This window comes from Streptomyces sp. NPDC031466 (genome assembly GCF_055581265.1).
This window is the reverse complement of record NZ_JBVIJT010000009.1, coordinates 408276-460284: the sequence shown is the minus strand read 5'-3', so window position 1 is coordinate 460284 and position 52009 is coordinate 408276. Positions and strand designations below refer to the sequence as shown.

Annotated in this window: 39 protein-coding genes and 1 pseudogene (1 of these 40 running past the window's edge); 26 read left to right on the top strand and 14 right to left on the bottom strand. The window is 71.7% G+C overall.

The window, feature by feature from the left end:
- From ACZ5GP_RS24575 to glgB, 3 genes are all read left to right on the top strand, one after another.
- The coding region (locus tag ACZ5GP_RS24575; RefSeq protein ID WP_468752863.1) for an alpha-glucosidase C-terminal domain-containing protein at positions 1-321 on the top strand (321 nt) is incomplete at its 5' end.
- Positions 322-439: 118 nt separating this feature from the next.
- A complete protein-coding gene (locus ACZ5GP_RS24570; RefSeq protein ID WP_468752862.1) occupies positions 440-1885 on the top strand; it encodes a maltokinase N-terminal cap-like domain-containing protein in 1446 nt (481 codons plus the stop codon).
- A gap of 29 nt (positions 1886-1914) precedes the next feature.
- The gene (glgB, locus tag ACZ5GP_RS24565; protein WP_468752861.1) at positions 1915-4425 is read left to right on the top strand and encodes a 1,4-alpha-glucan branching enzyme; all 2511 of its coding nucleotides are present in this window, start codon (positions 1915-1917) and stop codon (positions 4423-4425) included.
- Here the strand turns inward: glgB and ACZ5GP_RS24560 are convergent.
- From ACZ5GP_RS24560 to ACZ5GP_RS24545, 4 genes are all read right to left on the bottom strand, one after another.
- Positions 4382-6649, bottom strand: a complete 2268-nt coding sequence (locus ACZ5GP_RS24560) for a HelD family protein (protein WP_468752860.1) — start codon at positions 6647-6649, stop codon at positions 4382-4384. The genes glgB and ACZ5GP_RS24560 overlap by 44 nt on opposite strands.
- Before the next feature lie 142 nt (positions 6650-6791).
- A complete protein-coding gene (locus tag ACZ5GP_RS24555; RefSeq protein WP_468752859.1) occupies positions 6792-7124 on the bottom strand; it encodes a thioredoxin family protein in 333 nt (110 codons plus the stop codon).
- Between the two features lie 37 nt (positions 7125-7161).
- Entirely contained in the window at positions 7162-7554 is a 393-nt protein-coding gene (locus ACZ5GP_RS24550) for a MerR family transcriptional regulator (protein ID WP_468752858.1), read from the bottom strand.
- Between the two features lie 111 nt (positions 7555-7665).
- Positions 7666-8277: a hypothetical protein gene (locus tag ACZ5GP_RS24545; protein ID WP_468752857.1), complete on the bottom strand. Its 612-nt coding sequence runs from the start codon at positions 8275-8277 to the stop codon at positions 7666-7668.
- Positions 8278-8491: 214 nt separating this feature from the next.
- Here ACZ5GP_RS24545 and ACZ5GP_RS24540 point away from each other — a divergent pair, with 214 nt between their 5' ends.
- The 4 genes from ACZ5GP_RS24540 to ACZ5GP_RS24525 all read left to right on the top strand — a co-directional run bounded on the left by ACZ5GP_RS24540 (position 8492) and on the right by ACZ5GP_RS24525 (position 11551).
- Positions 8492-9658: a N(5)-(carboxyethyl)ornithine synthase gene (locus ACZ5GP_RS24540; RefSeq protein ID WP_468752856.1), complete on the top strand. Its 1167-nt coding sequence runs from the start codon at positions 8492-8494 to the stop codon at positions 9656-9658.
- A gap of 325 nt (positions 9659-9983) precedes the next feature.
- Positions 9984-10349, top strand: a complete 366-nt coding sequence (locus tag ACZ5GP_RS24535) for a hypothetical protein (RefSeq protein WP_468752855.1) — start codon at positions 9984-9986, stop codon at positions 10347-10349.
- Between the two features lie 93 nt (positions 10350-10442).
- Positions 10443-11114, top strand: coding sequence for an RNA polymerase sigma factor (locus ACZ5GP_RS24530; protein WP_468752854.1), 672 nt, complete (start codon positions 10443-10445; stop codon positions 11112-11114).
- On the top strand, positions 11111-11551 hold the full coding sequence (locus tag ACZ5GP_RS24525; protein WP_468752853.1) for a hypothetical protein: 441 nt from the start codon (positions 11111-11113) through the stop codon (positions 11549-11551). The genes ACZ5GP_RS24530 and ACZ5GP_RS24525 overlap by 4 nt, the downstream gene beginning before the upstream one ends.
- Before the next feature lie 44 nt (positions 11552-11595).
- On the opposite strand, the gene ACZ5GP_RS24520 is transcribed toward ACZ5GP_RS24525, so the two are convergent.
- Together ACZ5GP_RS24520 and ACZ5GP_RS24515 are read right to left on the bottom strand one after the other, a co-directional pair.
- A complete protein-coding gene (locus ACZ5GP_RS24520; protein WP_468752852.1) occupies positions 11596-12336 on the bottom strand; it encodes a response regulator in 741 nt (246 codons plus the stop codon).
- Complete coding sequence (locus ACZ5GP_RS24515; RefSeq protein WP_468752851.1) at positions 12333-13772, bottom strand: sensor histidine kinase; 1440 nt, start codon at positions 13770-13772, stop codon at positions 12333-12335. Before ACZ5GP_RS24515 ends, ACZ5GP_RS24520 begins: the two co-directional genes overlap by 4 nt.
- 214 nt (positions 13773-13986) lie before the next feature.
- On the opposite strand from ACZ5GP_RS24515, the gene ACZ5GP_RS24510 reads away from it, so the two are divergent.
- Positions 13987-16314: an MMPL family transporter gene (locus ACZ5GP_RS24510; protein ID WP_468752850.1), complete on the top strand. Its 2328-nt coding sequence runs from the start codon at positions 13987-13989 to the stop codon at positions 16312-16314.
- 75 nt (positions 16315-16389) lie between these two features.
- Here ACZ5GP_RS24510 and ACZ5GP_RS24505 read toward each other — a convergent pair whose 3' ends face one another.
- On the bottom strand, positions 16390-17016 hold the full coding sequence (locus tag ACZ5GP_RS24505) for a mycothiol-dependent nitroreductase Rv2466c family protein (RefSeq protein ID WP_468752849.1): 627 nt from the start codon (positions 17014-17016) through the stop codon (positions 16390-16392).
- Positions 17017-17207: 191 nt separating this feature from the next.
- On the opposite strand from ACZ5GP_RS24505, the gene ACZ5GP_RS24500 reads away from it, so the two are divergent.
- Positions 17208-18176, top strand: coding sequence for a glycoside hydrolase family 16 protein (locus ACZ5GP_RS24500; protein WP_468752848.1), 969 nt, complete (start codon positions 17208-17210; stop codon positions 18174-18176).
- A gap of 189 nt (positions 18177-18365) precedes the next feature.
- Positions 18366-21218, top strand: a complete 2853-nt coding sequence (locus ACZ5GP_RS24495; RefSeq protein WP_468752847.1) for a beta-L-arabinofuranosidase domain-containing protein — start codon at positions 18366-18368, stop codon at positions 21216-21218.
- Here the strand turns inward: ACZ5GP_RS24495 and ACZ5GP_RS24490 are convergent.
- The 4 genes and pseudogenes from ACZ5GP_RS24490 to ACZ5GP_RS24475 all read right to left on the bottom strand — a co-directional run.
- Positions 21215-21681: pseudogene (locus ACZ5GP_RS24490) on the bottom strand (MerR family transcriptional regulator); the annotation flags it as partial. The gene ACZ5GP_RS24495 and the pseudogene ACZ5GP_RS24490 overlap by 4 nt on opposite strands.
- A 299-nt stretch (positions 21682-21980) precedes the next feature.
- Positions 21981-22589, bottom strand: a complete 609-nt coding sequence (locus ACZ5GP_RS24485) for a dihydrofolate reductase family protein (RefSeq protein WP_468752846.1) — start codon at positions 22587-22589, stop codon at positions 21981-21983.
- Between the two features lie 320 nt (positions 22590-22909).
- A complete protein-coding gene (locus ACZ5GP_RS24480) occupies positions 22910-23068 on the bottom strand; it encodes a hypothetical protein (protein ID WP_468752845.1) in 159 nt (52 codons plus the stop codon).
- An 80-nt stretch (positions 23069-23148) separates the two neighbouring features.
- Positions 23149-24840 (bottom strand): MFS transporter, encoded by a 1692-nt coding sequence (locus ACZ5GP_RS24475; RefSeq protein WP_468752844.1) that lies wholly within the window; start codon positions 24838-24840, stop codon positions 23149-23151.
- Between the two features lie 150 nt (positions 24841-24990).
- Here ACZ5GP_RS24475 and ACZ5GP_RS24470 point away from each other — a divergent pair, with 150 nt between their 5' ends.
- Both ACZ5GP_RS24470 and ACZ5GP_RS24465 read left to right on the top strand, forming a co-directional pair.
- A complete protein-coding gene (locus tag ACZ5GP_RS24470; protein ID WP_468752843.1) occupies positions 24991-25590 on the top strand; it encodes a TetR/AcrR family transcriptional regulator in 600 nt (199 codons plus the stop codon).
- Between the two features lie 252 nt (positions 25591-25842).
- Positions 25843-26244 carry a hypothetical protein gene (locus tag ACZ5GP_RS24465; protein ID WP_468752842.1) on the top strand — a complete coding sequence of 134 codons (402 nt, stop codon included), beginning with the start codon at positions 25843-25845 and terminating at the stop codon, positions 26242-26244.
- A gap of 74 nt (positions 26245-26318) precedes the next feature.
- Here the strand turns inward: ACZ5GP_RS24465 and ACZ5GP_RS24460 are convergent, their stop codons facing one another.
- The gene (locus tag ACZ5GP_RS24460) at positions 26319-27695 is read right to left on the bottom strand and encodes a cation:dicarboxylate symporter family transporter (RefSeq protein ID WP_468752883.1); all 1377 of its coding nucleotides are present in this window, start codon (positions 27693-27695) and stop codon (positions 26319-26321) included.
- A 188-nt stretch (positions 27696-27883) separates the two neighbouring features.
- On the opposite strand from ACZ5GP_RS24460, the gene ACZ5GP_RS24455 reads away from it, so the two are divergent.
- The 11 genes from ACZ5GP_RS24455 (at position 27884) to ACZ5GP_RS24405 (ending at position 44479) form a co-directional block, all read left to right on the top strand.
- Positions 27884-29662, top strand: a complete 1779-nt coding sequence (locus ACZ5GP_RS24455) for a sensor histidine kinase (protein WP_468752841.1) — start codon at positions 27884-27886, stop codon at positions 29660-29662.
- Positions 29659-30372 (top strand): response regulator, encoded by a 714-nt coding sequence (locus ACZ5GP_RS24450; RefSeq protein WP_468752840.1) that lies wholly within the window; start codon positions 29659-29661, stop codon positions 30370-30372. Before ACZ5GP_RS24455 ends, ACZ5GP_RS24450 begins: the two co-directional genes overlap by 4 nt.
- A gap of 130 nt (positions 30373-30502) precedes the next feature.
- Entirely contained in the window at positions 30503-31867 is a 1365-nt protein-coding gene (locus ACZ5GP_RS24445) for an extracellular solute-binding protein (RefSeq protein ID WP_468752839.1), read from the top strand.
- A gap of 217 nt (positions 31868-32084) precedes the next feature.
- Positions 32085-33038 (top strand): carbohydrate ABC transporter permease, encoded by a 954-nt coding sequence (locus ACZ5GP_RS24440; RefSeq protein WP_468752838.1) that lies wholly within the window; start codon positions 32085-32087, stop codon positions 33036-33038.
- Positions 33039-33893, top strand: a complete 855-nt coding sequence (locus ACZ5GP_RS24435; RefSeq protein WP_468752837.1) for a carbohydrate ABC transporter permease — start codon at positions 33039-33041, stop codon at positions 33891-33893.
- Positions 33894-34037: 144 nt separating this feature from the next.
- Positions 34038-34697 carry a hypothetical protein gene (locus ACZ5GP_RS24430; protein ID WP_468752836.1) on the top strand — a complete coding sequence of 220 codons (660 nt, stop codon included), beginning with the start codon at positions 34038-34040 and terminating at the stop codon, positions 34695-34697.
- Positions 34685-35716: a hypothetical protein gene (locus ACZ5GP_RS24425; protein ID WP_468752835.1), complete on the top strand. Its 1032-nt coding sequence runs from the start codon at positions 34685-34687 to the stop codon at positions 35714-35716. The genes ACZ5GP_RS24430 and ACZ5GP_RS24425 overlap by 13 nt, the downstream gene beginning before the upstream one ends.
- 46 nt (positions 35717-35762) lie before the next feature.
- Entirely contained in the window at positions 35763-38219 is a 2457-nt protein-coding gene (locus ACZ5GP_RS24420; protein ID WP_468752834.1) for a protein kinase domain-containing protein, read from the top strand.
- A gap of 108 nt (positions 38220-38327) precedes the next feature.
- Complete coding sequence (locus ACZ5GP_RS24415; protein ID WP_468752833.1) at positions 38328-42872, top strand: DUF6531 domain-containing protein; 4545 nt, start codon at positions 38328-38330, stop codon at positions 42870-42872.
- Positions 42873-42907: 35 nt separating this feature from the next.
- On the top strand, positions 42908-43567 hold the full coding sequence (locus ACZ5GP_RS24410) for a DUF6193 family natural product biosynthesis protein (protein WP_468752832.1): 660 nt from the start codon (positions 42908-42910) through the stop codon (positions 43565-43567).
- A gap of 222 nt (positions 43568-43789) precedes the next feature.
- Positions 43790-44479: a helix-turn-helix domain-containing protein gene (locus tag ACZ5GP_RS24405; RefSeq protein WP_468752882.1), complete on the top strand. Its 690-nt coding sequence runs from the start codon at positions 43790-43792 to the stop codon at positions 44477-44479.
- Here the strand turns inward: ACZ5GP_RS24405 and ACZ5GP_RS24400 are convergent.
- Positions 44476-45501, bottom strand: coding sequence for a 6-phosphofructokinase (locus tag ACZ5GP_RS24400; RefSeq protein WP_358583890.1), 1026 nt, complete (start codon positions 45499-45501; stop codon positions 44476-44478). The genes ACZ5GP_RS24405 and ACZ5GP_RS24400 overlap by 4 nt on opposite strands.
- Before the next feature lie 312 nt (positions 45502-45813).
- Here ACZ5GP_RS24400 and pta point away from each other — a divergent pair, with 312 nt between their 5' ends.
- The 3 genes from pta to pyk all read left to right on the top strand — a co-directional run bounded on the left by pta (position 45814) and on the right by pyk (position 50675).
- Positions 45814-47892 (top strand): phosphate acetyltransferase, encoded by a 2079-nt coding sequence (gene pta, locus ACZ5GP_RS24395; protein ID WP_468752831.1) that lies wholly within the window; start codon positions 45814-45816, stop codon positions 47890-47892.
- A gap of 25 nt (positions 47893-47917) precedes the next feature.
- Positions 47918-49135, top strand: a complete 1218-nt coding sequence (locus ACZ5GP_RS24390; RefSeq protein WP_468752830.1) for an acetate kinase — start codon at positions 47918-47920, stop codon at positions 49133-49135.
- Positions 49136-49244: 109 nt separating this feature from the next.
- Positions 49245-50675, top strand: a complete 1431-nt coding sequence (gene pyk, locus ACZ5GP_RS24385; RefSeq protein WP_468752829.1) for a pyruvate kinase — start codon at positions 49245-49247, stop codon at positions 50673-50675.
- A 69-nt stretch (positions 50676-50744) separates the two neighbouring features.
- Here the strand turns inward: pyk and ACZ5GP_RS24380 are convergent, their stop codons facing one another.
- Positions 50745-52009: the 3' portion of a hypothetical protein gene (locus tag ACZ5GP_RS24380; RefSeq protein ID WP_468752828.1), read on the bottom strand. The gene runs 157 nt beyond the window's last position; the window shows 1265 of its 1422 coding nt (coding positions 158-1422); the start codon falls outside the window, past its right edge — the gene reads right to left on this strand; it ends in the stop codon at positions 50745-50747.

Here is a 52009-nt window from a genome sequence, read left to right as displayed (position 1 = left end):
AGGATGATCGAGATCCGCAAACAGAACCCCGCCTTCGGCCTGGGCACCTACACCGAACTCCCCTCCTCCAACCCCGCCGTCCTCGCCTTCCTCCGGGAAGCGCCCGCGACGCAGGAAGAGGGCGACGACCTCGTGCTGTGCGTGCACAACTTCTCGCGTTTCGCACAGCCCACGGAACTGGATCTACAAGCCTTCAACGGACGCCACCCGGTGGAGCTGATCGGCGGGGTGCGTTTCCCGGCCATCGGCGATCTCCCCTACCTCCTCACCCTGGCCGGGCACGGCTTCTACTGGTTCCGGCTGCGCCAGGAACCGTCGTAGGCCCCGGCGGCGCCACGCCCGCGCGGGGCGGTTTCCCCCGCCCCGCCCTGGGCACCCCTACGCACAACCGGCACCCCCGCACTCTGCCTTGTCCGCCTCGCGGAAAGGACGCGACGCCATGTCGGAAGCCGCCACCCGCCCCACCGCGCACGCCGGCGCGCTGCTCGCCTCGCTCGACCCACTGCTGCGCGAATGGCTGCCGCGACAACGGTGGTTCGCCGGAAAAGGCCGCCCCATCAGCGACCTCGAGCCGGTCGCGGTCACCGAACTGCTGCCGCACAGCTCACCGGCCCGGCTGCTGCACATACTCCTGCGGGTGCGCCAGCCCCTCGTCCCCCCGCAGGACGTCACCCCGTCCGGCGCGGCGGGCGGACGGCCCGGTGACTGCTACCAGCTGCTGATCGGCGTACGCGACGCCCTGCCGCCGCAGCTGGCCCACGCCCTCATCGGGCACGTCACCGACGGGCCACTGGCGGGCCGGACGGTGTACGAGGCGCTGCACGACCCGCACCTCGCGGCGCTGCTCCTGGAGCGGTTGCGGATACCCGGCCGGCACGGCGTGCTCCGCTTCGAACGCGACATGGCCACCGAGATAGCCTCCGGCCTCGCCCCGCGCCTGCTCGCCGCCGAGCAGTCCAACTCCTCGGTCATATACGGCGATACGTTCATCCTGAAGCTGTTCCGTCGTGTCGTGCCCGGCGTCAACCCCGACCTGGAGCTGCCGCTGCACCTCGCCCGGCAGGGCTGCGAGCGGGTGCCCGCGCCCGCCGCGTGGTTCCTCGCCGACCTGGCGTCCGGCGCGGGCGCGGCGGCGGGCGAGGCCTGCGGGCTCGGGGTGCTCCAGCCCTATCTCGCCGCCGCCGAGGACGGCTGGGAGCTGGCCCTGCGCATGCTCGCCAAGGGCGAGGAGTTCGTCGGCGAGGCACGGGCCATCGGCCGGGCCACGGCCGAGGTGCACGCGGCGCTCGCCGCCGCGCTGCCGACCGTCACCCTGGGCCGGGCCCAGGTGGAGGCGGTCGCCGACGGCATGGCACAGCGCCTGACGGCGGCCGCGCAGGCGGTGCCCGCGCTGCGGCCGTACGCTCCCGGGCTGCTCACCGCCTTCGAGGCGCTCGCCGACCTCGGCGGCGAGGGCCAGTCGTGGACCGCCCAGCGCGTCCACGGCGATCTGCACCTGGGGCAGTGCCTGCGCTCCCCCGACGGCCACTGGTCGCTCATCGACTTCGAGGGCGAGCCCGCGCGCCCCCTCGCCGAGCGCCGCATGCCGCAGCCCACGGCCCGCGACGTCGCCGGCATGCTCCGCTCCTTCGACTACGCGGCCTGCTCGCGCGAGCCGTGGGCCTCCCGGTGGGCCGAGGACTGCCGGGCCGCGTTCTGCGTCGGGTACGCGGAGGTCGCGGGCCGCGACCCCCGTACGGACCCGGTGCTGCTGCGCGCCCACGAGACGGACAAGGCGGTCTACGAAGTCCTCTACGAGGCCCGGCACCGCCCCGACTGGCTCCCCGTCCCGCTGGCCGCGGCCCGCCGGCTCGCCGGGGACGGACCCACCGACGCCGCGCACTGACCACCCCTTTCCGTCAGGAGGCTCCCCCCGTGACCCCCCGCTCCCGCAAACCGTCCGCCGACGCCGCAGCTCCCGCCCCGCCCCCGCCCCGCAGCCCGGAACCGGACCCCGCCGAGCGGACGACCACCCCGAAGGGAACGCGCAAGGCGACGGCGAGGACCCCGGCCCAGAAGAAGGCGACGAGCGGCGCGCGCCAGAAGAGCGACCCGAGCCGGAAGCCGGCCAAGACGACCAAGACCGCGAAGACCGCGAAGACGACCAAGACCGCGCAGGCCGCGAAGGCGGTGCCGAGCGGCGCGAAGAGCCCGCGGGCGCCGAAGAAGGCGGGAGCCCGCCCGGTCACCGCCGTCGCCGCGTCCCCCGTGCCGGACGAGGATCGCGCCCGTCTCCTGGCCGGCACCCACCACGACCCGCACGGCGTCCTCGGCGCCCATCCCGTGCCCGGCGGCACGGCCTTCCGGGCCCTGCGGCCCTACGCCAGGGCGGTCGCCGTGGTCGCCCGGGACCTGCGCGCCGAACTGCGCGACGACGGCGACGGGTTCTTCTCCGCGGTGCTGCCCCTTGAGGCCGCCCCCGAGGAGTACCGGCTGCACGTCACGTACGAGGAGGCGGAGCTGGAGATCCACGACGCGTACCGCTTCCTGCCCTCGCTCGGCGACTTCGACCTGCATCTGATCGGTGAGGGACGGCACGAACGGCTGTGGGAGGCCCTCGGCGCCCGGCCGATGGTCCACCAGGGGGTGACCGGCACCCGCTTCGCCGTGTGGGCGCCCAACGCGCGGGGCGTACGGGTCGTCGGCGGCTTCAACTTCTGGGACGGCACCGGCTTCCCGATGCGTTCGCTCGGCGGGACCGGCGTCTGGGAGCTGTTCGCGCCCGGGGTCGGCGAGGGCGAGCTGTACAAGTTCGAGATCACCCGGCCCGACGGTTCGAAGACACTGCGCGCCGACCCGCTGGCCCGCCGCACGGAGACCCCGCCCGCGAACTCCTCCGTCGTCCACGCGTCGCACCACGAGTGGCACGACGAGGAGTGGCTGGCGCGCCGGGCGGAGCGTCCGGCGCACGAGGCGCCGTTCTCCGTGTACGAGGTGCACCTGGCCTCCTGGCGGCCCGGCCTGACCTACCGCCAGCTCGCGGAGCAGCTGCCCGCCTATGTGGCCGATCTCGGCTTCACCCATGTGGAGTTGATGCCCGTCGCCGAGCATCCCTTCGGCGGCTCCTGGGGCTATCAGGTCACCGGCTTCTACGCGCCGACGTCCCGGCTCGGCACCCCGGACGACTTCAAGTACCTGGTGGACGCGCTGCACCGGGCCGGGATCGGCGTCCTGATGGACTGGGTGCCCGCGCACTTCCCGCGCGACGACTGGGCGCTCGCCGAGTTCGACGGGCGGCCCCTGTACGAGCACGAGGACCCGGCCCGCGCCGCCCACCCCGACTGGGGCACGCTGGAGTTCGACTACGGCCGCAAGGAGGTGCGCAACTTCCTGGTGGCGAACGCCACTTACTGGTGCGAGGAGTTCCACATCGACGGGCTGCGCGTCGACGCCGTCGCCTCGATGCTCTACCTCGACTACTCCCGCGAGGACGGCCAGTGGACGCCGAACGTCCACGGCGGCCGCGAGAACCTCGACGCGGTCGCCTTCCTCCAGGAGATGAACGCCACCGTCTACCGCCGCAACCCCGGTGTCGTCACCATCGCCGAGGAGTCCACGGCCTGGGACGGCGTCACGCGCGCCACCCATCACCAGGGCCCCGGCGGGTTCGGGGGGCTCGGCTTCGGACTGAAGTGGAACATGGGGTGGATGCACGACTCCCTCGGCTACGTCTCGAAGGAGCCGGTGCACCGTGAGCACCACCACCACGACATGACGTTCTCGATGGTGTACGCCTACAGCGAGAACTACGTCCTGCCCATCTCCCACGACGAGGTGGTGCACGGCAAGCGGTCGCTGGTCTCCAAGATGCCCGGCGACTGGTGGCAGCAGCGTGCCACCCACCGCGCCTACCTGGCCTTCATGTGGGCCCACCCCGGCAAGCAACTCCTTTTCATGGGCCAGGAGTTCGCCCAGGGCGCCGAGTGGTCGGAGGCCCACGGCCCGGACTGGTGGCTGCTCGACCCGGCCTACGGCGCGGAGCCCGACCACCGGGGCGTACGGGACCTCGTGCGCGACCTCAACACGGTCTACCGCCGCGAGGGCGCCCTGTGGCAGCGCGACACCGACCCCGGCGGCTTCGCCTGGATCGAGGGCGACGCCGCCGAGGACAACGTCTTCGCCTTCCTGCGCCACGACGCCCAGGGTGTCCCGCTGCTCGCCGTCTCCCACTTCTCACCGGTCGTGCGGCACGCCTACCGCCTCGGCGTGCCCGACGAGTTCCCGGCCTGGCAGGAGATCCTGAACACGGACGACGCCCGCTACGGCGGCAGCGGCGTCACCCACCCCGACCCGCTGAAGCCGGAACCGGTGGCCTCGCACGGGCGTCCCGCGTCGCTGCGCCTCACCCTTCCGCCGCTGGCCACGGTGTGGCTGCGACCTGCTTGAGCGCGACGGGCAGATCCTCGGCGTGGAGCACGCCGAGGCGCTGCGTGGCCCGGGTCAGGGCCACGTACAGGTCGCTGGCGCCGTAGCGCGACGGTTCGACGACCAGGACCGTGTCGAACTCCAGGCCCTTGGCCTGGCGCGGGTCGATCAGGACGACCGGCCGCGTCAGGTCGGGGATCTCGCCGGCCGTCACGCCGGGCAGCCGCGGGGCGAGCCGCGGGTGGAGTTCGCGCGGGGCGATCACGGCGAGGCGGCCCTCCTCCGTGGCCTCGGCCGCGACCGCGTCCGCCACGGCGCCGGGGAGGTCGTCGGCGCGGCGCGCCCAGGGGCGTACGCCGGTGGAGCGCACCGAGCTGGGCGGGCGGAAGTCGACGTCGCCCGCGGCGCGCGGCACCTCGGCGGCCACCTCCATGATCTCCACCGGAGTGCGGTAGTTGACGCCGAGGCGGGCGTACTCCCAGCGGTCTTGGACGTACGGCCCCAAGATGGCCTCCCACGAGCCGCAGCCGCCGGCCTCCGCGGTCTGCGCCGGGTCGCCCACCAGGGTCATGGAGCGGGTCGGGCAGCGACGCATGAGCAACCGCCAGGCCATCGCGGACAGTTCCTGCGCCTCGTCGACGATGATGTGCCCGAAGGCCCAGGTGCGGTCGGCCGCGGCGCGCTCGGCGGCGCTGCGGTGGTCGGCCTCCTCGTGCCGTTCGGCCATCCGCTCGGCGTCGATGATGTTGTGGGCGAGCAGGACCTCGGCGTCCTCCTCGTCCTTGTCCTCGAACTCGTGGGTGCGCGAGGCCCGCGACACGTCGAGGACGCCCTGCGCGTACGCGATCTGCTTGGCCCGCTCGGCCTCGGCGGCCGCCCGCTCGGCGCTGTCGTCGTGTCCGAGCAGTTCCGCCGCCTCATCGAGCAGCGGGATGTCGGCGGGCGTCCAGGGCGCGTCGTGGGGCCGGCGGATCGCCTTCGCGTCCTGCTCGTCCAGTCCCGTCGGCTCCTCCAGGAAGTCGGCGACGAAACCCTGCGGGGTCAGGGTGGGCCACAACTCCTCGATGGCGGCGTGCACTTCGGCGCTGGCCGCGATGCCCTTGCCGAGCTGGGCGATGTCGTCGGGGCCCAGGAAGTTCGGCCCGCCGTACGGGTCGTGGCCGATGCGCTCGGCGAGCTGCGCGGTGAGCGCGTCGATGACGCGGAACGCGAAGTGCGGGCGGCCGAGGTTGTGCGGCACGTCCGCGGTGCGGGCCGCCTCGCGCGCCTGGTCGGCGATCGTCCAGTCCAGGATCAGGTCGCCGTCGTCGTGCCTGATGATCATCGCCGCACCAGGCTCGGGGGTCTGCTGCCGGTCGCGTACGGCGCCGGCGAGCACCTCCGCCATCTCCGCGCGGCCCTTCACCTCGGCCGCCTCCGGTGTGTCGGTGCCGGTGGCCCGCACACCGGGGAACAGCTCGCCGACCGTGGAGAGCAGGACGCCCGTCTCACCGAGCGCGGGCAGGACCTCGCCGATGTAGCCGAGGAAGGCGGGGTTGGGGCCGACGATCAGGACGGCCCGCTTGGCGAGCAGCTCGCGGTGGGCGTACAGCAGGTACGCGGCCCGGTGCAGCGCCACGACGGTCTTGCCGGTGCCCGGACCGCCCTCGACCACGAGGACACCGCGGTGCGGGGCGCGGATGATGCGGTCCTGCTCGGCCTGGATGGTCTGCACGATGTCGTGCATGCGTCCGGTGCGCGCCGAGTCGAGCGCGGCGAGCAGCACCTCGTCGGCGTCGGCGCCCTCGTGCCCGGTGCGGGTCGCGTCGCCGAGGTCGAGGATCTCGTCGTGCAGCGCGGTCACCTCGCGGCCCTTGGTGGTGATGTGCCTGCGGCGCCGCAGGCCCATCGGCGTGTGGCCCGTCGCGAGATAGAAGGGGCGGGCGACATCGGCACGCCAGTCGATCACCAGCGGTGTGCGCTCGGGGTCGCCGTCACGGATTCCGATGCGTCCGATGTGGTGGTCGCGGCCGTCGCGGAATTCGAGTCTGCCGAAGCACAGACCGTTCTCCCCCGTGTCGAAGGCGGCGAGCAGCCCGGACTGCTCCGCCACCAGGACGTCACGTTCCAGGCGCGCCTGGAGACCGTTGCCGACCTGCGACAACGAGGCCCGCACGGCCTCCTCGGCCTCCGCGCGCAGCGCGTCGAGGCGCGCGTACAGCCCGGAGACGAATTGCTGCTCTTCCCGCAATTCCTCGGTTGACAATTCAGCCCCTTGCCCGTTACAGTGCTCGTATAAAGCTTTTCGTGAAGTCGTCGTGCCCCAATGGACCAGAGCTTCGCGAAAGAGTCCAATATACGCCGAGAAATGCCCCGGACGTCAATTCGTCCGGGGCATTTCTCTTGGCTCACAGCACGTCGGACAGTTCCGCCAGGAGCTTGCGCTTGGCCCGCGCGCCCACGAGCTGCAGCACGGGCGCACCGTCTCGGAAGACGATCATCGTTGGCGCGGCGAGCACCTGGTAGGTGATCGCGGCCCGCGGGCTGCGGTCCACGTCCAGCTGCACGATCTTCAGCCGGTCCGCCTCCTCCCGCGCCAGTTCGCTGAGCACCGGCGCCAGCTGCCGGCACGGGCCGCACCAGTCCGCCGTGAACTCCACGAGCACGGGGCGGTCCGCCTCCCGCAGCACCTCCCCCTCGAAGTCCGCGTCCGTCACCTCGGCCACACCTGCTGCCTTCACTTCGCCACACCCCTTGTCCTGTCGCTCCGCGTGCCGTTCATCCCGTCATCTCGCAGCGCGGCCCGGGACCGCCTTCGAGCGCCGCCTCGGCGCGCGCCAGCTGCGCGCCGACCTGTGCGCGTACCGCGTTCAACTCACCGATCAGAGCGTCCAGTTCGGTGAGCTTGCGGCGGTACACGGCGAGCGAGGCGGGGCACGAGTCGCCCTCGGGGTGCCCCGAGCGCAGACACTCCAGGAAGGGCCGCGTCTCCTCCAGGTCGAAGCCGAAGTCCTGGAGCGTCCTGATCTGCTCCAGGAGCCGCACGTCGTCCTCGTCGTAGGTGCGGTAGCCGTTGCCGGTGCGCCGCGCAGGAAGCAGCCCGCGCGACTCGTAGTAGCGCAGCGTCCGCGTGGTCGTCCCCGCCCGCGCCGCGAGCTCGCCGATTCGCATGCCCCGACGGTATTCCTTGACGTGGGCGTCAAGGCCAGGGCGGGCGGGCAGACGTGGGCGAGCGCCCGGCCAAAGGTTCCGGCCGGGCGCTCGCGCTCACTGTTCGGGTGTTCAGCAGGGGAGCGTGGTCTTGCCCGCGGCGCCGGTGGCGCCGATGGTGCCGTCCGCGGTCGCGGTGGCGGCGGTGCCGTTGCCACCGGGCTTACCGGGGCACACCGGGCTCGCCGCGCCGCCGGCGCCGCCCAGGCCGCCCTTGTGGCCGCCGCTCACGATGGCGGCGCCGCCGTTGCCGCCCTTGCCGCCGACGATACCGGCGCCGGCGTCGCCGACCCCGCCCACGCCGCCCTTGCCGCCGGTGCCGCCGAGCTTGGCCTCTCCGCCATAGCCGCCGTTGCCGCCGTTGCCGTTGGCGCCGCCGGCGCCGCCCGTGCCGCCGGCGCCGCCGACGCTCGAGGTGCCGTTGGCGTTGCCGCCGGCGCCTCCGGTGCCGCCGTTACCCGCAGCGCCCGCGGCGCCACCGGTGCCGCCCAGGCCGCCGATGCCTCCGGAGGTGCCGATCCCGTTGGCGCCGTTGGCGCCGGGGGCGCCGTAAGCGGTACGGGTCTGTGTGCCGCCCGTGCCCGGCTGGGCGGAGGCGAGGGCGGGGGTGAGAGCGAGGCCCGCGACAGCGATGGCCGCGACCAGGAAGGTTCGTGCAGTGTCCGTGGCGCGCATGGTGCGCATGGTGCACTTCCTTCGGTTTCCAGAGGGAGAGAATCTCCGCCTGGCACCTCCCAACGTAGGGACGTGCGAGACTCCGCGCACACCAAAGGATGATCAAATGTCTGGAAATAGAGAGAATCGTCAAATTTTGGCTGCAAAGCGATAATTTTGTCTGCCGACGAGGCTCTCCCGTCACCCACAGGTGTGTTAAACAGGGAGTAATCAAAGGGGTATTTTGCAGCAGCTCAAGCTCGGAATCATGTCGCACACCCGCAAAGAGAACGAGCACCGCCTGCCGATCCACCCGGCGCACTTCGAGCGCGTCGACGCCGATCTGCGGCCCAGCATCCATCTGCAGACCGGTTACGGAGAGCACTTCGGTGTCCCGGACCGGCAACTCGCCCCATGGGTCGCCGGATTCCGCTCCCGCGAGGAGCTGATCGCGGAGTGTGACGTCATCCTGCTGGCCAAGCCCTCGCACGAGGATCTGGCGGAGCTGCGGGACGGGCAGGTGCTGTGGGGCTGGCCGCACTGCGTGCAGGACGAGAAGGTCACCCAGGCCGCCATTGACCGCAGGCTCACGGTGATCGCCTTCGAGGCGATGAACCACTGGACCCGCGAGGGCGGCTTCAGCCTGCACGTCTTCCACAAGAACAACGAGCTGGCCGGCTACTCGTCGGTGCTGCACGCCATGCAGCTGATCGGGGCGACCGGTGACTACGGGCGCCGGCGGCGCGCGGTGGTGATCGGCTTCGGTGCCACCGCCCGCGGCGCGGTGACCGCGCTCAGCGCGCTGGGCGTGCACGACGTGGACGTGCTGACCGCCCGCGGCGTCGCCGCCGTCAGCTCACCGATCCACTCCGCGCGGATCGTGCACTTCGACCACGACGAGGCCGACGGCACCCTCGACCCGCGGCGCAGCGTCGTCCTGACCGAGGAGGGCCCGGAGCCGCTGGCCGAGTTCCTCGCCGGGCACGACATCATCGTCAACTGCGTGCTCCAGGACACCGCGGCGCCGCTGATGTTCCTGATAGAGGAGGACCTGCCGAAGCTCGCGCCCGGCACCCTCGTCATCGACGTCTCCTGCGACGAGGGCATGGGCTTCGCCTGGGCCCGGCCCACCACCTTCGACGAGCCGATGTTCACCGTCGGCGACCACGTCCACCACTACGCCGTGGACCACAGCCCCTCCTACCTGTGGGACGCGGCCACGTGGGAGAACAGCGAGGCGCTGATGCCGTTCCTGCGGCCGGTCCTCGAAGGGCCGGCCGGCTGGGACGGCGACCCCACGATCCGCCGGGCGATCGAGATCCGCGGCGGCACGGTCCAGAACCCGGCGATCCTGGCCTTCCAGGGCCGCGCCGAGCAGTACCCGCACGCGGTTCGCCCCGAAGCCGGATGAGCCGCGCGCCCCGGCGGGTCGGTCCACGTGACCGGCCGGCCGGGGCGGACCACTCTCCGGACTCTCGCGCAGGAAGGTGCCACCGCGCTCGGTGTACGCGCACTTGAGGGTCCTGGGTCGGATCCACCGGCCTCGGGGTCGTCGCGGAGCCCGGTCTCGGGCGTGGAACAGGGCAGATCGCAGGGCCGGGGCAGCGCGGCTGCCCGGTGGGGAACTTTCTCGGGCCCGGTCGCAACCTCCCGGTGTGCCGCACGTCTGGTGGTGTGAAGGCGCCCTTCACCCCGATCCACCCGACCGTGTCCATCCCCTTCCTCGGGAGAACCGCATGTCCAGTCACGCCAAGCGCAACTTCCTCGCCCGTCCCCGTCCCCGTTTCCTGGGCGTCGTCACCGGGGCCGCGGTCCTCCTCGGCGGCGGCTTCGCCGCGCAGGCCATGGCCGACTCCGGTCCGCGGCCCGCGCCGGCCGCGCCGAAGGTCTCGGCCCCGGACGCGGCCCCCGCGCCGGCCCCCGCCCGCACCGGCGCCCCGAAGGTCGTCACGCCCGGCAAGCCCGGCCCGGCCACCGCGCCCGCGCCCGCCCCGGCTACGGACGTCGCCCCCAAGGTCGTCACGCCCGGCAAGCCCGGCCCGGCGACCGCGCCCGCGCCCGCACCGGCTCCGGACGGTGCCGCGCCCCGCGTCCAGAAGTAGCAGCACGCGGTAGCTCCGCAGAAGCGGGCGGCCCGGTCGGACTCGCGCGGGTCCGGCCGGGCCGCCCCTCCGTCCCGCATCGGATCGAGGACCGTGCAGTTGTCGTACGCCATACCCGTACCGGCCCCCCTGCCCGCACCCGGACGCCCGGACCGGCCGACGCCCTGGTGGGGCCGGCTGCTCGCCCGTCTGCCCCGGACCCGGGCCCGGGCCGACGACGCCCCCGGAGCCGTACCGGGATGGCGGCTGCGCGCGGTGGACGCGCCGCAGGGCCAGGAGCCGCCGCCCCTCACCGAGCTGTACCGGGCCCGGCGGCTCGACATGGTGCGGCTCGCGCTGTTCCTCGTCGACGACCTGCACACCGCCGAGGACGTCGTCCAGGACGCGTTCGCCGCCGTGTGCCGGACGTACGGCACCTCACTGCACGGGCTCCAGGATCCGGGCGCGTACCTGCACACCGCCGTGGTCAACGCCGCCCGTTCCGTCCTGCGCAGACGCCGCACCGCCCGCGCCTACACCCCGCCCCACCCGGTTGCCGAGCCGCCCGTCGACGAGGGACTGCTGCTCGCGGAGGAGCACCGGCACGTGCTCGACGCGCTCGCGCGGCTGACCCGGCGCCAGCGCGAGGTGCTCGTCCTGCGCTACTGGTCGGAGCTGACCGAGGCGCAGATCGCGCAGACGCTCGGGCTCTCGCGCGGCACGGTGAAGTCGACCGCGAGCCGTGCGCTCGACGCCCTGGAGAAGAAGCTGGAGGCGGGCCGATGAGACCACGCGCCGGAACTCCCTCCCCCGTCACCGAGGAACGGCTGCGCGCCGCGTTCGCCGCGCGCGCGGCCCTCGTCACCCACCGGGACCTGCGCCGTGCCGAGCCCCCTCAGGGGTGGAGCCATGGGCTGCGGCGGGTGCGCGCGGTCGCCTTCGCGTCGGTGGGTGCCGTCGCCGCGGCCGTCGCGGCGGTGTACCTGCTCTTCCTGGTGCCGGCCGACACGGCCGCCCCCGCCCCCGCGCCGCCCGCCCGGCCTCCGGTCATCAGCGAATCCCCGCGCACACCCACCCCCTCCCCGGCCGCCCCGTCGGTCACCGGACCGGGAGCGGCACACGGGCCGGGGACGGCGCAGCCGTCCGGGGGCGTCCCGAAACCGGGGACGGCACCGGGACCCGGGTCGGGGCCGGCCGCGGGGGTGCCCCGCGGCCCGGAGTGAATCCGGGGCTCACCGGTGAGCCCCGGGGCACGCGTCATGGGGAGTCAGGGCCGACCCTGGTCGCTCCGCCCCGCCCGGACGAGCCCCGACTCGTACGCGGCGATGACCGCCTGCGCGCGGTCGCGGACACCGAGCTTGGCGAAGAGGCCGGTGGCGTGGTTCTTCACGGTCTGCACGCCGATCGCCATGCGCCGCGCAATCTCGGCGTTGTCGAGGCCCGCGGCGATCAGCCGCAGCACCTCGACCTCGCGCGGGGTGAGCCCGGAGAGGTCCCCGGCCGGCGGGTGCGCGGCCGGGGCCGGGGTCACGAAGGCGGCGAGCAGCCGGGTGAGCAGCCGGGGGGCGACGACGGCCTCGCCGCGGTGGACGGTGCGCAGCGCGGCCACCAGTTCCTCCGGGGAGACGTCCTTGGGCAGGAACCCGGAGGCACCCGCCCGCAGGGCGCTGACCACGTGCTCGTCCATGTCGAAGGTGCTGAGCGCGAGGACCCGGCACCGGGGCAGTTCGGCGGCCAGGTGCTCGGTGGCCCGGACGCCGTCGAGGACCGGCATGCGGATGTCCATCAGGATGACGTCCGGGCGCAGTTCGCGGGCCGCCGCGATGGCCTGTTCGCCGTCGCCCACCTCGCCGACGACCTCGATGGCGGGGTCCGAGCGCAGGATCAGCGACAGGCCCCGGCGCACGAGTGGCTGGTCGTCGGCGATGAGCACGGTGATCCGCCCGGGCTCGCCACCCCGTTCCGGCTGCGGCTCGGCCCCGGGGACGGCTTCGGTGGGAGGAGTCACGGCGTCCTGTCCTTCTCGCGTGTGTCAGTCGGGCCGGCCGTGGTCGGGCCGGCCGTGGTCGGGCCGGCCGTGGTCGGGCCGGCCGTGGTCGGGCCGGCCGTGTTCGGGCCGTCCGCGTTCGGATCGGCCATGTCCGGGCCGTCCGCGTTCGGATCGGCCATGTCCGGGTCGTCCGCGTTCGGATCGGCCATGTTCGTACCGTCCGCGTTCGGGCCGCCCATGTCCGGGTCGGCCCTCTTCGTGCCGGCCGCGTTCACGTCGGCGGGCAGCGGCACGCTCGCGGCCACCTCGAACCCGCCTTCCGCACGGCGGCCGACGCGCAGGGAGCCGTCGTGCAGGGCGATGCGCTCCCGCATGCCGAGGAGACCGTATCCGCTGCCCTCGACCCCCGCGCCGGGGGCCCGGCCGGCCCCGGCGCCGTCGTCCGTCACCTCCACGGTGACGCGGTCCCGGAGATAGGCGAGCCGCACGGTGGCGCGGGCGGGCCCCGCGTGCTTGCGGGCGTTGGTCAGCGCCTCCTGCACGATGCGGTAGAGGGTGAGCCCCACGGACATCGGCAGCGGGCGGGGCCGCCCGGTGACGTGGAGTTCGGCCGGCAGGCCCGCCCCCCGCGAAGCGGCGACGAGCCGTTCGATGCCGTCCACCCCGGGCTGGGGTTCCGACGACGCCTCCTCCAGGGTGTCGGTGCTGCGCAGCACCCCGAGGAGCTGCCGCATCTCGCGCAGCGCCGTGCGGCCGGACTCCTCCAGCGTCACCAGCGCCTCCCGGGCCGTCTCGGGGTCGCGGTCCAGGGTCGACCTGGCCCCGCCGGACATCAGGTACATGGTGGTGATGTGGTGGGCCACGATGTCGTGGAGCTCCCGCGCGATGCGGCGGCGCTCCTCGGTCACCGCGCGGTCGGCGAGCAGCTTCCGGTTGATGTCGAGCTGCCATTGCCACTGGCGTACGGCCAGGCCGACGGCGATCAAGAGGCAGGGCGTCACCAGGACGTCGGTGACGCCCATTCCGACGGAGCCCACGTCGTTGTGCCAGTACCGCGCGAGCTGCACCGGCGCGGTGGCCACGACCCCCAGCGCCACGGCCCGCCGCCCGCTGTATCTGGCCACGGTGTAGAGCCCGACCGTGACGGCCGCGCCGTACGTGTTCGACATCGGCTCGCCCGGGTCGACGACGAGTCCCAGGTTGCCGGCCAGCTGCACCGCGAGGACGGCGCCGAGCGCCTGCACGGGGTGGTGGCGCCGGAAGAGCAGCGGAACCATGGCGACGGCGACCAGCAGGACGCCGAGCACGGTGACCGGTGCTCCCGTGGACTCCTCGCCGGGGGCGAAGTAGGCCAGCAGGTCGAGCGCCACGGCGAGGACGGCGACCACCGCGTCCCCCGGCGTCGGCCGCACCCCGCGCGTGGGCGGTACCGGCGGGAAGAAGTCACGGGCCATCCGGCCGCCTCCAGGTCGAGATTCCGGCGGGCCGCGATGTCCCGTCCCCGGGCACCATTACACCCCGCCCGACGGAGCCCGGACTCGCCGCGGTGGCCGTTCTTCCCACCAGTACCGGAGTACTGCCCGCGACGGGACACCGGACCACGGTCACGGGTGCGTCCCCTTCCGGCGGCCGACGCCCCCAAGGGGTGCCCCGTGATGACCTTTTGGCATGATCCGCAAGCTCACCTCCTTCTCCACCCGGCACCGATGGATGACGATCGTCGTCTGGACGATTCTCGGCGCGGCACTGTCGTTCGTCGGGAACGCGATGATGTACGACGTCACCGACTCCCGGGCCGGGGACTTCCTGCCGAAGAAGTACGACTCGGCGGTGGCCCTCCGTATCGCCGAGGAGGAATTCGGCGCGCAACCCGACCCCAACGCCCTGACCGTGCTCGTCGCCAGGGCCGACGGCGGACGGCTCACGGCGGGCGACCAGCGGCGCATCGCGGACACCGCCGCCGATCTGGGCCGCGAGCGGATCGTGGCGGCGAAGCCCGAACCGCTGATGAAGGACCACTCCCAGACCCCGCGCGTTTCGGCGGGGGCCCTGGCTCCCGACAGGAGTTTCCGGCTCCTCACCGTTTCCCTCGACGGAAATCCACAGGACCCGGGGGTGCAGGACGTCTACAAGGGGTTCCGCGACGCCGCGAAGGACGCGTTCGCCGACGCGGATCTGCACGTCGGATTCACCGGCGGCATCGCCTCCGTCGTGGACGACACGGATGCCGAGGAGGACACGGCGAAGATCGTCTCCAGCCTGACGATGGGCTTCATCGTCCTCCTGAACGTGCTGGTGTTCCGCTCCCCCGCGGCCGCGTTCGTGCCGCTGATCGCGGTGGCGCTGATCGGCGGGGTCGCCTCGGGCGCCGTGGTCGGCACGGCGAAGCTCTTCGGCATCGGCCTCGACGCGTCGACGCCTTCGCTGATCGGCGTCGTGCTCATCGGCATCGGCATCGACTACTTCCTCTTCCTCATGTTCCGCTTCCGGGAACAGCTGCGGGAGCACCCCGGGCAGGACGCCCGCACGGCCGTCGCCGAGACGACCGGGCGGGTGGGCGGCGCGATCACGTCCGCGGCGCTGACGATCGTGGCGGCCTTCGCGACCCTGGGGCTGGCCTCCTTCGGGCAGTTCCGGGTCCTCGGCCCGGCGATCGCCGTCTCCGTGCTCGTGATGCTCCTCGCCGGCCTCACGCTCATGCCCGCGCTCCTCGCCGTACTGGGGCGCGGCATGTTCTGGCCCGCACGCGCCTGGAAGAAGGAGCGCACCGGCGGCCTCGCCGCCCGCCTGGGGCACGCGGTGAGCAGCCGGCCGCTGCGGTACGCCCTCGGCGCCCTGGTGCTGCTCGGCGCGCTGGGCGCGGGCGCGCTCGGCATGAAGATGAGCTACGACCAGCAGGGCGGGCACGAGACCGCCGCCGTCAGGACCGCCGAGCGGATCTCCCGCAGCCTGCCCGCCGGCGTGTCCGACCCGCACAGCGTGTATGTGCGCAGCACGAACGGCAAGGAGATCAAGGCGAGTTCGCTCACCGGCATGACCCGCTCCCTGGCCGAGGCGGAAGGTGTCGGCGAGGTGGGTGAGCCGGTGCTCAGCAAGGACCGCACGGCCGCCCGAGTCGACCTCTTCCTGAGTGTCGGGTCCGATTCGCAGAAGGCGCGCGACCTGGTCTCGGGGCCCGTCAGGGAGACGGCCGCGCGGACCACCCCCAAGGGCACCGAGGCCTACGTCACGGGAACGGCCGCGGTCTTCGCCGACATCTCGACGGCCGTGGAGAAGGACCTGCGTCTGGTGTTCCCGGTCGCGGCCCTGCTCATCGCGGTGATCCTCTTCCTGCTGCTGCGCTCGCTGCTCGCCCCGGTCGTGCTGATGATCGCCGTGGGGCTCGGGTTCCTGGCCACGCTCGGCGCGAGCACGCTGCTCTTCCAGCATGGACTCGACCGGCCGGGTGTCTCGTTCACGCTGCCCCTGGTGCTCTTCCTCTTCGTCGTCGCCCTGGGCACCGACTACAACATCCTGATCACCGACCGGATCAGGGAGGAGATGCGCAAGCCGGTGCCGGCCCGGCGCGCCGTGGCCGAAGCGGTACGGCACACCGCGCCCGCCATCGCCACGGCCGGCCTCGTGCTGGCCGGTTCCTTCGCCGCCCTGGCGGCGAGCCCCGCCACCCGGGAGATCGGCTTCGCCACCGGGCTCGGCATCCTCCTGTCCGCGCTCGTGCTCTCCCTCGTGCTGGTGCCGGCCCTGGCCGCGATGCTGGGCCGCGGTTTGTGGTGGCCGCGCAGGTCGGGACGGACGCCGGGCCGCCACCACACCTCGGAGGAGCTGTACGCGCCGTACGCACCGGACGAGCCCCACGCCACGGCCGGGCCGCACACCCCGGAGCAGCGCCACCAGCCGTATCCGTCGTACCAGCCCTATCCGCCGTACCAGCAGCCCCCGCAGCACCCGCCGTACGCGGCTGCACCCACCCGACCGGAACACCGGCCGACCCGGTGACCGGGTGCCCAGGGTCGTCGCGGATGGGGGGCCGCGCGGCGGAGGACCGTCCGCGCGGCCACCACCGGTGGGCCCTCAGGTGAAGTCCGGCCGCCCGTAGTCCCGTTTGAACTCGTAGAAGCACTCCACGCCCGCCATCAGCACCACGCCGTCCCACAGCCGGCCCGCCGCCTCGCCCCGGGGGGCCGGTGACACGACGGGGCCGAACAGCGCCCCGACGCCGTCGACGGCAAGCACCGGTGTGCCGACGTCGTCGCCCACCAGGGCGATGCCCTCCTCGTGCGAGGCCCGTACGGCCGCGTCGTACTCCGTTGTCGTCGCGGCGGCCTCCAGGGCGGCCGGCAGGCCCGCCTCGGCGAGCGCGGCCGTCGTGCCCGACCAGTCCCGGCGCTCGTGCAGCCGCCGGCCGAGGGCGTCGAAGTACCGCCCGAGCGCGGCGTTCCCGTGCTGTTCGCGCACCGCGGCGCACACCCGGCCGTGCGCCCGCAGGTACTCCCCGTACTGCCCCTCGGGGTCCTCCGGGTCGCTCTCCCGGCCCTCGTTCAGCACGGCCAGGCTCATCACCCGCCACCGCACGGAGACGTCCCGCACCCCTTCCACCTCGCGCAGCCAGCGCGAGGTGATCCAGGTGTACGGGCAGACGGGGTCGAACCAGAAGTCGACGCTCACCCCTGCCGGGGCCGGATCGTCCAGGGTGCTCATCCGTCCACCGTACGCCCACGGAAAACCGGACGCCCACGGAGAACGGGACGCCCACGGAAAGCCGTGCGCCTTCGGGAAGTTGACGCACCGCGGCCATTGACGCGCCGCCCGTCCACAACTACAAAACCAGCAGCATCACTCTGAGAGCGCTCTCACCGTCACACTCCCGCCCCCCCCACGGAGGTGCCCCGATGAGCACGACCCCCGCCCCGCGATCCTCTGCGGCCCACCGCGGCCGCAGACCGACGCCCCTCCTGGCCGCGCTGGCCGCCGTCGGACTGTGCGGGGCGCTGCTCCTGCCCGGCACGGCACGCGGTGACGCGACCTCCGCCGCTCCCCGCTGGTCGCTGAAGTGGAGCGACGACTTCAACGGGCCCGCCGGCGCCCCGCCCGCCGCCGACCGGTGGCAGGTCGACCTCGGCCACAACTACCCCGGCGGACCCGGCCGTTGGGGCACCGGCGAGATCCAGGAGTACACCAACTCCCCCGCCAACCTGAGTACCGACGGAACGGGCAACCTGCGGATCACCCCACGCCGTGACGCCTCGGGCACGTGGACGTCCGCCCGGATCGAGTCCCGGCGCTCTGACTTCAAAGCGCCGGCGGGCGGCACCCTGGCCATCGAGGCGCGCGTCAGGATGCCGGACGTCTCCGGCGACAAGGCGCTCGGCTACTGGCCCGCCTTCTGGGCGCTGGGCTCGCCCTATCGAGGGAACTACCAGAACTGGCCGTCCATCGGCGAGTTCGACGTCATGGAGAACGTGAACGGCGTCAACTCCGTGTGGGGCGTGCTGCACTGCGGCGTCAATCCGGGCGGGGACTGCAACGAGACGCAGGGGCTGGGCGCCAACCGCCCCTGCCCTGGCACGAGTTGCCAGTCGGGCTTCCACACGTACCGATTCGAGTGGGACCGCTCCGTGACCCCGAACCAACTGCGCTGGTACGTCGACGGCGAGCGCTACCACACCCTGGGCCAGGACCGCTTCTCGGCGCGGACCTGGCAGGACATGACCTCGCACCAGGGCTACTTCCTCCTGCTGAACGTGGCGATGGGCGGCGGGTTCCCGGACGGCGTCGCGGGCCGCGCGACCCCGACGCCCGCGACGGAACCGGGCCACTCGATGCTGGTCGACCGCGTGGCGGTGTGGACGCGGCCCTAGCGCGTGGCACCAGGGACGGTCCGAGGGTGGCGGGCGGTGCGCGCCGCCCCCGGGCCGACGACAACTTCCTTACCTGTCGCAGGCATTGACGTAAGCCCGTCCCGCTCCTACGGTCTGCTCGATCATACGAACTACGTACGAGATTTCGAACATACGTGGACGTGTACGCAGCCGAGGAATGAGACCCCCATGGCGCCCTCTCCCCACCCCGCATCCCCGCCCGCCAGACGCGCCGTCCTGCGTGCCGCGGCCCTCGCGGCGGCGGCGCCCGCTCTGTCGTCCCTCGCCGCGGGCCGCGCCACGGCCGCCCCGGGAGCAGCACCGGAGGTCGCGTCGGGCGTCGCGCCGGCCGCCCCCGCCGCCTGGGTGGTGCGGCCCTTCGCGCTCAAGGACGTGGCGCTGCGCGAGGGCGTCTTCACCGCCAAGCGCGCCTTGATGCTCGACCACGGCCGGGGCTACGACGTGGACCGGCTGCTCCAGGTCTTCCGCGCCAACGCCGGGCTCTCCACCCGAGGCGCCGTGGCCCCCGGGGGCTGGGAAGGCCTCGACGGCGAGGCGAACGGCAATCTGCGCGGCCACTACACCGGCCACTTCCTGACCATGCTCTCCCAGGCCTACGCCGGCACCGGCGACAGGGCGTACGCCGCCAAGGTCCGGTACATGACCGGCGCGCTCATGGAGGTCCGCGCGGCGCTGCGCGCGGAGCCCGAAATCCTGCGCGGTGAGGGCAGGTTCGGCACGGCGCCGACGTATGTCCGGGGCTCCCACCAGTACGTCGACCTGCCCTCCGGGGTGCTGGGCGGTGGCCCGGCGCTCACCTTCTCGGCCTGGGTCAAGCCCGCGCACGACGCCGCCTGGGCCCGCGTCCTCGACTGCGGCGACGACACCACCCGCTACCTCTACCTCGCCGCCCGCAACGCCGAGGGCGTCCCCCGGTTCGCCGTCACGACCAAGGGCCCCGGCGGCGAACAGTCCCTCGTCGGCACCGCACCCCTGCCCCTGGACCGGTGGAGTCACCTCGCGGTGACGCTCACCGGCGGCACCGGCAGGCTCTACGTCGACGGCGCGCAGGTCGCCGAGAACACCGCGATGACCCTCGGTCCGGCGGCGCTCGGCCCGCTGAAGGACCACTGGCTCGGGCGGTCCCACTTCCCCGGCGACCCCGTGTTCGCCGGCTCGTTCGACGCGGTCGACCTCTGGTCGCGGGCGCTGACCGCCGCCGAGGTCGCCGCCCTCCAGGACGCCCCCGCCGCCCGGACCCCGGCCGGGCGCGGCGACCTCGCGTCGTACGCCTTCGACGAGAGCGGCGGCGGCAGGTTCGCCGACGCGTCCGGCCGCGACCGGCCCGCCGCCTTGCGCCGCACCTGGGGCGGCCCGAGCCATCCCGGGTTCCTCGCGGCGTACCCCGAGACGCAGTTCATCACCCTGGAGTCGATGACCGGCCCCGACTACCACGTGGTGTGGGCGCCCTACTACACGGCCCACAAGATCCTGCGCGGGCTGCTCGACGCGTACCTCCACGTCGGCGACGAGCGCGCCCTCGATCTCGCGTCCGGCCTGTGCGACTGGATGTACGCCCGGCTCTCCCCGCTGCCCGACGCCACCCGGCAGCGGATGTGGGGCATCTTCTCCAGCGGGGAGTTCGGCGGGATCGTCGAGGCGATCTGCGACCTGTACGCGGTCACCGGCGAGGGCCGCCACCTCGCCCTGGCCCGCCTGTTCGACCTCGACAGGCTCATCGACGCCTGCGCCGCGGGCACCGACACCCTCGACGGGCTCCACGCCAACCAGCACATCCCCGTCTTCACCGGCCTGCTGCGGCTCTACGACGAGACCGGCGAGCGGCGCTACCTGGACGCCGCGCGGAACTTCTGGAAGATGGTCGTCCCGACCCGGATGTACGGGATCGGCGGTACCAGCACCGGCGAGTTCTGGAAGGCGCGCGGCGTCATCGCGGGCACGCTGAGCGACACCACCGCCGAGACCTGCTGCGCGTACAACCTGCTGAAGCTGGACCGCGCGCTGTTCTTCCACGAGCAGGACCCGGCGTACATGGACCACTACGAACGGGCGCTGTACAACCAGGTCCTCGGCTCCAAGCAGGACACGGCCGACGCCGAGAAGCCCCTGGTCACGTACTTCATCGGGCTGACGCCCGGCCATGTGCGCGACTACACGCCCAAGCAGGGCACCACCTGCTGCGAGGGCACGGGTATGGAGAGCGCCACCAAGTACCAGGACTCGATCTACTTCCAGCAGGCCGACGGCTCGGCCCTGTACGTCAACCTCTACAGCCCCTCGACGCTCACCTGGGCGGGCAAGGGCGTCACCGTCACCCAGAGCACCGACTTCCCGCGGGAGCAGGGCACCACCCTCACCGTCCGGGGCGCCACCGCCACCTTCGACCTGCGACTGCGGGTGCCCGCGTGGGCGACGGGCGGGTTCGCCGTGTCCGTCAACGGCAGAAGGGCGAAGACGACGGCGGCGGGCGGCTACCGCTCCCTCTCGCGCACCTGGCGCGACGGCGACACCGTGCGCGTCGCCGTCCCGTTCCGGCTGCGTACGGAAGCGTGCCCCGACGCACCGGACATCCAGACCCTGTTCTACGGCCCCGTGAACCTCGTCGCCCGCGACCGGGGCAAGGACTACCTCCGGTTCGGCCTCTACCGCGATGCCGCGCTCTCCGGGGACCTGCTGCCGACCTTCACGCCGGTCCCCGGGGAACCGCTCCATCTCACCCTGGGCGGCGTGGAGTTCGCACCGTTCCTCGAAGGCACCGAGGACCCGACGCACGCCTACTTCCGGCGGGTCGAGCCCAGGGTGGTGTTCGGCGGGACCGACTCGGGCGTCGCCAACCCGAAGGGACCCGACGGCACGACACTCCTCGACGCCGTCTGGTCGGCGGCGCCCTTCGGCGACAAGAGGGCTCTCGTCCGGCACGTCCGTGCCACCGTCGCCTCCTGGGTGGCCACCGGGAGGCTGACCGCGGTGGACGGGGAGAGGGTGGTGGCCACGGCGGAGAGCGCGTCCTACGTCTCCTAGTCCGCGTCCGTCCGCGCCAGGGCCGCGCGGAGCCAGTGGTCCGCGGCGCCGGGGGTCGGCTCGGGCGGTGTGCGGGGTGGGGTCATGACCTCGGCGGCGAGTTGCCAGTAGTGGTCGATGCGGGGCTCGGCCGCGAGGGTGCGGCCGAGCCCCCGGCGGAAGTCGGCGGTGTCGCGGGCGTTGCGGGCGGCGGCGTGGGCGGCGACGAAGCAGTCGAGGGCCTCACCCTCGTGCGGGGCCCGTCCCGCCCGCAAGCGACGTCCGCCAGCGCCTCTTCCCGGTCCAGGACGCGGCGGATGTCGCGGATCGGCAGGTCCAGGCCGCGCAAGGACCGGATGAGGCGCAGCCGTTCGAGCGCCTCGGGGCCGTAGCGGCGGTGGCCGCCGGCACTGCGGGCGGCTTCGGGCAGCAGTCCGCGGTCGGAGTAGAAGCGGACGGTCTTGACGGTGCCGGCTCGCGCGGCTGGCCTCGCCGATGCCGCTCGGTCCGGCCACGCAGCAGTTGCGCGCCCGCGACGCGGTGGCCGGGCTCGCGACGACCGGCGTGTTCTGCACCGTCGGCGGGGCGATGGACATCGCGGCGCTAGAAGGCCTGGTGGCGTCGGGCCTGCCGCTCGTCCAGCGCCTCACCGATCCGAGCGCCACCTTCTTCGAACTGGCCACCGGTCACTGGCCGATGCTCTCCGCCCCCCGACGAGCTGGCCGACGTCCTGCTCGCGGCCGCGGCGGGAGAGGGGCACCGGCTGGCGACCGGGTCCGTCGGCTAGGCCGTCTCGCCCGGGGCGGTCCTGTCGTAGGTGAGGAAGACGGTGCCGCTGTCGAGGAGGACGGTGTCGGAGCGCTCGTACAGCGTGGGCTCGAAAGCGGTCTTGGCCGAGAACAGCGGCGTGCCCGAGCCCAGCGTCAGCGGGGCCAGCTTGACGACGAGGCGGTCGATCTCGCCGCGCAGCGCCCCGGCGAGTTCGCCGCCGCCGCACAGCCAGATGTCCTTGCCCTCCTCGCGCTTGAGCTCGCGCACCTTGGTGACGGGGTCGGTGGCGACGAGTTCGACGGCGGGGTCGGGGCTCTCGGTGAGGGTGCGGGTGAAGACGTAGTGCTTCAGGTGCGGGTAGCAGTCGGGGAAACCGGCGTCCACGCCGATCATGTACGTCCTGCGGCCTTCGAGGATCGTGTCGAAGTGCTCCCCCTCGGCGGTGATGCCGAGTGCCTGCCTTGCCGGGGCGGGGAGGGTCTCGGGGTACGTCTGCGCGAGGTGCTGGACGTAGTCCTGGCTGACGGGCCAGAAGCCGTCGGGGCCCGTGGGGTCGGACCCGTCGGGCCCGGCGATGAATCCGTCGAGGCTGACGGCGATGAAGTAGACGAGCTTGCGCAAAGGGGCTCCTGGGACGCGGTGGCGGTCGGTCAAGGGGAGTACGTCGTTCGTTGTACTGCGACTGAAGTGGTTAGAACGTAGTACTCCATCTGGAGTGGTGTCAAGGAATTTCGGCGGTGACTTCGTACGAAGATCCCGCTCAGCCCCCGAGGACCCTCCGCGCCCGAATACAGAACGCCGCCACGGCGTCCGGGTCGGGCTGCTCCCCCGCATCGAACGCCGCCGCCTGGAGCGCCGGACCCCGGACACCGCCGTGCCGCACTAGCCTTCCAGGAGGGCAGTTGGCCGAGCGCCTTGCGTAGGCGGGCGGTGAGGTCGGCCTAGCCCACCTCGTGGTGGGCGGCCGCGAACGTGCTCGACGGGGGCTTCTTCGACCACTCGAACGGGGAGCGGGCCGCGCGTCGCACGTGCACGAGGGCGACGACGACGTTCTGGTCGATCTCTGGCGGCTCCTGGTCACCGTTCCAGCTCGCCCACATGGAACACGCCGCCGGGGCGGGGAGATTCGTCTCCCCGCCCCGGCGGCGGTGTCCTGTCCGGCAAGCGGCCGGCGGCGGCACTACTTCTTCGCGCCCGCCCCGGTGGTGGCGGGCTCGGCCGCCCCCTCGTCGGCCTGCGCCGACGCGTCCCGGTCCTTGCGCGGCAGCAGCACCGCCACGAGGACCGTGCCGACCCCGAGGATCACCGCGCCGACCATGCTGGTGTGCGCCACCGCGTCGGAGAACGCGGAGCCGACCGCGTCGGCCATCTTGTGCGCGCCCTGGGCCAGTTGCTCGGCCTGGCCCTTGAGCTGGGCCGCCTGCTGCTGGGAACCGGCGTGGGCCGCCCGCTCCGCCGTCGCGTGCGCCTTGTCGCCGATGCCCTGGGCGACCGCGTAGCCCGCGCCGACCGAGTCCTGGGCGGTCTCCAGCGTGCCGGCGGGCAGCTTGGTGCCGGACGCCGAGGCCGCGTCCTCCAGCTTGGCGGAGTACGAACTGGCCAGCACCGACCCGAGGATGGCGATGCCGAGCGAGCCACCCAGCTCCAGGGACGTGTCGTTGACCGCGCCGCCGACGCCCAGTTCGGCCTCGGGGAACGCACCCATGATCGCGTCGGTGCAGGGCGAGAGCGCGAGGCCGATGGCCAGACCGAGGACGATCAGCGGGGCCACGAAGTCCCCGTACGAGGACGTCGCGTCGACCCGGGTGAGCAGCGCGAGCGCCACCGTGCCCGCGACCATGCCCGCCGACACCGTGATCTTCATGCCGACGCGCGGGGTCAACAGGCCCGTGAGCGCCGAACCGACGAAGACCGCGCCGGCGAGCGGCAGCATGCGCACGCCGGTCTCCAGCGGGTTGTAGCCGAGCACGAACTGGAGGTGCTGCGTGAGGTAGTAGAAGGCGCCGAAGACCGCGAGGAAGAACAGCGCCACCGCGAGGTTCGAGCCGGCGAAGCGGCGGTCGAGGAAGCGGCGGACGTTCAGGATGGGGTGCGGGTGGCGCAGCTCCCAGGCGACGAAGGCCAGCAGGCCCACGCCCGCGACGACCGCCGCGGAGATCGCCTTGGCGTCCCAGCCGAAGTGCGGCCCCTGGATGATCATGTAGACGAGCGCGCCGGTCCACACGACGGAGAGCAGACCGCCGACGTAGTCGATGCGGTCGTGGTGGCCGGCCTTGGACGGCGGGATGAGCACGAAGGCGCCGACGATGGCGAGGGCGGCCACCGGCACGTTGATCAGGAAGGTCGAGGACCAGCCGTGGTCCTCCAGGAGCGCGCCCGCGACCAGCGGGCCCGCGGCGATCGCGAGGCCGGCGGTGGCGGTCCACAGCACGATGGCCTTGGCCCGCTCCCCCTTGGGGAAGGTCGCGGCGAGCAGCGACAGGGTGGCGGGCATGATCATGGCCGCGCCGAGCCCCATGACGGCACGGGCCGCGATGACCCCGCCGGAGCTGTCGACGAGCGAGCCCGCGACGGCTCCGCCGCCGAAGACGACGAGGCCGAGGACGAGCGCGCCGCGCCGGCTGTACTTGTCGCCGATGGCGCCGAGCAGCAGCATCAGCGCCGCGTACGGCACGGTGTAGCCGTCGATGACCCACTGGAGGTCGGAGCTGGAGAGGCCGAGGTCCTTGGTCATGTCGGGGGCGGCGACGGTCAGCGCCGTGTTCGCCATGACGATGATCAGCAGACTCAGGCAGAGCACCCCCAGTGCCCACCAGCGGCGCGCGTACGGCCCCTTCATCTCCTCGACCGGTTGCTTCATGACTAGAGCCACCGAAGTCTCACCCTTCCCTGCCGCTGTGCGTTCTTGCTTTCCGGTGACCTTGCACAGCACTGTGCAATTACACACCCATGTGCAATTTACGCCACTGCACACAGCTGTGCAAAACGGTCCCGGATCCGCCGTCGCCGGGTCGCGTGCAAAATGGAGCCCATGAGCCGAGCCGACGCCAACCGCCGCCGCATCCTGGAGGTCGCCCTCGCCGAGCTCCTCCGCGATCCGGACGCGTCCATGGACCAGATCGCGCGCGCCGCGGGCGTCGTGCGCAGGACCGTGTACGGGCACTTCCCCAGCCGGGAGGCCCTGGTCGGCGCGCTCATCGACGGCGCCGTCGAGGCGGTCGCCGCAGCCCACGCCTCCGGGCGGGCCCAGTCGGACGACCCCGCCGCGTCCCTCGCCCACTCCATGGTCGCCGTCTGGGAGATCGCCGACGGCTACCGCCTGCTGGTCGGCCTCGCCCAGCGCAGCGTGGCGATGGAGGGCATCCGGCAGCGGCTCGCCCCGGTCCGCAAGGAGTGCGTGAACGTCCTGCGGGCGGGCCTGTCGGACGGTTCCTTCGCCTCGTCCCTGCCGCCCGCCGCCCTCGCCTACGTCCACGAACAGCAGCTCTTCGGCCTGATGGAGGCCGTGAACGACGGCCTCCTCGACCCCGGGGACGCGGGCCGGGCCGCCGCGTCGACGGCCCTGCTCTCGGCGGGCGTCCCGGTGGAGCGCGCGCGGGAGATCATCGCGGGTCTGCCGTAGGCCCGGCCGCGGACCCCGTCGCCCGTGAGCCCGCCCTCCGAGCCCGAGCCCCGTCCCGGGCCCTGTCGCGGACTCCTGCCGGTGGAGCCCGCGTACCGCCCTCGTTGTACAACTGGCCCGGCTCCAACGCGGGTTGCACGGATACCTCAACCCGCTGCGGGACGCCCCGACCGCCCCCTTCGCCCTAGCGTCTCGGCACACACACCGCGGTTTCCGCGGGAGTGCCGATGACCGGAAAGGTGAAGTGGTCCCATGTCTCGTCTCTTCTCCACCCGCACCCGAGTGCACCGCACCGCCGTGGCGGCGGGCGCCCTGCTGGCCCTGACGACGGCGGTGGGCGCGGCCCAGGCGTCCCCCGCCGCCGACCACGGCCGGCTCGAAGCGGCCGCGGCCCCGGCGGACTGCCCGAAGTACTACTTCTGCGGCTACAAGGACGCGAACTTCAAGCGCCTGGCGTTCAAGTTCAAGGACTGCTACATGCAGGAGATCCCCGACGGGCTGAACAGCGGCGGCTCCTGGTACAACAACCAGTCCGCCGGCACCAAGGCGAAGATGTACAACAAGGCCAAGCAGCTCATCTACACCACGCCGGGCGCGCCCTCGAAGGACGCGTACGGCGACTGGGGTCCCGTCTGGTACGTGGACGCCTGCTAGCTCCCGGCACCGGGACACGCGTCACCGCCCGCCGGCCGCCCGCGTGACGGGCCGCCGGCGGGCGGGCGTCCCGGTCACACCGTCGCCGGCTCCTTGCCGCCCTCGCTCCGCCGCTCCGGCACCGAGGGTTCCGGCGACCGGGGGTCGGGGCGGTCGTGGTCGTCGTCCACCAACGTACGCTCGTCGAAGGGCAGTTGACCGGCGAGGACGGCCGTGACCCGCTCCTTGTCGACCTCCTTGGTCCACGTGCCGATCAGCAGCGTGGCCACCGCGTTGCCCGCGAAGTTGGTGAGGGCGCGGGCCTCGCTCATGAAGCGGTCGACGCCGATGATCAGGCCCACGCCGTCGACCAGGGCGGGCTTGTGCGACTGGAGGCCGCTCGCGAGGACCGCGATGCCCGAACCGGACACGCCCGCCGCGCCCTTGGACGCGATCATCATGAACAGCAGCAGCGAGATCTGCTCCCCGATGCCGAGCGGCTGGTCCATGGCGTCGGCGATGAAGAGGGAGGCCATGGTCAGGTAGATCATGGTGCCGTCGAGGTTGAAGGAGTAGCCGGTCGGGACGGTGATGCCGACGACCGGACGGCTGACCCCGAGGTGCTCCATCTTCGCGATGAGCCGCGGCAGCGCGGACTCCGAGGACGAGGTCGACAGGATCAGCAGGAACTCGCGGCCCAGGTACTTCAGGAGCTTGAAGAGGTTGACCCCGGCCACCACGCGCACCAGCGTGCCGAGGACGAGCACGATGAACAGGGCGCAGGTGACGTAGAACCCGACCATGATCGTGGCGAGCGCCTTGAGCGCGTCCACGCCGGTCTCACCGACGACGGCGGCCATCGCGCCGAACGCGCCGACGGGCGCGGCCCACATGATCATGCCGAGCACGCGGAAGACCAGCTTCTGGATGTGCTCGATGCCGCGCAGCACCGGCGCGCCCGAACGCCCCATGGCCTGCAGGGCGAAGCCCACGAGCAGCGCGACGAGCAGCGTCTGGAGCACCTCGCCCTGGGTGAAGGCGGAGACCAGGGTCTTGGGGATGATGCCGAGCGCGAAGTCGACGAGGCCCTTGTCCGCCTCGTCGGCCGCGCTGTGGCCGGCGCCCTTCACGGACTCGGTGAGGTCCATGCCCGAGCCCGGGTGGAGGATGTTGCCGACGACGAGGCCGATGGCGAGCGCCACGACCGACATGGCGAGGAAGTACGCGAGGGCGAGCCCGCCCACCTTGCCGACCTTGGCGGCCTTGCGGACCGAGCCGACGCCGAGCACGATCGTGCAGAAGATGATCGGCGAGATCATCATCTTGATCAGGTTCACGAAGCCGGCGCCGACCGGCTTCAGCTCTTTGGCGAAGTCCGGCCAGATGAAGCCGACGGCGATGCCGAGCAGCACGGCGCCGATGACGGCGATGTAGAGGTAGTGCGTGCGGTCCCGCCGGGCGGCGGGTGCCATGTGCGGGTCGGCCGTGCTGGTCACGGGGCCCTCCTTGAACGACGACGTCGGCGTTGTGGTGCCCACAGTGCGTGCGGCTCACGTCCTGGGATCCCGGCGACTATCTCCCGGCCTGTGAGGGCGGTCACCCTTGCGTTCATTTAGTTCGCACTTATACGACGACTGGTGCGACGAGGCAGACTGGCACCATGCCCCGCACTCGCCCACCCCGTCGGCGCCGCCTGCCGCGCAGCCTGGCGGGCCAGCTCTTCGCGATGCAGATCGTGCTGGTCACGGCCGTGGTCGCCGGGTGCGCGCTCTTCACCTATCTGAGCGACAAGCGCCAGGCGGAGGACGCGGCGCGCCACCAGGCGACCGCGGCGGCCCGGGCGGTCGCGGACTCCCCATCGGTACGAGAGGCCATACGCGACGACGACCCCTCGACGCGGCTCCAGCCGTACGCGAGCCGGGTGCAGCGGCACACCGACGTCGACTTCGTGACGATCATGGATCCGCACGGCATCCGCTGGACGCACCCCGACGAGCGGCGCATCGGCGAACGTTTCCTCGGCCACACGGCGCGGGCACTGCGCGGCGAGACCTTCGCGGAGACCTACACCGGCACCCTCGGCCCCTCCGTGCGGGTGGTCACGCCGATCCGGGCGGGCGAGGCGGGCGACGGCCGCGTCATCGGCCTGGTCTCCGCGGGCATCACCATCGAGGAGATCACCGCGAAGGCACGCGGTCAGCTCCTCGCGCTGCTCGGTGTCGCGGCGGCCGCGCTCGTCCTGGGCGGCATCGGCACGTACGTCGTCAACGCGCGCCTGCGCCGCAGCACGCACGGCATGAACGCGGCCGAGCTGAGCCGTATGCACGACTACCACGAGGCGGCGCTGCACGCGGTGCGCGAGGGGTTGCTGATGCTCGACGGGCAGCGGCGCATCGCGCTGATCAACGACGCCGGCCGGGAGCTGCTCGGCGTCCCCGGCGACACCGTGGGCCGCAACGTCGCCGAGCTGGGGCTGCCCGCGCCCCTCACGGGAGCGCTGCTGGCCTCCGAGCCCCGGGTGGACGAGCTGCATCTGACCGCCGACCGCGTGGTGGTCGTCAACACCTCCCCCGTCTCGGGCGGCGAGCGCAGGGGCACGGTCGTCACTTTGCGCGACCACACGGAACTCCAGGCGCTCACCGGCGAGTTGGACTCGGAGCGCGGCTTCACGCGGGCGCTGCGCTCGCAGGCCCACGAGGCGGCGAACCGGCTGCACACCGTCGTCTCCCTCATCGAGCTGGGCCGCGCCGAGGAGGCCGTCGACTTCGCCACCGCCGAGCTGGAACTGGCGCAGGCGCTGACCGACCAGGTGGTGGCCGCCGTCAGCGAGCCGGTCCTCGCGGCCCTGCTCCTCGGCAAGGCGGCGCAGGCCAACGAGCACGGCGTGGAACTGGTCGTCTCCGCCGACAGCAGCATCGACGACGGCATGCTCCCGGCGTCCCTGTCCTCCCGCGACCTGGTGACGGTCCTCGGCAACCTCATCGACAACGCGGTCGACGCGGCGCAGGGCTCCCCGGCCGCCCGGGTCACGGTGACGGCACGCGCCGACGGAACGGGCCTCCTGCTGCGCGTCTCGGACACGGGCCCCGGCGTCGACCCCGCCCTGCGGGAGGCGGTCTTCGAGCGGGGCTGGTCGACCAAGGCGGCGACGGGCCGCGGCCTCGGCCTCGCCCTGGTCCACCAGACGGTGACACGCAACGGCGGCACGCTGGCGCTGCGGGGTTCCGCGGAGGGCGGCGCCGAGTTCGAGGTGACGCTCACGCTCGGGGCGGACGTGCGGTCCGGGGCGGCCGTGACCACTGGGGCTGCCGTGCCTGCCGTGCCTGCCGGGGCCGCTGGGGCCGCTGGGGCCACCGTGCCTGCGGTGCCTGCCCGGGCCGCTGGGGCCGCCGTGCCGCCCGGGGTCGAGCCCGGCAGCAAGGGAGGTGCGGGCCGGTGATCCGCGTACTCGTGGTCGAGGACGACCCCGTCGCGGCCGACGCCCACGTCCTCTACGTCAACCGCGTGCCCGGCTTCGAGGCCGTCGCGAGGCCCGCCCACTCCGCCGCCGAGGCCCGCCGCGTCCTCGACCGCACCCCCGTCGACCTGATCCTTCTGGACCTGCACCTGCCCGACGGGCACGGCCTCCAACTGGCCCGCTCCCTGCGCGCCTCCGGGCACCCCGCGGACGTGATCGCGGTGACCTCGGCCCGCGATCTCGCCGTGGTCCGCGAGGGCGTGTCCCTCGGCGTCGTCCAGTACGTCCTGAAGCCGTTCACCTTCGCCACCCTCCGCGACCGCCTCACCCGGTACGCGGAGTTCCGCACGGCCGCCGCCGAGGGCGAGGCGACCGGTCAGGACGAGGTGGACCGCGCACTCGCCACACTGCGCGCCCCGGGCCCGGCCGCACTGCCGAAGGGCCTCAGCGGACCCACCCTGGAACGCGTCATACGCACCCTGCGGGCCGCCCCCGAGGGCCTGACCGCCACCGCGGCCGCCCAGGCGGCGGGCCTGTCCCGCATCACCGCGCGGCGCTACCTGGAACACCTGGTCGACACCGCCCGCGCGGACCGCAGCCCGCAGTACGGCCATGTCGGGCGCCCGGAGCTGGTGTACCGGTGGCTCACCGCGGCGGAGGGTCCTCCCGCTCCGGGCGCGCCGCCGGCGTAGTCCTATAACAACGTTGTCACGCGGATGACGGGCGCCAACACCCATCCGTGGCACGGGCATTGACCTTGCTCCGAGCGCGCCCTTACGTTCACCGGGCAGCTCCGCGTTGCACCCCGCGCTGTAGGAGGTCGTGCCCGTGCGTCCCACCACCATCCCGCTGCTGCTCACCGCCACCGCCCTGCTGGCCGCCGGCACCCTCACCGCGTGCGGCGGCAGCGACGACGACCCCGACACGGTGAAGGTCTCGTACAAGCAGTCCACGGACAACGAGATCCGGGTCATGGACACGTTCCTGACGGACGTCAAGAAGCAGTTCGAGAAGGCGAACCCCGGCAAGAAGGTCGAACTGGTGCCGATCAAGGCGCCGGACTCGGAGTACTACACGAAGCTCCAGCAGATGCTGCGCTCCCCCAAGACCGCGCCCGACCTGGTGTACGAGGACACGTTCCTCATCAACTCCGACATCACGAGCGGGTACTTGAAGCCGCTGGACCCCTATCTCGACAAGTGGGACGGCTGGGACCAGTTCATCGACACGGCCAAGGCGGCGGCGAAGGCGGCCGACGGGAAGACGTACGGCGTGCCGGACGGCACGGACACGCGTGGGCTGTGGTTCAGCAGGGCGATCTTCAAGAAGGCGGGACTGCCGCAAGACTGGCGGCCGAAGAACTGGGAGGAGGTCCTCGACGCGGCCCGCACGATCAAGAAGAAGGTCCCGGGCGTCACCCCTTTGAACGTCTACACCGGAAAACCGGTCGGCGAGGCGGCGACCATGCAGGGTTTCCAGATGCTCGCCTACGGGACGGGCGAGGACCCGCTGTACGACCCGAAGGCGAAGAAGTGGGTCACCGGCGGCAAGGGCTTCAAGGACTCCCTGAAGTTCGTGGAGACGGTCTACGACGAGAAGCTCGGCCCCGACGTCTCCGACGCCCTCGACCCCAACTTCGCGACGCGCGTCCGCGGTGAGCTGCTGCCCGAGGGCAAGCTGGGCATCGCCCTCGACGGCTCGTGGCTGCCGCAGGACTGGGGCAAGGGTGCGGGGCACGAGTGGCCCGAGTGGTCACGGGAGCTGGGCCTGGCCGCCATGCCGACGCAGCACGGCCAGGCTCCCGGCAAGGTGAGCATGTCCGGCGGCTGGACCTGGGCCATCCCGGCCAAGGCGGGCAACCCCGACCTGGCCTTCGAGTTCATCGAGACGATGCAGACCAAGGCCAACGCCAAGAAGTGGTACGTCGCCAACTCGGGCATCGCGGTCCGCAAGGACGTCGCGGACGACCCCTCGTACGTGAAGGCGCAGCCCGGCATCAAGTTCTTCACCGACCTGGTCGCCACGACGCACTACCGGCCCGCGTATCCCGCGTACCCGAAGGTCTCGACCGCGATCCAGGAGGCGATGGAGTCGGTGACGACGGGCGACAGCTCGGTGGAGGAGGCGGCGAACGGCTACGACGAGGAGGTCGAGTCGGCGACGGACGGCGAGGTCATCGAGAAGTAGCGCCGCCCGGCCGCCGGGCCGGTAGCGCCGGTAGCGCCGGTAGCGCCGGTAGCGCCGGTAGCGCCGGTGCAGAGAACCGCGCCGCCCGCCCCGGCGAACGGGTCACCGGTACCGGGACCGCACGCCACGCGTACCGAGACCGCACCGCGACCGACCGCACCCCGACCGCACGCACCGCGACCGCACGCCACCGGTACCAGAGAGCGAGTGCCCGTACATGATCACCGTGCCCCCCGCTCCTCCCGGTGGCGTCGCCAAGACGGCGCCGGGGCCGGACGTACCACCGCCGCCCGCCCGCCGCGCAGGCGCCCGTGCCCGGCGGGGCCTGCTCAGGGCCCTGCCCGTCTCCCCCGCCGTCGTCCTGCTCGCCCTGTTCCTCGCGGGGCCGATCGCCTACTGCGCGTACATCGCCTTCACCGACCTCCAGCTGACCGGCCAGGCCGAGTCGAGCTTCGTGGGGTTCGACAACTTCCGGGAGGCGTTCGGCGACGAACGGTTCCTCAACGCGGTCTGGCTCACCCTCGTCTTCACGGTCCTGTCCTCCCTCATCGGCCAGAACATGCTGGGCCTGGCCCTCGCCTCCCTCATGCAGCGCGCGTCGAAGCCGGTCCGCACCCTCACGGGCGCGATCGTCGTCACGGCCTGGGTGCTGCCGGAGGTCGTCGCGGGCTTCCTCCTCTACGCCTTCTTCCGCCGCGAGGGCACCCTCAACGCCGTCCTGGAATTCCTGCGTCTCCCCTCCCAGAACTGGCTGTTCACCCTGCCGATCCTCGCCGTCTCGTTCGCGAACGTATGGCGCGGGACGGCCTTCTCCATGCTGGTCTACTCCGCCGCCCTCAACGAGATCCCCCAGGAGATCACCGAGGCCGCGCAGATGGACGGCGCGAGCGGCTGGCGCCGCATGTGGCACATCACGCTGCCGATGATCCGCCGCTCGATCGGCACGAACCTCATGCTCAACACCCTCCAGACGCTCTCCGTGTTCGGCCTGATCTGGGTGATGACGCGCGGCGGCCCGGGAAACCGCAGCCAGACCCTGCCGCTGTTCATGTACGAGCAGGCCTTCCAGAAGAGCATGATCGGCTACGGCACGGCGGTGGCCCTGCTCCTGCTCCTGGTCGGCTCGCTGTTCTCCCTCGTCTATATGCGCCTGTTGCGTACGGAGGTCTGAGTGACCCTCACCAAGCGTGCGAGCACCACGCGCTCCCGGCGCCGGAAACACCGTCTCGCGGCCGACGCGGGCCTGCTCGTCGTGGTGGCGGCGTTCGTGCTGCCCCTCGCCTGGGTGGTCCTGTCCTCCTTCGACCCGGAGGCGGACCTGCGGGTGCGGCTCCCCGACGGCCTCACCCTGGACAACTACGACAAGGTCCTCACCCCGGAGATCACCTTCACCCCGCTGCTCAACAGCCTGCTGCTGTGCGGCGGCGGCACCCTGCTCACGGTGGTCTGCGCGGCCCTCGCCGCCTATCCGCTCTCGCGCTACCGGTCCCGCCTGAACCGCCCCTTCATGCTGACGGTCCTCTTCGCGACGAGCCTGCCGATCACCGCGATCATGGTCCCGGTGTACGCGCTGTTCGTCCAGGTCGACCTGATCGACACGACGCAGGGCACGATCTTCTTCTTCGCCGCGTCCCAACTCCCCTTCGCCATCTGGCTGATGAAGAACTTCATGGACGGTGTCCCCAAGGAGCTGGAGGAGGCTGCGTGGACGGACGGCGCGTCGTCCCTCCAGTCCCTGCTGCGGATCGTCCTCCCCCTGATGGGCCCCGGGGTGGCGGTCGTGACGGTCTTCTCGTTCGTCATGATGTGGGGCAACTTCTTCGTCCCCTTCATGCTCCTGCTCACCCCCGAGCAGATGCCGGCGTCGGTCAGCATCAACGACTTCTTCGGCAACAAGGGGACGGTCGTCTACGGCCAGCTGGCCGCGTTCTCCGTCCTCTACTCGACCCCGGTGATCCTCCTGTACGTCCTCGTCTCCCGACGCCTGGGCGGGGGCTTCGCGCTGGGCGGGGCGGTGAAGGGCTGAGGGCGGGCACAGAACTGTGACATCCCTTCGCTCCGATACGTCCCTCGCGCCCCATTCGTGACGGCACATCTCCCTGGTATCGGGCCCCGCCTCGCACTAGCGTGCTGAGCCCGCGCCCCCTCCCCCACCTGCCAGGAGCCGACAGTGAACCGCCCCTTCCGCCTCGCGACGGCCACGCTCACCGCGACCGCGGCCCTGCTGCTGACGTCCTGCGGCAGCGACGAGAAGCCCTCCGGGGACGATGACAAGATCGCCGGGGCGGAGCAGGGGGGCGAGAAGAAGTCCGCACCCCCGAGCGAGCCCGCGGACGCGGCGGCGAAGCGGCCGGAGATCGAGCTGCCCGCGGATCTGACGTACGAGTTCGAGTGGGCCAGGACGGGCGACAAGAACAAGGACGCGGTGCTGGCCGACACCGAGCAGTACGTGAAGGCCGTGGACATGGCCATCGCCGAGCAGGACCCGCTGCACAAGGCCTACCGCTTCTACTCCGAGGGCGACGCGGCGGCCGGCAGCCAGAAGTTCGTGGAGGAGTACGTCGAGTACAAGGACCGGATCACCGGCGTCAAGCGTTTCTACAACGCGCGGGTGGACGTGACGGGCAGCAGGACGGCGGGCCTCGTCTACTGCGAGGACCAGCGCAAGGCGCACAACAAGAGCCTCAAGACGGGGAAGACCGCCAAGGCAGCCGCGCCTTCCAAGGACGACTTCGTGCTCTACAGCAGCCGACTGCACAAGAACGATCAGGGCGTCTGGATCACCGAGACGACCACATCCGACCGGGGGAACGCCACATGCCAGCCGTGAGAAGGACACCGCTCATAGCCGCCGGGGCCATGGTGCTGGCCGCGGCGCTGCTCCTGCCGGGACCCGCGTCAGCGCGCACGGGCCACGGCGGCACCACCAACGGCAGTGCCCAGGGCCCCAGCGAGGACGGTGGTGACGGCTCACTGACGGCCACCGCCGGCGGCATCAGTTACGACGAGTCCAAGAACGGTTCCGGACCCAGGTCCGGAACCATCGTCCCGACGGGCGACTACAGCCCGCCCCCCTGCTGGTACGGGCCGGCCTACACACCCGCGCAGTTCAAGAAGGAACGCGAGGCCGTCTGGGCGGTGGACTCCACGGGCCACTCGTGGGACCTGGAGCAGCGCAAGCGGTACGTCGAGGGCGGGCCGTACAAGAACTTCAACCTCGACAAGGCCGGCAAGGGCTACTGGTGGACGGGCTTCCCCAACAAGACGTACCCGCCCGGCTGGGACAAGTGCAACAAGGAGACCTTCTGGGTCGACGAGAACGAGCCGCCCCCCGCCGGCCTCCCCACCATCGACCCGGAGCTCCTGGCGAAGCTGGCGTACGCGAGGATCCGCGTCCCCGGCACCAAGGTGTCCCTGGCCCCGGAGGCCGGGACGAAGGTGAACCTGCCGACGTGGGCGTGGCTGGACGGCACCGAGTTCAAGCCGGTGTCGGTGACGGCCCGGGTCCAGGTTCTCGACATCCACGCCACGACCACCGCCGAACCCGTCTCCCTCAGGATCGACCCCGGCACACCGGACGCCGAGACCTATCCCGCGTCCGGTGTCTGTGACCTCGTGGGCGACAGGATCGGCACCCCGTACGCCAAGGGCAGGGCCAAGGAGACCCCGCCCTGCGGCGTGAAGTACCTGCGGTCGTCGGGAGACGGTTCGTACCCGTTGAAGGCGACGGTCACCTGGAAGATCCACTGGACAGGGACGGGCGTGAACGGTGAACGCGACTTGCCGGACGGTGAGTTCGGCGCGGAGCAGGACGTGGTCGTCCAGGAGATCCAGTCGATCAACCGGTAGGGGGAACCGCCGCCGTTAGGATCATCGGCGTCGAAGGGGGAACGCCGTGCGGGGACGGTTGCTGAACGGCCGGTACGAGCTGCTCGCGCCGATCGGCGCGGGCGGCATGGGCCAGGTCTGGCGGGCCCGGGACCGGAGCCTGAACCGCGAGGTGGCGGTCAAGCTCCTCGTGCCGTCCGCGTCGGCGGACGAGGGCGAGCGGGCGCAGCTCCTGGCCCGTTTCCGCCAGGAGGCCCGCGCCGCCGCCGCCCTGGACAGCCCGTACATCGTCGCCGTGCACGACCACGGTGCGGACAGCGACGGCACCCCGTACCTGGTGATGGCCCTCGTGCAGGGCCGCTCGCTCGACCAAATCCTGCGCGAACGCGTGCGCGTACCTGTGGCGGAGGCGCTGCGCTGGGCGGCGGACGTCTGCCGCGCCCTGGACGTGGCGCACACGGCGGGCGTCGTGCACCGCGACATCAAGCCGGGCAATGTGATGGTCGCGCGGGACGGCACGGCGAAGGTCGTGGACTTCGGCATCGCGACGTTCGTCGAGCGGGCGGCGGGCGACTCGCGCCTGACGCACACGGGGCAGCTGCCGTTCGGCAGCGTGCCGTACCTGGCGCCGGAACGGTTCCGCCAGGAGGCGGGCGACGGCCGCACCGACCTGTACGCGCTCGGCTGCGTGCTCTACGAACTCCTCGTCGGCAGGCCCCCGTTCACCGGTACGGCGGCCGGTGTGATGTACCACCACGTCAACGACGCGCCGCCGCGTCCGAGCGCGGCGCGCCGCGAGGTGACGCGGCCCGTGGAGCGCCTCGTCCTCGACCTCCTCGCCAAGGACCCCGATGACCGCCCGGCGGACGCGGCGACGACGCTCGACCGGATCCTGACGGCCGCGCGGTCGCTGCCGCCGGACGCGGAGGCGGCCTTCGAGAAGGCACCGGCACCGGAGAGCGGCCCGGAGGCCGCCGCGTCGCCCGATCACACCGACGCGGCGCCATCCGGCCTGGTGCCGTTCGACGAGGCCTCGTCATCCACCGCTGACGCGCGGCCGCAGACCCCGGACGCCGCCGAAGGCGGGCCCTTCACACCCTCGGACTCGGCCCCGACGTCGTCCTCGTCCCGAACCCCGACCGTCCGGGTCCAGGACCTGGGCCCGCGACCGGCGGCGCCGCCCTCACTCGCGACCGCGCACACCCGGCCCGCACTCCCTCGCGCGCAGCGGTCCGCTTCCCTCGGGAAGACCTCCGCCCCGCTCGGGCAGACCACCGTCCCCCTCGCGCCCGGCCCCGGCCGCCGCTCCCGCAGGCGCCTGCTGCTCACCGCGGCCCTGATCCTCGCGGTCGGCATCCCGGTGGGGTTGGGCGTGCAGGCCCTCACCGCAGCGGACGCCGGTTCGACGTCGGGGACGCCGTCGGGCGCCGACGGCAAAGAGGCGGTCCTTGAGATCGGCGTCGCCCACAGCTACCGGCACGTGGGCAACTCCCGGGGGACGGACGCCCACCCGGGCCCGGACCCGGACTCGTACGAGAAGTCGGAGCTGGACGCCTTCAGGACCCAGCAGTTGCGCACGGTCGAGTCAGCCCTCACCGAGACGCTCGGCACCAAGGAGACCGCGCGCTTCCGCGTCGTGCCGGTGACGGCGGACCCGGACACCACCTCGCGCGAGCTGCTGGCCGACCACCCGGGCATGCTCGCCGTCGTCGGCGACACCGCGGACTTCTCCTGGGTGCACGACATGGACGAGGCGTTCCTGCCGGAGATCAGCACGTGTGCGGAGTACGCCCATGCCGACGGGGCGTTCGCGATCCCGGCGGACGAGGCCCGCCAGGGCGAGGCGATGGCCCGCTACCTGCGCTCGGAGACGGCGGTGCGCCGGGTGCTCGTGGCGCAGGACAAGCTGTGGGCGGAGCGCAAGGACGGCATCGGCACCGCGCTGCGCGGGGGCGGGCTCACCACGAAGGCGCTGGACGTCGAGCCCGGCAAGGTGCAGGCGGCGCAGATCCCCTCCGTGGTCGCGGCGGCCCGGGCGGACGCGGTCGTGGTGCCCACCGGTACGCGGGCCGACGTCTGGGCCAAGGCGCTGCGGGCCGACGGCTTCAAGGGACCCGTCCTCACGCAGGCCGACCCGGAAGGCACCTGCGCCGACTCCGAGGACCGTGCCAGGGCAACGGCGCGGGACAAGAACGTCCCCGCCGGCGTCCTGCGCACCCGCAACTACACGGGCGAACCGGACGACAACCTCCCCGCGCGGGGCAACCAGGAACTGTACGACGGCGCCACGGCGCTGGCCGCCGCCCTCGGAAAGCTCCCGCCCACCAGCGCCTCGGCCACCTCGCTGCGCCACACCCTGGACCGCGAGATCCAGCACGTCTCCGTGAACGGTGTCCTCGACGACATCTCCTTCGAAAAGCGCCGCTCGGCACGGCAGCGCCCGGTGTGGTTCGACCGCCGCGAGGGAGCCGGGTGGACCGAAGTCGGCAAGGTGGACGCGGGCTTCGAACCGACGCGCCGGTGACCGTGCCCGCACGGCGCCCTTGCCCCGAGCTTCACGACCGCACTCGCATTCGATAGTTTCGTCGGTGCGTGTGGTTGCTGAAGTCGCGGCAGGTACGGGGGACGTCACGTGGGGGGTCATCGACCGAAGGACTGGCATGTCCTGGATCTGGAGAAGGATCCGACGCCGGGTGATCCGCATCGGGTGCGCAAGCTGGCCAAGGACCTGCACGACTTCTCCGACGACGTCGGCAGGGTGCTGCGGGACATCAAGGGCATGGCGGGCGAGGACGCGATCCTCACCTGGGCGGGCAAGACGGCCGAGGCCTTCACGGAGAAGTTCGAGAAGGCCCCCGAGAAGCTGAAGAAGCTCAAGAAGTCCTACGGGATGGCGGGTGACGCGCTGGCCGCGTACTGGCCACAGCTGGAGCGCGCCCAGGCCCTGGCGGACAAGGCGCTGGTCAAGGGCCGCGAGGCCCAGGCCGACCTGTCCTCCGCCAAGTCCCGCCTCACCTCGGCCGACTCCTGGATGGACAAGGCGGGCAAGGAGGCCGACAAGTACAAGGACGGCGGCTCCAAGAGCAAGGACGTGCCCCAGCCCGACCCGGACAAGGTCAAGGCCGCCACCCGTAACGCCGCCTCCGCCGAGAAGGCGCAGAAGTCCGCGCAGGGTGATGTCGACGCGGCCAAGAGCGCGTTGGAGGCGGCGAAGAAGATGGCCGCTGATGCGCGCAAGATGCGTGAGGAGGCGGCGGGGGCGGCCAAGCGGAAGATCGACGAGGCGTCCGACGCCGGTATCCGCAACCGCAAGTGGTGGGAGGAGATCGGCGACTGGGTCTCGGACAACTGGGACAGCATCGTCGCGGTCTGCAAGGTCGTCGTCGCCGTCGTGGGCATCATCGCGATGATCGTCGGCGGCCCCATCCTCGCCGCGATCGTCATCATCGCCGGCGCCATCGTCCTGGCCGACACCCTCAACAAATACCGAAAAGGCCAAGCGGGCCTGATGGACGTGGCCTTCGCGGCGCTCGACTGCGTCCCCGGTATGAAGGGCCTCACCACCGCCGCGAAACTCGGCAAGGGGTTGAAGGGCCTCAAGGGCGGGCTGAAGGGCTTCAAGTCCGCCCGCACCGCGCTGAAGGACGGCGCCAAGGGCGCGTACAGCCGAGTCAAGAGCAAGATCAAGGGCTGCGGCGACCCGGTCGACGTGGCCACCGGGCAGATGTTCCTGGACGCCACCGACGTCACACTGCCCGGCACCCTGCCACTGGTCTTCACCCGCCGGGTCGCCTCCGGTTACCGCAGCGGCGGTTGGTTCGGCCCCACGTGGACCTCCACGCTCGACGAGCGCCTCGAGATCGACGCGGACGGCATCGTCCTCGTCACCGAGGACGGCATGATCCTCGCCTACCCCCATCCGACCGGCCCCGGCACACCCGTGCTGCCGGACTCCGGTCCCCGCCGCCCCCTGGAACGCCTGGCCGACGACGGCTACCGCCTCACCGACCCCCTCACCGGCCTCACCCGCCACTTCGCCCCGCCCGACCCCCACGACGGCGTGGCCCTGCTCACCCGCGTATCCGACCGCAACCACAACACCATCGACTTCGACCACGACGCGGAGGGCATCCCACAGGCCATCCGCCACTCCGGCGGCTACCACCTGAAGCTGACCGTCGAGGCCGACCGGGTCACCGCCCTCAGCCTCGCGGGCGCCGCCGAGGACGGCTCGGACGCCGTGCTCAAGCGCTACGGATACACCGACGGCAACCTCACCACCGTCACCGGCTCCTCGGGCCTCCCCCTGCGCTTCACCTACGACGAGCGACTGCGCATCACCGCCTGGGAGGACACCAACCGGCGGCACTACTTCTACGACTACGACGCGTCGGATCGCTGCGTCAGCCAGTGCGGCGACAACGGCTTCGTCGCGGGGACTTTCGCCTACGACATCCCGGATCCGGAGCGGCCGAACTGTCGGATCACCGCGTACACCACCGCCGAAGGCGCCACCACCCGTTACGCGATCGATGATCACTGCCGGGTCGTCGCCGAGACGAATCCCTTGGGGCATACCGCCGTCACCGAGTACGACGAGCACCACCACATCGCGTCCTGGACCGATGCCCTGGGACACACCACCCGCTATGTGAACAACGCCCTCGGGCAACTCCTTGAGATGACTCGACCGGACGGTGCGGTCAGTCGCTACGCCTACAACGACCTGAACCTGCCCACCGCACTCCAGTTGCCGGACGGAAGCGCCTGGCGGCGGACCTACGACGAACGCGGCAATTGCACGTCCGTCACCGATCCGTCCGGACACGTCACCTCCAGCACGTTCAACGCCTCAGGTCACCTCCTCGCGGTGACGGACGCGCGGGGGCTCACCACCACGGTGCGCTGTGACGCGGCAGGCGTCCCGGTCGAAGCCTCCGATTCCCCGGGGACCACCACCACATGGGAACTCGACGGTTTCGGACGCCCCGTCTCGGTCACGGACCCGAACCGGGGCACTGTTCGGTTCGAGTGGACGACCGAGGGGCAACTGACCCGGCGCACTGATGCCGACGGCACGACCGACACATGGACGTACGACGGTGAAGGCAACCGCACGAGTCACACGGACCCGTCGGGGCGCACAACGCGCTTCGAATACACCCACTTCGACCTGCTCGCCGCCCGTACCTCGCCCGACGGGGCACGGTACGAGTTCGTCCACGATCCGTCGTTGCGGCTCACTCAGGTCAGCGGTCCGCTGGGGCTGCGCTGGACCTACCGCTACGACGCCGCGGGACGGCCCGCGTCCGAGACGGACTTCGACGGTCGCACAGTCACCTACGAGCACGATGCCGCCGGTCGTCTGACAGCACGGACGAACGGTGCCGGGGAAACCGTCACGTTCGAGCGGAACGCACTGGGCCAGACCACCCGAAAGGACGCCGCGGGCGCCGTCACCACCTTCACGTACGATCTGCGCGGTCACCTCACCCACGCGAACGGGCCGGAGTCCGAACTGGTCCTCGGACGCGACCACTTCGGCCAGGTCTTGGCGGAGACCGTGGACGGCCGCACCACGCTGCGTACATACGACGCCGAGGGGCGCACCCTCAGCCGGACCACTCCGTCCGGTGCGCTGAGCAAGTGGACCTACGACATCTCGGGCCGCCCCACGCGGCTCGAGACCTGCGGCAGGGTCATCGATTTCACGCGCGACGCAACAGGTCGCGAGGTTTCCCGGCACATCGGCGAGCAGGTGACCCTTTCCCACGCCTTCGACGAGATGGGACGGCTCAGCGCCCAGTCGGTCGTCACCTCCGACGGCCGAAAGGTGCAGCATCGTTCGTACGTCTACGGGGCGGACAACGGATTGATCAGTGTCGCCGACCAGTCCTCCGGAGACCGGACGTTCGACCTGGATGTGGCGGGCCGGGTCACCGCCGTCCACAGCGAGCAGTGGAGCGAACGCTACGTCTATGACGAGACGGGCAGGCTGACCGAGGGCAGTTGGCCGGACCGGCACCCCGGTCAGGAAGCGACCGGCGAGCGTATCTACGCCGGCACCCGCGTCAGGCGGGCCGGCGGCATCCGTTACGAATACGACGCCCAGGGCCGTGTCGTTCTGCGGCAGAAGGTCCGGCTGTCCCGTAAGCCGGCCACCTGGCGCTACACCTGGGATGCCGAGGACCACCTCACGTCCGTCGTCACCCCGGACGGCACCCGGTGGCGCTACACCTACGACCCGCTGGGCCGTAGGACCGCCAAACAACGGCTCACCCCGGACGGAGAGGCCGTCGTCGAGGAAACCGTCTTCTCGTGGGACGGCACCACCCTCTGCGAGCAGACCACCGTCTCGCGAGACTTGCCGCACCCCCTCACCCTGACCTGGGACCACCAGGGTCTGCACCCCATCTCCCAGACGGAGCGCATCACCGCGGTGGTGAACGCTCCTCAGGAGGAGATCGACAGCCGCTTCTTCGCCATTGTCACCGACCTCGTCGGCTCCCCCACCGAACTGATCGACGAGCGGGGCGTAACGGCGTGGCGGGCCCGCACCACCCTGTGGGGCATCACCGCATGGGCCACCGACAGCACCGCCTACACTCCGCTCCGCTTTCCCGGGCAGTACTTCGACCCGGAGACCGGTCTCCACTACAACCACTTCCGGCACTACGACCCCGAAAGTGCTCGCTACCTCTCCCCCGATCTTCTTGGTCTCGGACCGGCTCCCGATCCCTTCGCCTATGTCAGCAACCCCCTTCTTTGGGCCGACCCTCTGGGGCTCGCCCCCTGTGACGTGGCTCTGGGGTATCGATTCGGCGACACCAAGAAATTCGCGGAGCAGAGAAATTTCACTCACTACATGGATCTCAGTCCCGACGAGTGGCGAGGCCCCGTATTCGCCGCTATCGAGAACGGGGCGGTAAGACTCCATGTGAACACCAAGGGATTCCCCGCCGATGGTTTCGTGGGCATGGCAAAGAGAGGACTTGGACACGATGGTCCTCATTTCCATGCGACGGAGGAAGAGATGGGATTGATCGCCAGAACAGTCAAGCACGGGAAACGCACTTGGGACTCCGTCACCTTCTACGACAAGGACGGCAAGGTCATCGAGGGCATGACGGAGCCGGACTGGGAAAGCATGGGGAGAATCCGGCCGTTCATAGAATGACGGGGGACAATGGCAGGGGATCTAGAATGGGCGTCATGAAGGAAGAACTCTACCCGGACCTGGTCGAAATCGGCGGACTGCAGCAGGCCTTGGCGCATATGGCCGGTCAGCGAGGCAAGGATCTCGGCTTGATCGAAGGGGCGACCTCGCCCTCCTTGGAGGACCCCAACAGCGCCAAGCTGCTGTCGGGGAGAGGGACCATCATGATCTACCTCGGGGCCGAGGAGCGACGCTTTTTCATCAGCACGGCGAACGTCCGGCACTCCTGGATGGAAGGCGTCACCGACGACTTCGGCGACGTCGTGGGCGTGGTGCTCGCCTGGCAGAGCGGTGCGACGCTGCAGGATCTGCGTTCCCGTTATCCCTTCATGGAGTACAACGAACTCGCACAGGCGAATGAGGACGGCGATCCGGTCGCGACGCAGTGGGACGTCCTCCTGCGTGACGACGCGTTCGCCGATTATCTGCCACTGACCCGCGAAATCCATGCCCAAGAGCGACTGCGTCCCCTGTTCCCCTTCTACAGCATGGGGATGCTCCGCCTCTCCCGGGACCATACGAGTCGGCAGGCGGGCGAGATCAGGATCTCGCCTCTGCGCGGTGGCGGCTACCGCGTCGAGTCCACCACTTCCGGCGAGCAGATCCACGTGGCGGCGATGGACCAACTCGCCGACGCCGCGCTCTCGCTCCTGTAGTCCCGCCGGATCAAAGACGCCCGGAAAGACGCCCGTCCCGAGGCCGGACGGACCCCGTACCTTCCCACCAATCCGCAACCTCGTAGGAACGCACCGTAGTCGCCACCCCCGCAGGCGCCTACGGTGTGCCCCGTGCAATCGAGCCAACCGAGCCAGTCATCGCACCAGCCCACACCCCCCTTCAATTTCCCCGTCGCCCGGCGCCTGCGCGAGGCGCTGGGGATGGCGCACGGGCATGTCGCGTACGGGATGCGGGCCGGTTACGGGCTCACGTACGTCACGGCCGACACCGTCGCCGCCTGGGAGCGCGGGCTCGCCTCACCCAGTTCCGTCGAGCTGAGCGCGCTGGCGGCCACGCTCTGGTGCTCGCCCGGCGAACTGATGGGCGCCGCGCGGACCCTGCGGGAGCACCGGCTCGCGCGCGGGCTCGCGCCGGAGGACCTCGCGCGGCAGGCCGGCGTGGAGATCCAGACGTATCTGCGGATGGAGGAGACCGACAGCTGGCGCGGCAACGAACGGCAGTCCGCCGCCCTCGCCCGCGCCCTGGACCTCGACCTGCCCGACTTCGTGACCGTGACCGGGCGCTCCGAGGAACTCGCCGAACTGCTGCGCAGCGCGGTCACCGCCCGCTGGCAGGGATACGTACGGCCCGTCGCCAAGCTGCTGGCGGTGGAGCGGCGGCACGTCGAGGGCGCGCTGCGGCAGATGTACGACGACTACCAGTCCCGGATGGCGCGGACGCTGAACTGGGGCGGCGGCGCCGGCTCGGACGCCTCCGGCGAGGCCGGGCGGGACTACCTGGACCGCATCCTGGAGCACTTCTGGCCCCTGGTCGCCCCGGGCACCGCAAGGACTGACCCCGGCACCCCGCCGATGCCGCCCCGGAACCCCGCCCCGGGGCACCGCCGCTAGAACACCGACTCCGCCTCGTCCATCCGGTCCTTCGGCACCGTCTTCAGCTCCGTGACCGCCTCCGCGAGCGGCACCATCTGGATGTCGGTGCCGCGCAGCGCCGTCATCTTGCCGTACTCCCCGCGGTGCACCGCCTCCACCGCGTGCCAGCCGAAGCGGGTCGCGAGGACGCGGTCGTAGGCGGTGGGGGTGCCGCCGCGCTGGACGTGGCCGAGGATGACCGGCTTGGCCTCCTTGCCGAGGCGGGCCTCCAGCTCGTACGCCAGCGCGGTGCCGATGCCCTGGAAGCGCTCGTGGCCGAACTGGTCGATCGCGCCCTTGCCGTAGTTCATCGTGCCGTCCAGCGGGTGCGCGCCCTCGGCCACGCAGATCACCGCGAACTTCTTGCCGCGCGAGAACCGCTCCTCGACCAGCGCGACCAGGTCGGCGGGGTCGAAGGGGCGCTCGGGCAGGCAGATGCCGTGGGCACCGCCGGCCATGCCGGACTCCAGGGCGATCCAGCCGGCGTGCCGGCCCATGACCTCGACGACCATCACGCGCTGATGCGACTCGGCGGTCGTCTTCAGGCGGTCCATGGCCTCCGTGGCCACGCCCACCGCCGTGTCGAAGCCGAAGGTGCGGTCCGTGGAGGAGATGTCGTTGTCGATCGTCTTGGGGACGCCGACGACCGGCACGCCCGCGTCGGCGAGCATGCCCGCCGCGGTCAGGGTGCCCTCGCCGCCGATCGGGATGAGCGCGTCGAAGCCGCTCTTCTCGATGAGCTCCTTGGCGTTGTCGCAGGCGGCGCGGAAGCGGCCGCGCTCCAGGCGCGAGGAGCCGAGGATCGTGCCGCCGCGGGCCAGGATGCCGCTCACCGCGTTCAGGTCGAGGGGCCGGTAGCGTCCGTCGAGCAGGCCCGCGTAGCCGTCCTCGAAGCCGATGACCTCGTCGCCGTAGTGCGTCACGGCGCGGTGCACGACCGACCGGATCACTGCGTTGAGGCCGGGGCAGTCGCCGCCCGCGGTGAGAATTCCGATACGCATCGCGCTGTGTCTCCTGCTCGCTGTTGGTACTTGTGAGCCGGTCCGATTGTTCCACGGCCGGAAGGGGGACGCCGCTCACACCTGTCCGACGCACGCCCGTGCGATAGGGCGGCGATACGGGGGCAGGGGCGGGGAAGAGGCCCCGCGACCCCCGCCGACGGGCCTTCGGTCCGGCGGGCGGCTTAGCCAGCCGCAGAGGTATTGTCAAGAGGGCACAGCCGCGATATCAGGTAATTTGTCCAGCTCACTCGGGGTACCTCACAGATCCCGGCGGACGGCGACGAGCAGGCAGCGAAGAAGGGGAGAGCACGCGTGACGCGCAGCGTGTACGTGACCGGGATCGACCGCGGCGACGGCCGCCAGGTCGTCGAGCTGGGAGTCATGGAGCTCCTGACGCGCCAGGTCGACCGGGTCGGCGTCTTCAGGCCGCTCGTGCACGACGGTCCCGACCGCCTCTTCGACCTGCTGCGGGCCCGCTACCGCCTCTCGCAGGACGCCGCGACCGTCTACGGCATGGGCTACCACGAGGCGTCCGCGCTCCAGGCCGAGCGCGGCACCGACGAACTGGTCTCGCGGATCGTCGACCGCTTCCACCGGGTCGCCGCGGACTACGAGGTGGTCCTGGTCCTCGGCACGGACTTCGCCGACACCCAGCTCCCCGACGAGCTGGCGCTCAACGCCCGCCTCGCCAACGAGTTCGGCGCCTCGGTGCTGCCCGTGGTCGGCGGCAAGAACCAGACCGCGGAGTCGGTGCACGCCGAGACGCGCAACGCCCACCGCGCCTACGACAGCCTGGGCTGCGACGTCCTCGCCATGATCACCAACCGGGTGGCCCCCGCCGACCGCGACGAGATCCACGAGCGGCTGAGGGCCGCTCTGCCCGTGCCCTGCTACGTCCTGCCCGACGAGGCCGCGCTCTCCGCGCCGACGGTCGCGCAGATCACCCACGCCCTCGGCGGCCGGGTCCTGCTCGGCGACGACGCGGGGCTCGCCCGCGACGCCCTGGACTTCGTCTTCGGCGGCGCCATGCTGCCGAACTTCCTCAACGCCCTGACCCCGGGCTGCCTCGTCGTCACCCCCGGCGACCGCGCCGACCTCGTGGTGGGCTCCCTCGCCGCGCACAGCGCCGGCACGCCGCCCATCGCGGGCGTCCTGCTGACCCTCGACGAGCAGCCCGGCCAGGAGATCCTCACCCTCGCCGACCGCCTCGCGCCCGGCACCCCGGTGGTCGCCGTCTCCGGTGGCTCCTTCCCGACGGCCGCCGAGCTGTTCGCCCTGGAGGGCAAGCTGAACGCGGCGACGCCCCGCAAGGCGGAGACCGCCCTCGGCCTCTTCGAGCGGTACGTCGACACCGCCGACCTGCTGGGGCGCGTCTCCACGCCGAGCAGCGACCGCGTCACGCCGATGATGTTCGAGCACAAGCTCCTGGAGCGGGCCCGCGCCGACCGGCGCCGCGTCGTGCTGCCCGAGGGCACCGAGGAACGCGTACTGCGCGCCGCCGACGTACTGCTGCGCCGGGGCGTGTGCGACCTGACGCTGCTCGGCCCCGTCGAGCAGATCCGCAAGAAGGCCGCGGACCTCGGTGTGGACCTCGCCGACTCCGAGCTGATCGACCCGCAGACCTCCGAGCTGCGGGACCGCTTCGCCGGGAAGTACGCGGAGCTGCGCGCCCACAAGGGCGTCACCGTCGAGCTGGCGTACGACGTGGTGGCCGACGTCAACTACTTCGGCACGCTGATGGTCCAGGAGGGCCTGGCCGACGGCATGGTGTCGGGCTCCGTGCACTCCACGGCCGCGACCATCCGGCCCGCCTTCGAGATCATCAAGACCAAGCCGGACGCCTCGATCGTGTCGTCGGTCTTCTTCATGTGCCTGGCCGACAAGGTCCTCGTCTACGGCGACTGCGCGGTGAACCCGGACCCCGACGCCGAGCAGCTCGCCGACATCGCCGTGCAGGCGGCGGCCACCGCCGCGCAGTTCGGGGTCGAGCCGCGGATCGCGATGCTCTCGTACTCGACGGGCACCTCCGGTTCGGGCGCGGACGTCGACAAGGTGCGCGAGGCCACACAGAAGGTGCGGGCCGGCCGCCCGGATCTACGGATCGAGGGCCCGATCCAGTACGACGCCGCCGTGGAGCCGTCGGTCGCGGCCACCAAGCTGCCGGGCTCCGACGTCGCGGGCCAGGCCAGCGTGCTGATCTTCCCGGACCTCAACACCGGCAACAACACCTACAAGGCCGTGCAGCGCTCGGCCGGCGCGATCGCCGTCGGCCCGGTCCTCCAGGGACTGCGCAAGCCGGTCAACGACCTGTCCAGGGGCGCGCTCGTCCAGGACATCGTGAACACCGTCGCCATCACGGCGATCCAGTCCCAGACCCCGGCCGCCGGCTGACCCCCACAGAAAGCACCCCGAATCCGTGACTGCTACGCGCGTCCTCGTCCTCAACTCCGGCTCCTCGTCGGTGAAGTACCAGCTGCTCGACATGCGCGACAGCTCACGCCTGGCCGTCGGCCTCGTCGAGCGGATCGGCGAGGAGACCTCGCGGCTCAAGCACACCCCGCTGGCCGGCGACGGTGAGTCCCGTGAGCGCGAGGAGCCGATCGCCGACCACGAGGCGGCGCTGCAGGCCGTCGCCGGGGAGCTGGCCGCCGACGGGCTCGGCCTCGACTCCCCCGAGCTGGCCGCGATAGGCCACCGGGTGGTGCACGGCGGCCTGAAGTTCTCCGCGCCGACCGTGATCACCGACGAGGTGCTCCAGGAGATCGAGCGGCTGGTGCCGGTGGCGCCGCTGCACAACCCCGCCAACATCACGGGCATCCGCACCGCGCAGGCGCTGCGCCCCGACCTGCCCCAGGTCGCCGTCTTCGACACCGCGTTCCACACGACGATGCCGGAGTCCGCGGCGCGCTACGCGATCGACGTGCGGACCGCCGACGAGCACCGCGTGCGGCGCTACGGCTTCCACGGCACCTCGCACGCGTACGTCTCCCGCAAGACCGCCCAGCTGCTGGGCAAGGCGCCCGAGGACGTCAACGTCATCGTGCTGCACCTGGGCAACGGCGCCTCGGCGACGGCCGTGCGGGCCGGCAGGTGCGTGGACACCTCGATGGGTCTCACGCCGCTGGAGGGGCTGGTGATGGGCACCCGTTCCGGCGACCTGGACCCGGCGGTCATCTTCCATCTGGCGCGGGTCGGCGGGATGTCCGTGGACGAGATCGACGTCCTGCTCAACAAGAAGAGCGGCCTGATCGGCCTCTGCGGCGACAACGACATGCGGGAGATCCGGCGCCGCGTGGACGAGGGCGACCAGGGGGCCGCGCTCGCCTTCGACATCTACATCCACCGCCTGAAGAAGTACATCGGCGCCTACTACGCCGTGCTCGGCCGCGTGGACGCCGTGGCGTTCACGGCGGGCGTCGGTGAGAACGCGGCGCCGGTCCGCGAGGCGGCCGTGGCGGGCCTGGAGGAGCTGGGGCTCGCGGTCGACGGGGAACTCAATTCCGTACGTTCCGACGAAGCGCGGCTCATTTCACCCGAGTACGCGCGTGTGGCGGTCGCCGTGGTTCCCACGGACGAGGAACTGGAGATCGCCGACCAGACATACGCGCTGGTGGGAAAGGGTTCGGCGGAGTAATGCGGACACCGCGCCGAAACCCCCGCAACGACTGAGCGCACATCCGCCCATTTGTAGATTCCACCAGACGGAATATTCCGAAGCGAAACAAACCGATAGGATCGCCCCCATGCGCCGTTCCAAAATCGTCTGCACGCTGGGCCCCGCCGTCGACTCCGAAGAGCAGCTCGTCTCGCTGATCGAGGCCGGCATGAACGTGGCCCGCTTCAACTTCAGCCACGGCACGCACGCCGAGCACCAGGGCCGGTACGACCGTGTCCGCTCGGCCGCCGCGAAGACCGGCCGTGCCATCGGCGTCCTCGCCGACCTCCAGGGCCCGAAGATCCGTCTGGAGACCTTCGCCGAGGGCCCCGTCGAGCTGGTGCGCGGTGACGAGTTCACCATCACCACCGAGGACGTGCCCGGCGACAAGTCGATCTGCGGCACCACCTACAAGGGCCTGCCGGGCGATGTCTCCAAGGGCGACCAGATCCTCATCAACGACGGCAACGTCGAGCTGCGCGTCGTCGAGGTGGACGGCCCGCGCGTGAAGACGATCGTGGTCGAGGGCGGTGTCATCTCCGACCACAAGGGCATCAACCTGCCCGGCGCGGCCGTGAACGTGCCCGCGCTGTCCGAGAAGGACGTCGAGGACCTGCGCTTCGCCCTGAAGATGGGCTGCGACATGGTCGCCCTGTCCTTCGTGCGGGACGCGGGCGACGTCAAGGACGTCCACAAGGTGATGGACGAGGAGGGCCGCCGGGTCCCCGTCATCGCCAAGGTGGAGAAGCCGCAGGCCGTCGCCAACATGGAGGGCGTCGTCGCGGCGTTCGACGCCGTGATGGTGGCCCGCGGCGACCTCGCGGTGGAGTACCCGCTCGAAAAGGTCCCGATGGTGCAGAAGCGCCTCGTGGAGATGTGCCGCCGCAACGCCAAGCCGGTGATCGTCGCGACCCAGATGATGGAGTCGATGATCACCAACTCACGCCCCACGCGCGCCGAGGCGTCCGACGTCGCCAACGCGATCCTGGACGGCGCGGACGCGGTCATGCTGTCGGCCGAGTCGAGTGTCGGCGCGTACCCGATCGAGACCGTCAAGACGATGTCGAAGATCGTCGTGGCGGCCGAGGAGGAGCTGCTCTCCAAGGGCCTGCAGCCGCTCGTGCCCGGCAAGAAGCCGCGCACGCAGGGCGGTTCGGTGGCCCGCGCCGCCGCCGAGATCGCCGACTTCCTCGGCGGCAAGGCGCTGGTGGCCTTCACCCAGTCCGGTGACACCGCGCGCCGGCTGTCCCGCTACCGCGCGGCCCAGCCGGTCCTCGCCTTCACCACCGACGAGTCGACCCGCAACCAGCTCACGCTGAGCTGGGGCGTGGACACCTACGTCGTGCCGCACGTCGACAACACCGACGCGATGGTGGAGCTGGTCGACGCCGAGCTGATCAAGCTCAACCGCTTCAACGACGGCGACACGGTCGTCATCACCGCGGGCTCGCCCCCCGGCGTCCCCGGCACCACCAACATGGTGCGGGTGCACCACCTGGGCGGCATCGACCGCGACTGACGGTCCGTATCCGCGCATACGAGATGAGGGCGCCCCCAGCGACAGGGGGCGCCCTCATGTGCGTACGGCTCAGTCGGTGATCGACTGGTGGAGGCCGGGGATGGTGAGGTCACCGCCGAACTGGCCCGCCTGCTGCACCTTCACATCCGTGAAGTAGATCAGCGGGATGTTCAGCGGCGGCGGGTGCTCGGGGTCGAAGGTGATCGGGATGAGCCCGAACAGCTTGCCCGAGATCCGCTCGGTGTACATCGTCGTCGCGCCGTTGCGGATGGTGGACTTGGAGCCCTTGGCGGCCTCGACGTGGTACTTCCTGCCACCCGGCCCCTCGACGATCTGGTGCAGGTCCACGATGTCCGTCTTCTGGACGACGTACTTCAGCGCCTGCTTGGTTTCGCCGTTCGCCATCGTGAGGTTCACGACGCCCTGGTAGTCGGCGTCCATGAGCTTGAGCGAGGTGGCCTCCAGGTGCCACGGCTGGTTCGGGATCGGCACGGGCGTCTGCTCGGCCTCGCCGTCGACCTTCTTCTCGACCACGCACGGGAACGGCTTCTTGCCGTTCGCGTCCGGCGCCATCGGGTCCTCGGGCCCGTCCTTCGCCTCGTCGTCCGCCGGGTCGTCCGCAGTCTCGTCCGCGGCCTCGCCGGTGGTGTCCTCGCCCTTCTTCGCGCCGTCCTCGACGCCGTCCTCGACCTTGTCGGCGGTGTCCTTGACCGGGTCCTCGCCCTTGTCCTTGTCCTCGACCGGGTCCTTGTCGGTGTCCTTGGCCGGGTCCTCGGGAGACGTGGTCTTGTCCGGGGCCGGGGCGTCCGGGGCCGACGCGTCGGAGTCCGTCTCCTTCGCGGCGGGCTCGTCGGGCCCGTCGGGCGTGAAGACGTCCTTGAGGGCGTCGCCGAGACCCAGCGGGTCCCACGGGTTCCTGGTCTTGCCCGGCTCGGGCTCGGACTGCGGGCCGGACTCGGGGGCCGGCTTCGGGGCGGGCTCGCCGGTCTCGTCCTTCTCGCCGGCCGACGGCGTGGGAACCGGCTCGGTCCTGTCGTCCTTGTCCCGGTCGTCGGGAGTCCGGTCACCGGAACCCTGATCGCCGGAACCCTCGTCACCGGTGGAGGGTGTCCCGGACGCGGGCGGCTCGCCGGGGCCCTTCCCGTCCTTCTCCGCGTCGCTCTTCGCGGGGTCGTCCTTCGCGGGGTCGTCCTTCGCCTTGTCCTCGGCGTCCTGGCCGGCCTTGTCGGCGTCCGCTTCCTTGTCCGGCGCCGTGACGCACGGGCCGTCCTGGAAGGGGTTCTCGGGCACCCCGGGCCTCGCCTGCGCGAGCGTCGGGGTCAGTCCCATGCCCA

Excerpts from the sequence above, each read along its gene's own strand:
- ACZ5GP_RS24570 (WP_468752862.1), top strand. The coding sequence starts at position 440 with ATGTCGGAAGCCGCCACCCGCCCCACCGCGCACGCCGGCGCGCTGCTC.
- ACZ5GP_RS24550 (WP_468752858.1), bottom strand. The coding sequence starts at position 7,554 with ATGCGAATCGGCGAGCTCGCGGCGCGGGCGGGGACGACCACGCGGACG.
- ACZ5GP_RS24545 (WP_468752857.1), bottom strand. The coding sequence starts at position 8,277 with ATGCGCACCATGCGCGCCACGGACACTGCACGAACCTTCCTGGTCGCG.
- ACZ5GP_RS24535 (WP_468752855.1), top strand. The coding sequence starts at position 9,984 with ATGTCCAGTCACGCCAAGCGCAACTTCCTCGCCCGTCCCCGTCCCCGT.
- ACZ5GP_RS24525 (WP_468752853.1), top strand. The coding sequence starts at position 11,111 with ATGAGACCACGCGCCGGAACTCCCTCCCCCGTCACCGAGGAACGGCTG.
- ACZ5GP_RS24515 (WP_468752851.1), bottom strand. The coding sequence starts at position 13,772 with ATGGCCCGTGACTTCTTCCCGCCGGTACCGCCCACGCGCGGGGTGCGG.
- ACZ5GP_RS24510 (WP_468752850.1), top strand. The coding sequence starts at position 13,987 with ATGATCCGCAAGCTCACCTCCTTCTCCACCCGGCACCGATGGATGACG.
- ACZ5GP_RS24505 (WP_468752849.1), bottom strand. The coding sequence starts at position 17,016 with ATGAGCACCCTGGACGATCCGGCCCCGGCAGGGGTGAGCGTCGACTTC.
- ACZ5GP_RS24500 (WP_468752848.1), top strand. The coding sequence starts at position 17,208 with ATGAGCACGACCCCCGCCCCGCGATCCTCTGCGGCCCACCGCGGCCGC.
- ACZ5GP_RS24495 (WP_468752847.1), top strand. The coding sequence starts at position 18,366 with ATGGCGCCCTCTCCCCACCCCGCATCCCCGCCCGCCAGACGCGCCGTC.
- ACZ5GP_RS24480 (WP_468752845.1), bottom strand. The coding sequence starts at position 23,068 with ATGTGGGCGAGCTGGAACGGTGACCAGGAGCCGCCAGAGATCGACCAG.
- ACZ5GP_RS24470 (WP_468752843.1), top strand. The coding sequence starts at position 24,991 with ATGGAGCCCATGAGCCGAGCCGACGCCAACCGCCGCCGCATCCTGGAG.
- ACZ5GP_RS24465 (WP_468752842.1), top strand. The coding sequence starts at position 25,843 with ATGTCTCGTCTCTTCTCCACCCGCACCCGAGTGCACCGCACCGCCGTG.
- ACZ5GP_RS24460 (WP_468752883.1), bottom strand. The coding sequence starts at position 27,695 with ATGGCACCCGCCGCCCGGCGGGACCGCACGCACTACCTCTACATCGCC.
- ACZ5GP_RS24455 (WP_468752841.1), top strand. The coding sequence starts at position 27,884 with ATGCCCCGCACTCGCCCACCCCGTCGGCGCCGCCTGCCGCGCAGCCTG.
- ACZ5GP_RS24440 (WP_468752838.1), top strand. The coding sequence starts at position 32,085 with ATGATCACCGTGCCCCCCGCTCCTCCCGGTGGCGTCGCCAAGACGGCG.
- ACZ5GP_RS24425 (WP_468752835.1), top strand. The coding sequence starts at position 34,685 with ATGCCAGCCGTGAGAAGGACACCGCTCATAGCCGCCGGGGCCATGGTG.
- ACZ5GP_RS24410 (WP_468752832.1), top strand. The coding sequence starts at position 42,908 with ATGAAGGAAGAACTCTACCCGGACCTGGTCGAAATCGGCGGACTGCAG.
- ACZ5GP_RS24405 (WP_468752882.1), top strand. The coding sequence starts at position 43,790 with ATGGCGCACGGGCATGTCGCGTACGGGATGCGGGCCGGTTACGGGCTC.
- ACZ5GP_RS24400 (WP_358583890.1), bottom strand. The coding sequence starts at position 45,501 with ATGCGTATCGGAATTCTCACCGCGGGCGGCGACTGCCCCGGCCTCAAC.
- pyk (WP_468752829.1), top strand. The coding sequence starts at position 49,245 with ATGCGCCGTTCCAAAATCGTCTGCACGCTGGGCCCCGCCGTCGACTCC.